The sequence below is a fragment of the Pseudomonadales bacterium genome, from assembly GCA_024234435.1.
Classification (GTDB): domain Bacteria; phylum Pseudomonadota; class Gammaproteobacteria; order Pseudomonadales; family Porticoccaceae; genus JACKOF01.
In genome coordinates this window covers 1,960,530-2,018,200 of the sequence record JACKOF010000001.1, presented here as the reverse complement: position 1 = coordinate 2,018,200, position 57,671 = coordinate 1,960,530, and the positions used below count along the sequence as shown (strand labels likewise).

The following is a 57,671-nucleotide window of genomic DNA, read 5'->3' as shown; positions in this document are numbered from 1 at the left end:
CAGCATGCCGCGTTACCGGCCATTACCTTGATTCTGGCGGGATTACTGCCGGTAATTGTGCTGGTCAACCGCTCGGCACGTCCTATTCGGGAGTCGGTCAAGCAGCAACCATTGTCTGTAAATGGTCATACAAAAACACAGGAACCGATGTAGATGGAGCAGTTACTGGAGATAACCGATCTTTGCTGTGGTTATGAAGATAAAGCTGTTGTCAGGGAGATTTCCATGTCCATGCAGTCGGGCCAGTTGGTGAGCCTGCTGGGGCCCAGTGGTTGCGGGAAAACGACAGTGCTCCGGGCTATTGCCGGGCTGGAGCCGGTTGTAAGTGGTGAAATCTACCTGAACGGCAAGTTGGTCTCGAAAACCGACATGACCGTGCCGCCCGAACAGCGTGGTGTTGGTATGGTTTTTCAGGATTTTGCATTGTTTCCGCACCTCACGGTAGCTAGCAATATCCGTTTTGGTTTGCGGCATTTGAGCCGCGCTGATCAGCATAGCAGAACAGTGGAGTTGTTGGCTCTGGTTGGCCTCGAAGAACATGCAGAACATTATCCGGATGAATTGTCAGGGGGGCAGCAACAGCGTGTTGCACTGGCCAGAGCGTTGGCTCCAAAGCCGCGTCTGTTGTTGATGGATGAGACTTTTTCCAGCCTGGATGTGAGCCTCCGCGAGCGGTTGGCTATTGATGTGCGCAACATTCTGAAGGATCAGGGTACCGCCGCACTGTTTGTCACCCATGATCAGAATGAAGCCTTCTTGATCGGAGAGCGCATAGCGGTGATGCGAAAAGGATGCATAGAGCAGATTGACACGCCTTTTAATCTTTATCACGAGCCTGTAAACCGCTTTGTCGCTAACTTTATTGGTCAGGGCCGCTTTCTGTTTGGCAGGCTTGTTGCGCCGGACACGGTTGATACTGCGATCGGCATACTCTCGGGTAATCGGGCCTATGGCTGGCCAAAAGGTAGCCCCGTTGCTGTTTTGTTGCGACCTGATGATCTTGTTTTGAACGAGCAGGAGTCCCGGGATTCAACCCGATGTGAAGTTATTGACCGGGCATTTCGTGGTGCTGAAACGCTCTATACGTTAAAGCTGGATGGGGGTGAAGAGTTGCTTTCGCAAATGCCGAGCCATCATGATTTTGTCATAGGGCAGCAAGTTTACCTGGAACCTCATCTTGATCATATGGTGTTGTTTGACCGATAAGCGCCCCGGAGCAAATCCCGGGACGCCGTGCTGATCGAAAAGGATCAGGCCACAATGTCCAGTAGTTCAATCTCGAAAATCAGTGCCTGATAAGGGCCTATTGCACCGCCTGCGCCCTGCTCACCGTAGGCCAGTTGGTAAGGGATAAAGAGTTTCCACTTGGAGCCCACCGACATGGATTGCAGTGCTTCGGTCCAGCCACTGATCACACCGCCGACCGGGAATTCTGCCGGTTCTCCGCGGCTATAAGAGCTGTCAAACTCCGTGCCATCAATCAGTGTGCCTCTGTAGTGTGTGCGAACCGCCGAGGAAATTGACGGAACGGCGCCGTTACCCTGTTCGATAATTTCATACTGAAGTCCGGATTCAGTAACGATCACTTCTTCGCGGAGGGCGTTTTCCGCCAGAAAGGCTTCCCCTTCGGCAGATTGTTCGGCCGCCTGAGCAGTCTGTTTTTGCTGAAGTTCTGCCTGAATAACTTCGAATGCAGCATTGATATCCTGGCCGGGGATACGCATTTCCCGCTGATTAAACGCATCTTCAATGCCCGCCAGGGCTGCATTTAGAGAAACACCATCAAAGGTTCCTTTCAATTGCTGGCCCATCTGCAGGCCAATACCATAGGAGGCTTTTGTTTCATTACTTGAAAAATCGATATCTGACATGAGGTCCCTCGGAGTTGAAGGTGCATGCCATGCATACGGCAGCACCGGATGAATTAACTAGGATAGGTGGGGGTAAATCTCAGGATTACAAGGTTATTCTATGCTTATAATGTCGGCAAAAATTTGTCTGACAAGAAAAAGATGATTGAAAAGAAAGATCTAATTGATATTGCTAATATGTCCATGCCGTTCGGAAAGTATGCCGGGAGGGTGCTGGTCGATTTGCCTGAAGAATACCTGTTATGGTTTGCCAACAGGGGATTCCCCTCAGGTCGGCTCGGTGATTTGTTGCAGATAACACTGGAAATTAAAGTGAATGGCCAAGAAGCTGTACTGGACCCACTGCGAAATTATCCCCGGATACACTGACGTTCATTGGATGATCATTGTTTGGTGAAAGTAAGTTATCTTTTGCGTTCCTGCGGCACGATGTGCCGGAATGATAAGCAGGTACTGGCTGATAAAAGATTCAATTGCTAGTATCAAGACCTCTCTAATCCAGAAACAGGTGAATGCTACTATGTTTGACAAACAGAAAAACAGCAGAGACGAAGTTTCTCCTTCCTCTTCATTTCAAAGCAGCCCTTCTTCGGCTCCGGTGCCCAGCAATCCGGGCAGTTCAAGTGCGGTAATCGGTAAGACCGTGGTGATCAAGGGCGAGGTAACCGGTGATGAAAACCTGATTATTGAAGGTAAAGTCGAGGGTTCTATCAACCTGCACGCGCATGAGCTGGCTGTTGGTAAAAGTGGTGAGGTGAATGCCGATATCACTGCCAAAGTGGTCCGTATTGAAGGACAGGTAGAGGGGGATATCATCGGCAACGATGTTGTGACCATTACCCGTAGTGGCAATGTGCGTGGCAATATTGTTTCGCCAAGGGTCACGCTTGAAGATGGTGCCAAGTTTAAAGGCAGTATTGATATGGATCCTGGGGAATCAGCTAATCGTGATGCCCGTGTGTCGGCAAAAGTCCCGCAAATTAGCGTTGAGAAACCTGCTGATGAAAAGGCCGCTAATCATCCGGCAAAAAACACTGGTGGTTGAGCATTAGCAGCTGGAAATAGCCACGCATGTGGAAAACCCGGACCAAATGAAATCCACGGTTAGCAGTAAACTGTTCCCGTTATTGGCAGACGCTTTCGATGGGCAGCGAGGGTTGCAAATTCTGGATCTGGGTGCTGCCCAGCCGGAAACAGTCAATTTCTTCGCCGAATACAGATGCCGTCTGTATCTGGCTGATATTAATTGTGAATATGCAGCCGCCAGAGAGCTGAACCCGTGTGTGCTGGATAATAAAGAGTCGGATCAGGAGCTGTCACTTCTGTTTCGGGAGCTGTTGAATTTTCCTGAGGGTACTCGTTTTGATATCTGTCTGTTCTGGGATTTTTTCAATTATCTGGACTTGCCTGCACTGCGTGCTTTTAGTTCAGCGTTGGTGCCGTATTTACATGGAAACACCAAAGGTCATGGTTTTTGCCTGTCGAACCGGAAAAACCCGCTCCCAAATCAGAACTATAGCGTGCTGGACAGGGGTAGTTTTGTCTGCAGGGAGAGGGCAGAAAAGCAGTTGCCGGTTTATCCTCATGGGCAAGGGGTTCTGGGGCAAAATGATTTCTGCCTGCAAGTGAGTAAAAGCCTGTTGCTTGCAGATGGCAGGATTGAGATGCTATTAACTGCGGGTGAAGCAAAAAGCACTGATCGCAAGCAGGCATCTGGATGATGCCTTTGCCGGTACTCTATTCCTTTCGGCGCTGCCCCTATGCAATCAGAGCGCGTATGGCGATTGCCTGTGCCGGGTTGCAGGTTGAGTTGAGAGAGGTTGTGTTGAAGGACAAACCTGCTGAAATGTTGTCAGTGTCCCCGAAAGGTACAGTGCCGGTGCTGGTATTGCCTGATGGATCGGTGATTGATGAGAGCTGCGATATCATGCTGTGGGCATTGCGTTACTCTGACCCGAATGGGTGGCTGAATCAGCCTGCCATAGCAACGGCAGAGCAGCTGATAAAAGAAAATGATTTTTCTTTTAAGCAAGATCTGGACCGTTACAAATACGCTGACCGTTACCCGGAATTAACAGCTGAAGAATACAGAGCCAGGGCAGAAGCATTTCCTGGAAGGCTGGAGAGGTGCCTGACGGCCAGCCGTTATTTGTGTGGAGACAGGATCAGTCTTGTCGACGTTGCCCTGTTCCCGTTTATTCGGCAGTTCGCCTTTGTCGATAAGCCGTGGTTTGACAACAGGCCGTACCCCAAGCTTCAACGGTGGCTGAATAGATTTCTTGAGAGTGATTTGTTTGCCGTTGTGATGAAAAAAAGGACACCGTGGAAGCGGGGTGGCGCCCCCACAGTGTTTCCCGAAAACTCGGGATGCTACTCCAAAGAGATAGGTTAGAAGTAAGACATTAACCAATCATGTTAGCGGCGATAATCAGGATCACCATAATGGCGATACCCATCAAAACCAGCTTGCCAACGTTGGCTAAAGTCGCATTATCTTCAGTGTTCATAAGAACTCTCCGTCACGCGTCGACTTGACCGATGACACTCGATAATCTTCGATGGCAGTTACTTTAGGGCGTTGCTCGAGGTTCTGCGTTGATATAAATCAACTTGTCAGAAATATCTGTGTGACGGATTTTAACTCAGAGCTTTCAGCGCCTGTTGCTGCCTCTCATTCAGACAGTAGCAGGAAGGTGTGAGCGTGTTAACATACGGGACAGTAAAAAAGTCGTAGCTTGACAGGTGTTAGACGGAAGGCGTTTACCAAGAAAAGTAAAAAGGAGAATGATTATGAGGGTTAAATTTTTTGGACCACATGTTGTGGTATTGTTGTGCAGTGTGTTGTTGAGCCATCTATCGTTCGCGGCCCCGAATGATTCTGCTGGCGATCCTTCCGGAGCCGAGATAGCCGTGGACCTCTTGGTTGCGCGTCCTGCTGGAGCGGTGGTAACTGTATTAGGTGCGGGTGTGTGGCTGGTAGGGTTGCCTTTTAACGCTGCGGGAGGGAATGTCAAAGGTTCCGCTGAGACGCTCATGCTGGAACCGTTGAAAACCACATTTTGGCGTTGTCTGGGCTGCAGTAATTCGGGTTATAAAAAAGACTGATAGGTAATGAGACTGGATTTTCTGACCGTCATCTGTTCGTAACGTCAGGATTCTGCCAGCTCAAGCATTTCTCTGGCATGCTCGACGGTGCGCCCTGTCACCTTGGCACCGCCCAGCATGCGGGCAATTTCGTTAACCCGCTCGGCGCGGGGCAGCATAGTCAGGCCGCTTTCCGCCCCTTCCGAATGGGTTCTTTTACTTACCAGCAGGTGTTGGTGAGCGCATGCCGCTACCTGTGGTTGGTGGGTAACACAGATCACTTGCCCCCGACTGCCCAGTTGTCGCAGCATTTTGCCCACCACGTCTGCGGTCGCTCCACCAATACCGACATCCACTTCATCGAATACGAGCGTGGGGATGGCTGAGTTTTGTGCGGCAATCACCTGTATGGCCAGACTTATTCGAGACAATTCACCGCCAGAAGCTATTTTTTGCAGCGGGCGCGGTGGGTCGCCCGGATTGGTGGCTATCAGAAACTCTACGGCTTCCAAACCCTCGCTGGCAAATTCACCTTCAGGTAACGGCGCCAGCTGGGGGGTAAATAAAGCACCTTGCATTGCCAGAGAGTCAAAATGTCCACTGACCGCGTCGGACAGCGAAAGAGCGGCTTTCGTCCGTTTTTTTGTCAACTGGCGGGCTTTGTCCAGATAGTCATCTTTGAGTTTAGCCAGCTGATTTTGTAAGGCTGCAATATCCTCTGTACCGCCATTTAGCCTGTCCAGTTCCTGCTGTAGTAAGCGGTGTTTCTCGCACAGCTCATTGGCGGGTACCCGGTGCTTCCTGGCCAGCTGAAAGATTGCGCTGAGTCTTTCCTCGACCTGCTGTAACTGCTCTGGGTTAACCTCGAAACTGTCAAGGTAATGCTGGATTTCTCTGGAGGCTTCCTCTATCTCGATTTCGGCACTGATGAGCAGTTTTTCAGCAGATGCCAGGGCATCTGCTTTTTGCGGTATTTCCTGCAGTAATTGCAGGGTGCGGTGCAGCCCTGTTTGCAGGTTAAAGTTCTCCGCCTGGGAGCATATATCGAGAACCTGGTGACTCTTTTGAATGATACTTTCCGCATTTGCCAGCAGATGCTGTTCCTGTTCAAGTTCAGCCAGTTCGTTATCGCTCAGTTCGAGTTGATCTAGCTCATTGACCTGAAAAACGAGCAATTCCTTGCGGGCGTCCAGCTCTTCTGACTGATTTTCAAGCCGGGTCAGATGGTTGGAAAGGGAGCGCCAGCTCTGGTAAAGCTGTTTTACTTCATTTGCCAGGATTGCTGTGTCGGCATAGTTATCCAGTATGGCGCGATGGGTATCCCTGCGTAGCAGTGATTGGTGTTCGTGCTGATTGTGAATATCAATCAGCATTTCTCCCAGCTCTCGCAATTGCGCCATGGTTGCAGGCTGGCCGTTGATGGAGCCGCGAGAGCGACCTTCTCTGGTGATGATGCGACGAAGCAGGCATTCGCTGCCAGTGTTTTCAAAGTCCTGATCGATAAGCCATTGGCTGGCCGGTGTTATTGAGCTGATATCAAAGAGTGCTGACACCTCAGCTCTTTCCGCGCCTCGTCGGATACGGTCGGTGTCTGCCCGATCACCCAGAGCCATGCTGAGAGCGCCAAGCACCAGTGATTTTCCTGCGCCGGTTTCGCCAGTGATTGCCGTCATACCCTGGCAAAAATCGATTTCCAGCTGTTCGACCAGTGTAAAGTTTTTAATGGTAATGGCAGTGAGCACGGCTTGTGGCGGCCTGAGTGATTTCAAGAGGCTTATGTTATACAGATTTTGTGTGCCTGAAAATGCTCCCTGTATTCGATTGATTGAAATACACGGCCCTTGAAAGGTGGCTGGGCGACCCAATATAGCGGTTGAAGACAACACAGGTGGAGGCTACAGGTGTCAGACGAAAATAAACAGAATTCGGAATTGCCGGAAGAGCAAGGTGCTGAAGAAATGCGTCAACAGTCGAAGGGTAGCGGAGACGATGCAGATATTGTTGAACTCACTGCTGAAGCGGAAGCTGATCTGGCGGTGCTGCAAGCAGAGCTGGATACTGCGCGTGAGCAGGTCCTGCGTACCCAGGCCGAGATGCAGAATCTGCATCGCCGGGTAGAGCGGGATATAGAGAATGCTCACAAATACGGGATGGAGAAACTTGTTAGTGAATTATTGCCCGTTGTGGACAACCTTGAACGGTCTATCGCTGCGATTGATGGCGATTCGGGAGATCATTCGGCCATAGCCGAGGGTGTGCAGCTGACGCTGAAGAGTTTTCAGGATGTGCTGGTGCGTTTCAAAGTGGCAGCGATTGACCCACAGGGTGAGCCCTTTGATCCGCAGTTACATCAGGCGATGAGCATTGTGCCAAACCCTGATGTAGAGCCCAATACGGTGATAGAAGTTTTCCAGAAAGGGTATACCTTGCACGGTCGCTTGGTGCGTCCTGCGATGGTAGTAGTCGCCAAGGGTTGAAATTAATAAATACGGGCCAATATAGCAACCATAGACACTTGATCTGGACATGCCAGTCAGGTTTTTACAGTTAACAGAAAGATTGAGAGACTAAATCATGGGCAAGATAATCGGGATTGACCTGGGTACTACCAACTCCTGTGTGGCGATACTTGAAGGCGGTAAGCCAAAAGTGATTGAAAATGCCGAAGGAGGCCGCACGACACCATCCATTGTTGCATTTACGGATGACAATGAAATTCTGGTAGGACAGTCTGCAAAGCGGCAGGCGGTTACCAATCCGGAGAACACGCTGTTTGCCGTCAAGCGATTGATTGGCCGCCGGTTTGATGATGATGTGGTGCAGAAAGACATCAAAATGGTGCCTTACAAAATCGTCAAGGCCGATAACGGTGATGCATGGGTTGAAGTGAAGGGCGAGCAGAAGGCCGCACCTCAGATTTCAGCTGAAGTGCTGAAAAAAATGAAAAAGACGGCTGAGGACTATCTCGGAGAGGCTGTAACGGAAGCTGTTGTCACCGTACCGGCTTACTTTAATGATTCGCAGCGCCAGGCCACCAAAGATGCCGGTAAAATTGCCGGACTGGATGTCAAACGTATTATCAACGAGCCAACGGCTGCGGCACTGGCTTATGGTATGGACAAAACACCGGGTGACCGCGTGATTGCGGTTTATGACCTGGGTGGTGGTACCTTTGATATCTCCATTATCGAAATTGCGGACGTTGATGGCGAACACCAGTTTGAAGTGTTGTCTACCAATGGTGATACCTTCCTGGGTGGTGAGGATTTTGATCTGCGTTTGATTGATTATCTTGCGAATGAATTCAAGAAAGAGAATGGTATTGATCTGCACAAAGATCCCATGGCCCTGCAACGCCTGAAAGAGGCAGCAGAAAAAGCCAAGATCGAGTTGTCTTCCAGTCAGCAGACGGAAGTCAATTTGCCTTACATTACCGCAGACGCTTCGGGCCCCAAGCACTTGGTGGTGAAGCTGACGCGTGCCAAGCTGGAGTCGCTGGTTGAAGAACTGGTTAATCGCTCCATTGAGCCGCTCAAGGTGGCTCTGAAAGATGCCGGTAAGTCAGCGTCCGATATTGACGACGTAATTTTGGTCGGTGGTCAGACCCGCATGCCTCTGGTACAGGCAAAAGTAACAGAATTCTTTGGCAAGGAGCCGCGCAAGGATGTGAACCCCGATGAGGCCGTTGCCATGGGTGCTTCCATTCAGGGTGCCGTGCTTGCTGGTGATGTTAAAGATGTGCTGCTGCTGGATGTGACGCCGCTGACATTGGGCATTGAAACCATGGGTGGTGTTGCAACACCATTAATCGAGAAGAACACCACGATTCCAACCAAGAAATCGCAGATCTTCTCAACAGCCGAAGATAATCAAACTGCAGTAACGATTCATGTGGTTCAGGGTGAACGTAAGCAGGCGACTGGCAACAAGTCATTGGGTCGTTTTGATCTTGCTGATATTCCTCCGGCGCCTCGCGGCATGCCTCAAATTGAGGTGACATTTGACATCGATGCCAATGGCATTCTGCATGTGGGTGCGAAAGACAAGGCCACGGGCAAAGAGCAGTCGATTGTGATCAAGGCTTCTTCCGGTTTGTCGGACGACGAAATTGAGAACATGGTTAAAGATGCTGAAGCCAATGCGGCGGAAGACAAGAAGTTTGAAGAGTTGGTTCAGGCTCGCAATGCAGCTGATGGGCTCGCTCACGCAGCCAGGAAAACCCTTGAAGAAGCTGGTGATAAAGCCTCTGATGAAGAGAAGTCTGCTATTGAAGCCGCTATCGCTGAGGTGGAAGCCGCGGTTAAGGGTGACGACAAGGAAGCCATGGATGCGGCTGCCCAGAAACTTTCGGAGGCTTCCGCAGGTTTGGCTCAGAAGATGTATGAAGAGCAGGCAGCACAAGCGCAGCCGGAGGCTGGCGCTGCAGAGAGTTCCAGTCCGGATGATGCTGTTGATGCCGAGTTCGAAGAAGTAAAGGAAGATGATAAAAAGTAATAAACGCTTTTTATTCAACTTACAGCTGCAATTATCGGCTTGAGGTATATCCTGCAAGCCGTGATTGCAGCGTTCAAGGGCTGGTCTTTTAATTAATTGAGTATAGTTAATTAGAAGTCTGGCCTTTGAGTTATTCAACAAGAGAAATCGTTGTCCATGTCCAAACGTGATTATTACGACATATTGGGTATTGCCAAAGGCGCTTCCGAGCAGGAACTGAAGAAGGCTTACCGCCGTATTGCCATGAAATACCACCCTGATCGGAATTCGGATGACCCCAAGTCCGATGAAAAATTCAAAGAGGCCACCGAAGCCTACGAAGTGCTTTCGGATAAAGAAAAGCGCGCAGCCTATGATCAGTACGGTCACGCTGGCGTTGACCCTCAAAGTGGGTTTGGGGGTGGCGGTGCTGGAGGTTTTGGTGATTTCGGCGATGTTTTTGGTGACGTTTTTGGCGACATCTTTGGCGGTCGCGGTGGCCGTGGTCGAGGTGGGCCAGTGCGCGGCTCGGACCTGCGTTACGATCTTGAGTTGAGTCTGGAAGACGCTGTTCGCGGAACAACGGTGAAAATAGATATTCCCACGCTGGTCAGCTGTAAAACCTGTGATGGTTCCGGTGCCAAAGAGGGAACCTCTGCCTCTACCTGTGGCACCTGTCAGGGTGCCGGTCAGGTGCGTATGTCTCAAGGTTTCTTTTCGGTGCAGCAAACCTGTCCAAAGTGTCATGGGCGAGGACGTGTTATTGATGATCCCTGTGGCAGTTGTTATGGTCAGGGGCGTGTGAAGGATAAGAAGACCCTGTCGGTAAAAGTGCCTGCCGGCGTTGATAATGGCGATCGAATTCGTCTTGGCGGTGAGGGTGAGGCCGGACCGGAGGGTGGTCCTTCAGGCGATCTTTATGTACAGGTGCGAGTGCGGGAACATTCCATTTTTGAGCGAGATGGGCGCAATTTATACTGCGAAGTACCCATCAGCATTGTTGATGCCGCGCTGGGGGGTGAGCTTGAAGTGCCGACCCTGGATGGGCGTGTGAAACTGAAAATTCCGGAAGAAACGCAAACAGGGCGATTGTTCCGGCTGCGTGGCAAAGGTGTGACTTCGGTTCGCGGTGGCGGTGCTGGTGATTTGCTGTGTCGTGTGATTGTAGAAACACCCGTTAACCTGAATTCAGAGCAAAAAGATCTGCTCCGTCAGTTACAATCCGGTCTGGGTGAAGTCAAGCACTCGCCGCGCAGTTCATCCTGGTTTGAAGGCGTGAAAAAGTTCTTTGATGGATTTACTGCGTAACCTGCAGTCTATGGCAATGGGTTGATTTCATCATCGACGAATAGCTGTTCTTCCGGGTGAGACTGCTCGGAACAGGCGACTCGAAGCATGTGTTGAGACAATACAAGGATTCAGAATGATAAAAGTGGCTATTACCGGTGCAGCTGGTCGTATGGGAAAGACCCTGATCGAAGCGGTTACCAATAATCCGGCTACACAGTTGGCGGCTGCCATTGAACGGCCGGAAAGCACCCTGATAGGTGCCGATGCCGGGGAGTTGGCAGGCGTGGGTAAAAACGGGGTTGTTGTTGTGGGTGATCTGAACCTGGTGGTCGATGATTTTGACGTGCTGATCGATTTCACTTCGCCCGCAGCTACGGTTGTTAATGCGGCTATCTGCGCGGCCAATGGCAAAAAAATGGTGGTAGGTACTACCGGGTTTACCGATGAGCAAAAAGCCCTGGTGCTGGCCGCTGCCAATACGACTGCGCTGTGTATGGCGTCGAACTTTAGTACCGGTGTGAACCTTTGTTTCAAATTGCTGGAGCTGGCTGCCCGGGTTCTGGGTGAAGATTCGGATATCGAAATTTATGAAGCCCACCACAGGCATAAAGTGGATGCGCCTTCGGGAACGGCATTGAGCATGGGTGAAGTGGTCGCAGATACGCTGGGTCGCAATTTGAAAGAAGTGGCCGTTTATGGCCGCGAAGGACAGACGGGCGCTCGGGACAGTAAAACCATTGGCTTTGCGACCGTGCGCGCTGGAGACATTGTTGGCGACCACACAGTAACTTTTGCTGCTGAAGGCGAGAGGGTGGAGATTACCCATAAGGCTTCCAGTCGCATGTCTTTTGCAAGAGGTGCCGTTCGCGCTGCTGGCTGGCTGGCAGATAGGAAAAAGGGTCTTTTCAGCATGCAGGATGTGTTGGGTCTCAATTAAGGCCTGCTGGTACGGCAGGGTTGCTCACACAAATTCTGATTTGTTTGATTTTGGTGGCAGGTGTGTGAGGGCGATGCAATGGTTTTTTATCGTCCTTTACTCATAATTGGGTGGACAGCAAAAGTGCTTTGCAATAGAATGCTTTTTTAGTTTCTGCTGGTTAGAAACACCGGTTTTCCGAGGCTAAAAAGCAAGGCAAAAGCGTTCGAAAGTATTCGATAAAAGCGAGGTGAAGCAGTTGTTTTCATCTCGCTTTTTTGCAACCTGAGCCTTTCTAAACTGGTTTTCCAGCTGTTCCGGACCAGCTTTCCGGATTTCATGCCCACTAATGAGGAGGTTGCATTGAGTACCGATACCCATCGGCCAGCTGTTCTTGCGCTTGAGGATGGCACAATTTTCAGGGGCATTGCTGTTGGTGCCAGCGGCGTTTCCAGTGGTGAAGTGGTATTCAATACAGCGTTGACCGGTTATCAGGAAATTTTGACTGATCCGTCTTACGCTCGTCAGATTGTGACCTTGACTTACCCTCATATAGGCAATGTCGGGGTGAACAGCGAAGATGAAGAGTCTGATCGTATATGGGCTGCAGGGCTGGTCATTCGGGATCTGCCAATGCTGGTCAGTAATTTTCGCAGCGAACAATCCCTGGATGAGTACCTCAAGTCCCGCGATATTCTTGGCATTGCCGAGATTGATACCCGCAAATTAACCCGGATTTTGCGTGAGAAAGGCGCCCAGAGTGGTTGCTTGATGGCGGGATCTTCGGTTGACGAACAGCTCGATGAAAGCAAAGCTGTTGAGGTGGCTAAATCATTTGGTGGACTAAAAGGAATGGATCTGGCCAAGGAGGTGACTGCGGAACAGCCATATCCCTGGGTTGAGGGCAGCTGGGAGCTTGGCAAGGGGTTTACCATGCCAGCTGAAAAGCCTTATAAAGTCGTGGCCTATGATTTTGGTGCCAAGCGCAACATTCTGAGAATGCTGGTAGATCGTGGCTGCGAGCTAATGGTCGTGCCTGCGCAGACACCAGCCAGTGACGTACTGGCCATGAACCCGGATGGTGTGTTTTTGTCGAACGGCCCCGGCGATCCAGAACCCTGCGATTATGCAATCGAAGCCATACAGCAGATCCTTGAGACGGGCATTCCGGTGTTCGGTATTTGCCTTGGCCACCAGTTGCTTGCACTGGCTTCCGGAGCCAAAACGGTGAAGATGAAGTTTGGTCACCACGGAGCCAATCACCCTGTTCAGAGCCTTGATACCGGTGTTGTCCTGATTACCAGCCAGAATCACGGTTTTGCTGTAGATGAAAAAACGCTGCCTGAAAATCTGCGGACTACCCACCGGTCATTGTTTGACGGTTCATTACAGGGTATTCATCGTACTGATAAACCTGCGTTCAGCTTTCAGGGGCATCCTGAAGCGAGCCCAGGGCCGCACGACGCAGCCCCGTTATTTGACCATTTTATTGAATTGATGGCTTCGGCCAACTGAAGGGATAAAGAACCCCACCTATGCCAAAACGTACTGATATTAAAAGTATCCTGATTCTTGGGGCAGGCCCGATTGTCATTGGCCAGGCCTGTGAGTTTGATTACTCTGGTGCCCAGGCCTGCAAAGCCTTGCGCGAAGAAGGTTACCGAGTGGTGCTGGTGAACTCCAATCCCGCCACCATTATGACGGATCCGACAATGGCCGATGCCACCTACATCGAGCCTGTGGAGTGGCGTACCGTTGCCAAAATTATTGAAAAAGAGCGTCCCGATGCACTGCTGCCTACCATGGGTGGGCAAACAGCACTGAACTGTGCGCTGGATCTGGCAAGAGAGGGTGTGCTGGACAAATTTGGCGTGGATATGATTGGTGCCGACAAAGAGGCAATCGATAAAGCCGAAGACCGTGAAAAGTTTGATAAGGCAATGAAGTCCATTGGCCTTGATACGCCGCGTGCCACTATCGTGCACAGCCTCGAAGAAGCCATGCAGGTGCCGGACAGGTTTGGTTTTCCCTGTATTATCCGTCCGTCATTCACTATGGGTGGCTCCGGTGGTGGTATTGCCTATAACCGAGAAGAATTTGAAGAAATCTGCAAGCGAGGTCTCGACCTTTCGCCAACCAACGAACTGCTGATTGATGAATCCCTGATCGGATGGAAAGAATATGAGATGGAGGTGGTGCGCGATAAAAATGATAACTGCATCATCATTTGCTCCATTGAGAACTTTGACCCGATGGGTGTTCATACCGGCGACTCGATTACTGTTGCGCCAGCGCAGACATTGACCGATAAGGAATACCAGATTATGCGCAACGCCTCACTGGCGGTGTTGCGTGAGATCGGTGTGGAAACCGGTGGTTCCAATGTGCAGTTCGGGGTCGACCCCGATACTGGTCGCATGGTGATTATTGAAATGAACCCAAGAGTCTCCCGTTCTTCAGCTCTTGCTTCAAAAGCGACCGGTTTTCCCATTGCCAAGGTTGCCGCGAAGCTGGCAGTGGGTTACACGCTGGATGAATTGCAAAACGAAATTACCGGTGGTGCTACGCCGGCTTCTTTTGAACCCAGTATTGACTATGTGGTGACCAAAATACCGCGGTTTGCCTTTGAAAAATTCAGTCAGGCTGATGCCAAGCTGACTACCCAGATGAAGTCAGTGGGTGAAGTGATGGCGATTGGTCGCACTTTCCAGGAATCCTTGCAAAAAGCGCTGCGTGGGCTGGAAGTTGGTTCGGCAGGGTTTGAGCCGATACTGGACCTGGCAGCCGAGGAAACTGCTTCAGAGCTGCGTCAGCAGCTCAGTTCACCTGGAGCGGAGCGCATTTGGTATATCGGTGATGCTCTCCGGGCCGGGATGACGATAGACGACATATTTGAGCTTACCGGTATTGATCGCTGGTATCTGGTTCAGATCGAAGATCTGATTCGTGAAGAGAGTCGCTTGCAAGAGACGACAATAGATAACATCACTGCCGACCGCTTGTTCCGCCTGAAGCGCAAGGGCTTTTCGGATAAGCGACTTGCCGCGTTGCTGGGTGTTGCAGAGCATGTCGTGCGCCAACAGCGTCAGCAACTGAATATTCGTCCGGTGTTCAAGCGCGTCGATACTTGTGCGGCGGAGTTTTCAACGGCCACCGCCTATATGTACTCCAGCTACGAGGAAGAGTGCGAAGCGCAACCTTCTGATCGAGACAAAATACTGGTGCTGGGGGGCGGGCCTAACCGTATCGGTCAGGGTATCGAATTTGACTACTGTTGCGTGCATGCAGCATTGGCGATGCGTGAAGATGGCTATGAAACCATTATGGTCAACTGTAACCCGGAAACTGTTTCTACTGATTATGACACTTCCGACAGGCTCTACTTTGAGCCAGTGACACTGGAAGATGTACTGGAAATTGTGAACGTAGAAAAACCCAAGGGCGTGATTGTGCAGTTTGGTGGTCAGACACCGCTCAAACTGGCGCGCGCCCTTGAGTCAGAAGGCGTGCCGATTATAGGTACCACGCCGGATGCTATCGATCGTGCGGAAGATCGTGAGCGTTTCCAGCAAATGATTAACAAACTGGGCCTGCTGCAGCCCCCCAATACGATTGTTCGCTCAACAGAAGAAGCGATCGAAGCGGCAGCGGGTATAGGTTATCCACTGGTCGTGCGACCCTCCTATGTACTGGGTGGACGGGCAATGGAAATTGTCTACAAGGAAAACGAGCTGTTGCGTTATATGAGCAGTGCAGTGCAGGCTTCAGAAGATTCACCGGTGTTGCTGGACTACTTTCTGTCCTCGGCCATTGAGGTGGATATCGATGCCGTCAGTGACGGTAAACAGGTGGTGATTGGCGCCATCATGCAGCACATTGAGCAGGCCGGGATCCATTCCGGAGACTCAGCATGCTCGCTGCCACCCTACAGCCTGCCGGAAGATGTGCAGCAGGAAATGCGCGATATCGTAAAAGCCATGGCTGTGGAGCTGAACGTGAAAGGTTTGATGAATGTGCAGCTGGCTTGGCAGGATGGCAAGATTTACGTGATTGAGGTGAATCCGCGCGCCTCGCGTACGGTGCCTTTTGTATCGAAATGCATTGGCACCTCGTTGGCAAAAATAGCTGCGCGCTGCATGGCGGATATTTCACTGCAAGACCAGGGATTTACCAAAGAAATTATTCCACCGTACTACAGCGTTAAGGAAGCCGTTTTCCCGTTTAACAAGTTTCCCGGGATTGACCCAATTTTAGGGCCTGAAATGAAATCCACTGGCGAAGTAATGGGTGTGGCTGACACCTTCGCCGAAGCCTATTTCAAAGCGCAGTTGGGCGCGAGTGACGAAATTCCTTCCGGCGGTACAGCCTTTATCAGTGTGCGGGAACCCGATAAAAAAGGCATCGCTGCTGTGGCAAGCACTCTGGCATCGTTGGGTTTTGATCTTGTGGCCACTCGCGGAACCGCGAAAGTTCTCAGCGAAGCGGGCCTGACCGTAGAAATCGTTAACAAGGTGAAGGAAGGTCGCCCACATATTGTTGATATGATCAAAAATGAAAAAATTGATCTGATCATTAATACGACAGAAGGCAGGCAGGCAATCGCCGATTCGGCGACGATTCGTTCCGGGGCGGAACAGTTTGGTGTGTATTACACCACGACACTGGCAGGTGGCGAAGCTGTCTGTATGGCTCTGAAAGAGGGTAGTGATACCAAAGTGCGCTCACTGCAGGAACTGCATGCAAATATTGCCTGATGGCTTCGCTGACAAGGTAATAAATACTGACAAGGTATAAACAATGAACAAAATCCCGATGACAGTAGAAGGCGAAGCAAAACTGCGCGCCGAACTCGAGCATCTGAAAAAGGTTGAACGACCGCGTATTGTGGCAGCTATTGCCGAGGCCCGTGAACATGGTGATCTGAAGGAAAACGCCGAGTATCACGCGGCCCGTGAACAGCAAAGTTTTGCCGAGGGGCGTATTCAGGAAATCGAAGGCAAGTTGAGTCATGCTCAGGTGATCGATATTGCCCAGATTCCGGCCAGCAATAAAGTCATTTTTGGCAGTACGGTCAACATTGTTAACCTGGAAACGGATGCCATGGTCACTTACCAGATTGTGGGTGACGATGAGGCCGATGTTAAGGTTGGCAAAATTTCCTACCAGTCACCTATTGCCCGAGCACTGATAGGCAAGGAAGTTGGCGATGAAGTGGTTGTAAAAACGCCTGCGGGTGATGTGGATTACGAAATCGACGGTGTCCGGCATATTTGAACGATACCTGACCCTATCAGCGATCGAAAACGGAAGGCGAGGCCTTCCGTTTTTTTTGATGCCTTTTCAGGCGCTATACTGGTAATAGAGGATTCAGGAGTTAAGTGTGTCTGGATTGCGAGAAACAAAGGCTGTGCTCTTTGACCTGGATGGTGTGTTTTATGAAGGCGCAACACTCATAGCAGGTGGTGCCCGCGTTCTGAATCAGCTGGCGGAAAAAGGTGTTCCACACTGCTTCATTACCAATACTACAACGAGATCCCGGCGAGAGCTGGCCAAAAAACTGCTGGCCTTGGGTTTGCCTGCCAATGAGAGCCAGATTATTACCGCTCCTGTTGCTACGGCCAGTTATCTGCGTAGCCAGGGATATCGGCGTTGCCGTCTGGTGGTCAATGAATCGGTAAGGGAGGATTTTACGGGTATCCCGCTCTCGTCGACAGAGCCCGATTGTCTGGTAATAGGTGATATCGGGCCGGTATGGGACTACGCTCTGTTGAATGATCTGTTTCAGCAAGTTATGGGTGGCGCAGACATTGTGGCTATGCATAAAAACCGTTTCTGGAAAACGGAGGCCGGGTTGCAACTGGATATTGGCGGGTTTGTTACTGCTCTTGAGTATGTTACTGGTGTTGCTGCCACGGTAGTGGGCAAACCGAGTACTGCTTTTTTCGAGCTGGCACTACAACTGCTGGGGCAGGCAAAAGAAGGGGCTGTTGTGGTGGGCGACGACATCGAAAACGATATTGGAGCCGCTCAACAGGCAGGTATTGCTGGTGTGCTGGTGAAAACAGGTAAATACCGGTCTGACATTGCGGCAAGGTCTGCTGTTAAACCGGCTGCAGTTATCGATTCAGTAGCCGGTCTGCCAGCGCTGTTTTGGTGACAGCCGCTAGCGCAACAGATTGGATAGTTTGGGATTGGGTTTTTTTGCGCGACGAAGTAACAGCAGCATGTGGCCTATGGTTTGTACATTCAGCGCATTGAGCTGCTCACAGATCGCATTGATAATTTGTGCCTTGGCACTGCGGTCGCCCACGGCGAGTTTCACCTTGATCAGCTCGTGGTCGTCCAGCGCTCGGTCAAGTTCGGCGATGACATTTTCGTTCAATCCGTTACCTGCAACAGTAACAATTGGTTTAAGGTTGTGACCGAGACGTCGAAGATGTTTTTTTTCATCGTTGGAAAGTGTCATACAATTGGAGCCTTGCAGTATTACATCGCATAAAATGAGGCCGCATTGTAGCGGAACAGTGATAATGGGTCGATCAAAAAGCAGTCATCGCTGGTTACAGGAGCACGAGAGGGATCACTATGTGCAAAAATCCCGGGCAGACGGCTACCGCTCCCGGGCCAGCTACAAGCTGGTGGAGCTGGACAAAAAAGATCGTCTGCTGTGGCCTGGTATGACGGTGGTTGACCTTGGCTCTGCACCCGGCGGCTGGTCTCAGGTGGTTGCGGATAAGGTTGGTGGTAGTGGTCGGGTGATTGCTTCGGATATACTGCCTATGGATGCCATCGCCGATGTAGAGTTCATTCAAGGTGACTTTACTGAAGATGCTGTGTTTGAGCAGATACTGGCCAGCATGGATGGAGAACAGGCGGACCTTGTAATTTCGGATATGGCCCCCAATATGAGTGGTATAAGGGCTGTAGATCAGCCTGCCGCCATGTACCTGGTGGAACTGGCGATGGATCTGGCAGAAAAAATCCTTACACCGGGCGGGAATTTTGTAACGAAAATTTTTCAGGGTGAGGGCTTTGACGAATTGTTGCGCGAGGCGCGCAACCGTTTTGACAGCGCAGTTATTCGCAAACCCGATGCATCTCGGGCGCGCTCCAGAGAAATTTATCTGGTCGCAAAAGGTCTTAGGGCCTGTTCACACTAATTTGAATGGGTTGTATGCCCACCTGGCTCCGGGAGTCGGTAATCTAAAGAGAGGATGTTCTTTTGAACGATATGGCGAAAAATTTGGTGCTTTGGCTGATCATTGCAGCAGTCTTGATGTCGGTGTTCCAGAATTTCAGCAAACCCACACCAAACAGCGACTTGACTTATTCCAGTTTTGTTGAGGAAGTACAGAATGGTCGGATTGAATCAGTGACCATCATGGACCTGGTTATCGAAGGTAAGCGTTCAGACGGCACCACCTTTAAAACCGTTCGGCCAAATGTGCCCGACGCCGGGCTGATGAATGACCTGCTCAACAATAATGTGCGGGTTGAAGGCAAAGAGCCCGAGCAGCCGGGCCTGTTATCCCAATTACTGGTTGCCTCGTTTCCTATTCTGCTGATTCTGGCGATTTTCATGTTCTTTATGAGGCAGATGCAGGGTGGTGCTGGTGGAGGTAAAGGCGGCCCCATGTCCTTTGGCAAGAGCAAGGCTCGTCTGTTGGGCGAAGACCAGATTAATACCACCTTTGCAGATGTGGCCGGTGTTGATGAAGCCAAGGAAGATGTGACCGAGCTTGTGGATTTTTTGCGTGACCCCGGCCGCTTTCAGCGCCTGGGCGGTCGCATTCCCAAGGGCGTGCTGATGGTGGGGCCACCAGGAACAGGTAAGACCCTGTTGGCGAAAGCCATCGCCGGTGAAGCAAAAGTGCCGTTTTTCTCTATCTCCGGCTCTGATTTTGTCGAAATGTTTGTCGGTGTGGGCGCGTCGCGTGTTCGTGATATGTTTGAACAGGCCAAAAAACAGGCGCCCTGTATTATCTTCATTGATGAGATTGATGCTGTCGGTCGGCATCGTGGCGGCGGCTACGGTGGTGGTCACGATGAGCGTGAGCAAACACTGAACCAGCTGCTGGTGGAAATGGACGGCTTTGAAGGCAATGAAGGCGTTATCGTGATTGCAGCTACCAACCGTCCGGATGTACTGGACAAGGCTCTCTTGAGGCCAGGGCGATTTGACCGTCAGGTTTTTGTCGGATTGCCCGACATTCGTGGTCGTGAGCAGATTCTCAAGGTGCATGTTCGCAAGGTGCCTCTGGATGACAAAATAGATCTGGGTATTCTGGCGCGAGGCACTCCGGGCTTTTCCGGTGCAGACCTTGCCAATCTGGTTAACGAGGCGGCGCTGTTTGCAGCGCGGGCGAATCGCCGTATCGTAACCATGGAAGAATTCGAAAAAGCTCGCGACAAGATCATGATGGGCGCGGAGCGCCGCTCAATGGTGATGTCGCAGGAAGAGAAAGCCAATACTGCCTACCATGAGGCCGGGCATGCCATTATCGGGCGACTGATGCCAGAGCACGACCCCGTTCACAAAGTCACCATTATCCCCCGTGGTCGGGCGTTGGGTGTTACCCAGTTTTTGCCGGAAGAAGATAAATACAGTATCAGCAAGCGTCAGCTGGAAGGGCAGTTATGCAGTTTGTTTGGTGGTCGGATAGCGGAAGAGCTGATACATGGCCCCGATGGTGTTACGACAGGAGCTTCCAACGATATTGAGCGGGCTACCCAGATGGCAAGGAACATGGTTGCCAAATGGGGTTTAACCGACAAAATGGGACCAGTATTGTACGGTGAAGAAGAGTCGCAAATGCCCGGTGCGGGCAACAGCCTGTATTCCGAAGATACTTCCCGCGAGATTGACCAGGAAGTTCGCCGTATCCTCGACGAGTGCTATAACCGGGCTAAAAAGATCCTTGAAGATAATCTTGATATTCTTCATGCCATGAAAGATGCGCTGATGGAATATGAAACTATTGATTCCGAGCAGGTAGATGATCTGATGGCGCGCAGGCCGGTTCGCCCCCCTCATGATTGGCACGATGGCGATGTTGGTAGCAGCTCCGGAGGTGCGTCAGGCAAAGCTTCTGGTGGTGATGCCGGTGAGCCTGTTGGTGGTCCCGCAAGCGAACACTGACTTGCTATCAGTTGATGTCTGGCAAACCAATTAACCCGGGTAACCTGTTGGGTGAAGAAACACGGCCATGCATTATGGCCGTTCTTAATGTTACACCCGATTCATTCTCTGATGGTGGCCATGTGCATCACAACGGTCGGCTTGATTTTGACCGTGTGCGGCGACGCGTTGCGCAAATGCTGGCTGAAGGCGCCGATATCATTGATGTTGGAGGAGAATCTACACGACCGGGTGCCGCACCGGTTTCCGAACAGGCAGAGTTGGACAGGGTCATCTCGGTGGTTGAGGCGATCATCTCAGAGTTTGACGCTTCGGTGTCGGTGGATACCAGTACGGCCATTGTTATTCAGGAAGCTGCACGTGCTGGTGCCGCGATGATTAATGATGTAAGAGCGTTATCCCGGCCGGGTGCTCTCGGGGCTGTGGCCGCTACCGATTTGCCGGTCTGTCTGATGCATATGGTGGGTGAACCTGGCACCATGCAAGCAAACCCGAACTATAACGATATTGTTGCCGAAGTCTTGCTGTTTCTGCAGGAACGTGTCGGTGCCTGTACACAGGCTGGTATTTCACGGGAAAGGATTGTTCTCGACCCGGGTTTTGGTTTTGGTAAGAGTCTGCAGCACAATATTGAACTGTTTAAAGGGTTGCCAGAACTGGCTGGACTGGGTTTTCCGGTTATGGTCGGGGTGTCGCGTAAAACCATGGTTGGCGCTATTCTGGACAGAGGGGTACCCGAACGAATGGTCGGCAGCGTGGCTCTGGCAATGCTGGCGGTGCAAAGTGGCGCAAAGATCATCAGGGTTCATGATGTCGCGGCCACCAGTGATGCTCTGAAAATTCTGGCGGCGGTCAGCTAAAGATTAAAATTTGGAAAAGGGAAGTACAGCAACATGAGTCGAAAATACTTTGGTACAGATGGCATTCGTGGCCGGGTTGGCGCAGCACCGATTACGGCAGATTTTGTTTTGCGATTGGGGTGGGCTGCAGGCAAAGTGTTTGGTCAGCGGGCTGTAGGCCGTAAGTTATTACTGGTTGGTAAGGACACCCGTGTTTCAGGTTATATGTTCGAATCTGCCCTGCAGGCCGGGCTGATTTCAGCCGGTGTTGATGTGGGCTTGTTAGGACCCATGCCGACACCTGCCATTGCCTACCTCACCCGCACCTTTCATGCGCAGGCGGGCATTGTCATCAGTGCCTCTCACAATCCTTATTACGATAATGGTATCAAGTTTTTTGGTGGAGATGGCCGCAAATTGCCAGATGATGTTGAGGAAGAGATTGAATATTACCTCGATATGACTCTGGATACTGCAGTATCGGATAAGCTTGGTCGTGCTCACCGTATCGACGATGCGGCGGGTCGATACATCGAGTTTTGCAAAGGTACGCTCCCGGCTGACTTTGACCTGAATGGCTTCAAAATTGTGGTCGATTGTGCCAACGGCGCCACCTATCACATTGCCCCTAATGTCTTTAAGGAAATGGGTGCACAGACAGTTAATTTGAGTGTTGATCCGGACGGCCTCAACATCAACGAAGAATGTGGCTCCACAAAGCCTGCGCTGCTGCAAACGGCAGTGGTTGAAAATAAAGCCGATATGGGTATTGCCTTCGATGGTGATGGTGACAGGGTCCTCTTTGTTGATCACACTGGCGACATTGTTGATGGTGATGAACTTTTGTTTGTCATCGCACAGCATCAGCATCAGTTCAATGGTGGTTGCAAGGGCGTTGCCGGTACTCTTATGAGTAACTTCGGCCTGGAAAAAGCACTAAAAGAGAGGGATATCCCGTTTGAGCGTACCAATGTTGGCGACCGCTATGTGATTGAAGCCATGCAGCGCAATCAATGGCAGCTCGGTGGAGAAAATTCGGGTCATATTGTATGTGGTGATGTGACAACAACAGGTGATGGCATCGTTGCTGCCTTGCAGGTTTTGCAGGCCATGAAAAGCCAGGGCAAATCGCTCCACGATTTGAAGAATGGCATGATCAAATACCCTCAGGTGATGATCAATGTGAAACTGAAAGCGCGTCTTGACCTGGATAACAACGATAAAATCCAGCAATCTATTCGCGAGGCGGAAATCGAGCTGGCCGATACCGGTCGGGTGCTGTTGCGGCCTTCCGGAACCGAGCCGGTGGTTCGCGTGATGGTTGAAGGTGAATGTCCTGAATTAGTCAACAAACTGGTTCAGCAGGTTGCCGATGTGGTGACTGACGAAGTCGGTTGATACGGCTCATAGCCAGTCAGCTGTTTGCTTGTAAGTTGATCGCAACTTCGCTAATATTGCCGCCCTTTCCGGGGTCCGGCGGTTTTGGGGCCAGCGGTTTTAAAGCGGTCAAGTCGTGATACAGTCAGGAAGATTATGCGTAAGCCCCTGGTAGCAGGTAATTGGAAAATGCACGGTAGTCGATCATCCGTTACCGAGCTACTGCAGGACCTGTCTGAAGGGAATGCTTCTGTAGAAGTGGCTGTGTTTCCACCCTACGTGTTTTTGCCTCAGGTTGCAGATTTACTGGCAAATAAGGCGATTGCCTATGGTGCCCAGAATGTTTCTGAGCACTCGTTCGGGGCTTATACCGGAGAGATAGCCGTAACAATGCTGGCTGAACTTGGTTGCCAGTATGTGATTGTCGGGCACTCGGAGCGACGCAGTATCTACCGTGAGAGTAACGAGCAGGTAGCGGCCAAGTTTGTGGCTGCGCAGGCTGGCAATGTTTGTCCGGTCCTTTGTGTTGGTGAAACACTCGAACAGCGGGAGCAAGGCAAGACCATGGCTGTTGTGGCAGGCCAATTGCAGGCTGTTATTGACGCAGCCGGGCTAGAGGCAGTATGCGATGCCGTTGTTGCCTATGAGCCGGTATGGGCGATTGGCACAGGAAAAACGGCGACTCCGCAACAGGCTCAGGATGTACACCGAACCATTCGCGAGCAGCTTGGGGCGGGTGGTGAGAAAACCAGGATTTTATACGGCGGCAGTGTTAAGGCCGCTAACGCGGCGGAATTATTTGCCCAGCTGGATATAGACGGTGCGCTGGTTGGCGGCGCGTCATTGGATGCCGTCGAATTTAGCCAAATCTGTAAACAGGCAGAAATAGACTAATGGAAAAAATTGTATTAATCGTACATGTGCTAACAGCGCTGGCAATCATCGCCACAATTCTGCTTCAGCAAGGCAAAGGTGCGGAAGCGGGCGCTTCATTTGGTTCCGGTGCCTCACAAACTGTTTTTGGCAGCGCCGGGGGCTGGAACTTCTTCAGTCGGGTAACCGCTATTATGGCAACGGTATTTTTCCTGACCAGTTTTGGTCTGGCCTATATTGCGAAGAATAACGCAAGTGTAGATCAGAGCCTGTTACCGGAGCTGGAGGCCATCCGCAGCGAAGCCGGAATTCTCGAAGATATTCCCCAGTCAGAGATAGACGTTGTGGAAGAGGTCAATGAGATACCCGCGCTTCAGAATGAAGCCGGTCAAGTGGACGTGCCTGATCAGATAGGTGAGATCCCTTCAGCCACTGATGGCGTGGATCAATGAGTAATTTAGCCCTGGTGGTGGAATTGGTAGACACGCTATCTTGAGGGGGTAGTGGCGCAAGCCGTGCCGGTTCAAGTCCGGCCCAGGGCACCATATAGTAAGGGCTTCAGTTAGCTGAAGCCCTTTTTTATTCTGAAGTAACAGGCTTCAACATTCTACCGGGCAGATCGTTTGAAAGTCTCCAGCATTGCCTGTCGTACCAGTGCTTTTGTCTGAGGGGTAAGATGGCGCAAGTCCTCTATTACCAGATTGTGGTTCACAATCAGGCGTTCCAGTGCTTTGGTATTGATTTCGAGTCGCACAAAGGTGCTTTTTTCCCGTTTGAATTCCGTTTTTGAAAGGGGGAACTGGGTGGCTGTTCTTGACATGGTGGTTTCTCCGGAGCAACAGCGTTCGTTGCATATCTCAGCTTCGTCTAGGTCAGGTTCTAGTGAACGACAGTACTTGTTTCGGAACATGGACTTTCTAACCCGGACAGCACTTCCTGTTTGAATGCAGAGAAATTTTTCAGGCATTCGTAAAGGCAGGATACAAAGTGGATAATTTGAGGCTTACTTTCCGAGGTTATTCCCAGCTCTCTTTCCAGGCGGTCAATGGAGGTGTGTAGCACTTGCTGGCATTCTTTTTCCCTGCCAAGCCTCAGTAATGTGTTGGCAGTCAATATGGCAGAAGATGTCAGTAATTGGCAGGCGTTCAGAGTGTCTACAGCCTTGGTGGAGAGTATGATCTCTGATGTTTCCAGTGCGCAGCCCAGGTGGGGCAGGGCTTCTTTCCATTGGAACTGTTCATAGAGAAGTTGTCCGGTGTCAAAGCCATTTTGCCAGCAGTGGATGGCCTGGCCTGGATTTTCGGAAAGAGCGTGGCGGTGGTTGGCGCAGAGAAATCGCGGTTTCATCATTAAAAACTCCCTTTGTCTTAAATGATAATGGTTATCATTATCGATAATAGATGAAAAGGCTTTTCCTGTGCAAGGGAATTTTTCGGTTATTTTTGTGAATATTGCCAGCGGAAAGGCATGTGGCTCAGGTTGGGGTCATTTGTTGCTCCATTAACCTGCATGTGGACATCCAGGCGTCGACGGCATTATTGGGGGATCGATGTTTGGGCAGAGCAAAATAGAACGTTCTTCGCATGTCCCTTTTGGGAATTTTAAGGGGTACAAGATCGCCGTTGTCAAAGTTCTTCTTCAGCACAATCTGCGACAGGCAACCGATACCGAGCCCGGATTCAACAGCATTTTTAATCGCTTCGTTGTGGCGTAGCTCGAGAAAGATATTGATATTGGGAATTAAATCCGCAAGCGCTTTCTCAAACTGGAAGCGCGCGCCCGAATCAGGCTCTCTGAGAATCCACTGAGCCTGATGGATATCTTTTCTGGATAGCGTCTTTTTCCCAGCCAGAGGGTGGTTGGCGGCACAGAAAACCACCAGTTCATCACCTCGCCAGGGAATGAGCTCCAACTCGCGGTGTTGCACTTCGCTTTCGATCATGCCGATGTCAACGTCATAGTTCAGCACTCTGGCAACAATTTCAGGGGTGTTGGCAGTGGCAAGCTCGACGTCCGCGTCCGGATATTCGGCGAGGTAGCCAGCCAGGTAGCGTGTTGCGAGATGGTTGCCAATAGTGAAGCTGGCGCCCACCTTGATATGGCCTGCTTCAGTATGACCCAGCAGCGCAGATTCAAATTGCTCGCAGTGAATCATCAGGTTTTCAGCATCCTTGCGGATGGTGTGTCCAATTGCGGTCAGTTCCAGCTTGTTGCGAGCGCGGCTGAACAGTTTCATGTTGTAGGTATGTTCAAGATTTTGCAGCGCTTCACTGGCTGCTGATTGGGACATATGCAGCTTTTTTGCGGCACGGGAAATATTTTGGTGCTGGGCTATGGCCAGAAAAATACGTAGCTGTCTCAAGGTGAATTTCATGGCAAAAAGTGCATTCCTGATGATTTGCTGTTGGTAGTTAGTGTATCGGTTTTTCCGATAGCTTAATACTTAATATCCTGATTTTTATATGCCTGAATAGCGGTTATAGTTGGCGCGGTTTTATACAAGTTAAATGGCAATGGTCGCAAAACAGCAGGTGGAGATGATGACTGAACAAAAAGCAACAAACGTACACTGGCACGAGGGGGAGATTTCGTCCGAAGACCGCGGCAAGCTGCTGGGGCAAAAAGGGGCCACGTTATGGTTTACCGGACTGTCGGGCAGTGGTAAGAGTACAGTCGCGGTAGCACTTGAGAGCGCCCTGTTCGCCAGGGGTAAGTTGAGCTATCGTCTTGATGGCGACAATATTCGACTCGGCATCAATAAAAACCTGGGCTTCTCTGAAGAAGATCGTGCGGAGAACATCCGTCGTATCGGTGAAATTTCCAAGCTTTTCGTCGATACGGGTGTGATTACCCTGTCCAGTTTTGTGAGCCCTTACCGCCGTGATCGCGATCTGGTGCGTGCGTTGCATGACGCCAGTGGAATGGACTTTATCGAAATTTTTGTAGATGTTCCGCTTGATGTTGCCGAGAGTCGCGACCCGAAAGGGCTGTACAAAAAAGCCCGCGCGGGCGAAATCAAGAATTTTACCGGGATTGACGATCCTTACGAAGCGCCTGAGAAGCCTGAGATCGTGCTCAACAGCCATGAGATGAGTCTTGAGGAAGAGGTTGAGGTTCTTCTGAAGGAGCTGGAATCCCGTGGAATTATCGCACCAGCGGCGTGACAGACAGCAACCCAATTAAGAGGAATAACGAATGATTAAGCCCCATGGTGCAGACGCACTTAAACCACTTTTTGTCTATGACACTGAACAACACGACACCCTGATGACAGAGGCCGAAAACCTTCCCGGCCTGGTTGTCAGCTCGGCCGCTGCGGCAAATGCCGTTATGCTTGGTGCCGGTTATTTTACTCCGCTGTCGGGCTATATGAATCTGGCGGATGCTTTGAGTGTATCCCGCGAGATGAAAACGACGGATGGTCTGTTTTGGCCGGTGCCCGTGATTAATATGGTCTCTGATGCTGCCGGAGTGAGCGCGGGAAGTCGTATTGCACTTAAAGACCCCAATGTCCAGGGCAACCCGGTGATTGCAGTGATGGATGTGGAAGCTGTTGAAACGGTTTCTGACGCTGAACTGGATGAAATGGCAAAGCTGATTTTTGGCACGCTCGATGGTGAGCACCCCGGTGTATCTGCATTCAAGGGGCAGGGCAACACATTGCTTTCGGGTCCGATTCAAGTGCTCAACTTTTCTTATTTCCAGACTGACTTCCCTGACACGTTCCGTACCGCTGTTGAAATCCGCAATGAGATTTCAGAGCACGGTTGGGAGAAAGTGGTGGCTTTTCAAACCAGAAATCCAATGCACCGCGCGCATGAAGAACTCTGCCGTATGGCAATGAGTGATCTCGACACAGATGGCATTCTGATTCATATGCTGCTGGGTAAACTGAAGGCTGGTGATATTCCTGCCGATGTGCGCGATAACGCCATTCGCACCATGGTGAGGAATTATTTTCCGAAAAACACAGTGATGGTCACGGGTTACGGGTTTGATATGCTCTATGCAGGCCCGCGTGAGGCAGTATTGCATGCGGTTTTCCGTCAGAACTGTGGTTGTTCGCACCTGATTGTCGGTCGTGATCATGCCGGCGTAGGCGATTATTATGGTGCTTTTGATGCCCAGACAATCTTTGACACCATTCCTGAAGGCGCGCTGGAGATTGAAATTTATCGTGCCGACCATACCGCGTGGTCCAAAAAGCTCAACAAAGTGGTGATGATGCGCGATGCGCCTGATCACGATAAAGAGGATTTTGTACTGCTGTCCGGCACCAAGGTTCGCCAGATGCTGGGTGAAGGTATAGCACCACCTCCGGAATTCTCTCGTCCGGAAGTGGCGCAGATCCTGATGGACTACTATCAGAGTCTGGATAACTGAGTAAAACAATAGGGGCAGGCCGCCAGCGGGCCTGTCCCATTGTCTGTTTAAAAATGCAATAAAAATAATGAATGACAAGATATAGGGGTGGGTTATGGCTGTTATCGATATTTTTAATGGTGATGCGGATGGTATCTGTGCGCTGGTTCAGTTGCGTAATGCCAATCCCCGGGAAAGCCGTCTGGTTACCGGTGTCAAACGCGATATCTCACTCGTTGAGAAAGAGAATTATGCTGCCGGAGACGACGTGACTGTTCTCGATATTTCGCTGGATAAAAACCGGGAAGGTGTTGATAAGGCATTGTCTGCCGGTGCCAATGTGATTTATTTTGATCATCATTTTGCTGGCGATATTCCCAGCAATGACAATCTTCAGGCTCATATCAATACTGCCAGTGACGTTTGTACCAGTTTATTGGTAAACGAATACCTCAATGGTGAATATAGAGCCTGGGCTGTGGTAGGGACTTTTGGCGATAACTTGAAAAAGAGCGCCATGGGTATTGCAAAGCCGTTAAATTTGTCTGAAGAAGAGTTAATCAAGCTGGAAAACCTGGGCATTTACATCAACTACAACGGTTACGGCGCCACTCTTGAAGATTTGCATTTTGAGCCAGCAGATCTTTACCAGAGGTTGGTTAAATTTTCCGATCCTCTCGCTTTCATGGCTGAGGACAGCGAAACCTTTAATAAACTTGAGCAAGGTTATCAGCAGGATATGGCATCAGCCGCAGCGATTGAACCTAATTACCAGACAGACAAGGTCGCGGTATTTACTTTGCCTAATGAAGCTTGGGCTCGCCGTGTCAGTGGTGTTTATTCCAATGACCTGGCCAATGACAACCCGGACAGGGCTCATGCGGTACTGACAGAAAAAGCTAATGGTAATTATCTGGTCAGTGTTCGGGCACCTCTGAATAACAAAACAGGGGCAGATGATATTTGCCGACAGTTTCCAACCGGGGGTGGTCGAAAAGCTGCCGCCGGGGTCAACGATCTGCCGGAAGGTATACTGGAGAGCTTTATTAACGCTATCGAAGCATATTATGCTTGACCGCTGTGTGGTGTGGTGAGTCAGGATTTCATGACCTTGAGTCCGCTCCGATCAAGTTTGCCGGGAAAGTAACAATATGAGTGAAGAAATAATCATTGCGGGCCTGCTTGTCATTCTACTGGCCAGCCTGCTGTTCACCAAATGGTCTCCTGCCGGAGTGTTTGGTGGCGTGATGCTGAGTTGTTACTTTCTTGGTCTTGTGGATACCAACGATATTCTTCAGAAAATTGCCAACCCCGGTGTAGTGACGCTATCCCTTTTGCTGATGATGTCTCAGGGGTTGGAAAAGCTTAACTGGGTAAAGGACCTGTCAGGCAAGCTGATTTCAAGAAACTATTATGTCAGTCTGTTGCGGATGTGTGGTTTTACCGCTCTGACGTCAGCGTTTGTCAATAATACCGCAGTGGTTGCCATGCTGACACACACGGTGCGCAACAATAAATACCACCCGGCATCCAAGTTATTACTGCCTCTGTCTTATGCTGCGATTCTGGGAGGGACGATGACCCTGATTGGCACATCCACCAATCTGGTTGTCAGCAGTTTTCTGGAAGATGCCACAGGGCAGGGGCTGGCCTTTTTCGATTTTCTGATTCTGGGCTGTGTTGTCAGCGTGCTGGGGCTGGTTGTGATGTTAGTTATGTCACGGGTTTTGCCTGCCCATAATGCAGACCCTATCGATATCAATCAGTACCTGATTGAAACAGAAGTTCTTGCAGGCTCTTCGTTGATTGGCAAATCGGTGATCGAAAATCGGCTGCGGGATCTCGATGCATTATTTCTGGTGGAAATAGTACGGGATACACACCTGATGTCTCCTGTCAGTCCTCACGAAATTATTGAAGCGGGCGATAAACTGATTTTCTCGGGTGACATCAGCAAGCTCGGTGCGCTTGATGCTTTTGATGGGTTAAGTTCCTTTGCGCTGGATGAAGGTCTGTTGCGGCAGAACTTGACGGAAGTTATCGTGATGCCGGGAGCTGCTGTTGAGGGAGAGAGCATCAAGAACAGTGGTTTTCGAGCCAAATTTGATGCTGCGGTGGTGGGGCTCCGTCGGGGCGGCAAACGGCTGTCTGGCAAGCTGGGCGATATTCACCTGCAGGCTGGTGATAACCTGATGCTGGCGACAGGTCCGGATTTTTCCAGCAGAAAAAACCTCAACAAGAATTTTACAGTTATTTCCGAAGATATCAGTGGCCGGATTTCACGCAAGGAAAATTATTTTATTTCGCTGTCACTGCTGGGGGCTATTACCCTCGCGACACTGGATTATATCTCATTGGTTAAGGGGGTGGCCTTTGTTCTGGCGGGCATGCTGTTTTTCGGCACAGTTGGAACTGCAGAATTGAGGAGACGCTTTCCCTTCGATTTGATCGTAGTGGTTGTGTCGGCTCTGGTTATTGCCCAGTCACTCAATAACTCGGGTTTGATTGCCCATATTACAGACTGGCTACACCTTTATCTGGCTGATCTGGGGCCCTATGCGGCGATCGCCGGTATATTTGTGGCGACCCTGTTGATGACAGAGGTTATGACAAACAATGCCGCAGCGGCATTAAGTTTTCCTATAGCATTCGGGCTTGCGCAGAGCTTTGGTCTTAACCCCATGCCCTTTGTGATGGCTGTTGCTTATGGTTCCAGCGCCAGCTTTCTTACTCCCTTTGGTTACACCACCAACCTGATGGTGCAAAACCTGGGGCAATATGAGTTTAAGGATTACACCCGTTTTGGTTGCGTCTTGACGGTTGCCTACTCAACTGCAGTTATCTGTTTGTTGCCGTTGCTTTTTCCATTCTAGGGCATGCCCGCACAATTATTTTTGCTTGTTCGATGTCGATGATTGTCTGTGGAGGCTTGTGGTCACTGGCATTTGATTTTATGGGGCGAGTGAGAATTCTCCGTTGAGGTAAAGATAAACAACCGAAGCCCATACCAGTATCACCCATATTTCGAAAATACTTCTCCATGGCTGAGGTGCAAATCTTAACTCCATGAAATACAGCAGAATCAGTCGTACTTTGAAAAAAGCGATTGAAAGGATGGCGATTCCTGGAGCGGGTGATACCGGGATGCCGCCGTCCGGTACCAACAGCCAGGAGACGGCAGTGCCCGCAAAGAGCAACAGCCATACGAAGGTAATAGCATTTGAAAATGTGGCTAACATATCACTTCAACAAATAGATAAGCGGAAATAACACAATCCATAGCAGGTCTACCATATGCCAGAAACTGGCGCCATTTTCCATGGTGCGCAGGCCATGCTCATCGCAATAGCCCCGTCGGGCTGTGCGCCACAGGACAAACAAAACAACAAGCCCAATGATTACATGGATGAAGTGAATACCGGTAAACATAAAGTAATACATGAAAAAATCGTTGGTGGTGAGGTTTATGCCCGCCACAATTTTCTCCCGGAACTCGATGATCTTGATGACTGCAAAGCCCAGTCCACAGCTCGCTGCTAGGGTTATGAATAGCGCTGTTTTTGCGGTTTCATTTTTGCGATAAAGATGTACTGCCATTGCAACAAACCAGGAACTGGTTAGTAACAACAGGGTATTGATAGCGCCATAATGCTGGTTGAGTTTTTCCTGTGAAAGCAGGAAAAGTTCGGGCTGCTGATTGCGGTAAAAAAGGAAGGTGCCGAAGAAGAGACCAAAAATCAGCATGTCGCCCAGAATCAATACCCAGATTCCTTCTTCACCGGGTAAGTGTCTGGTTTTTACCTGTTGCGTAAGTGATGTCATCAATGCTGTCCAGTGTCATTGGTTGGTGTTTCAGTTCCGCACAGAAAACAGAAAGGCCTTCCCTGCAAGCAGGGACGGCCTGTTAGTCGCGAGTTAGGAGATCTTTAGTTTGTCTTCTATTTCATCAAGTATGGCAGGGTCATCAATAGTCGCCGGCATCTTGTAGGATTCGCCATTGGCTATTTTTTGCAGCGTTGCCCGTAGAATCTTGCCTGATCGGGTTTTTGGCAGGCGCTTAACGACAATGGCACGTTTGAATGCTGCTACCGGGCCAATATTTTCCCTTACCAGTGCGACTACTTCCGCCTCAATTTCGGAATTCGCTTTACTGACGCCCTGATTGACGATGAGTAATGCAAGCGGACTCTGACCTTTAAGGTCGTCATTAACACCAAATACGGCACATTCTGCGATATCAGGGTGGTTGGTGACAACTTCTTCCATTTGTCCCGTAGACAACCGGTGGCCCGCTACATTAATGACATCGTCGGTGCGACTCATGATGTGGACATAACCATCGGCATCAATAAAGCCGGCATCACCGGTACTGTAGTAGCCAGGAAATTCTGTCATGTATTTGGCAATAAAGCCGCTGTCGTTATTCCACAGTGTTGGCAATGTGCCGGGGGGCAGCGGTAATTTGATTGCCAGCGCTCCCATACTGTCTGCTGGCAGGACATGGCCGCCTTCATCAAGAGCTTCTACGGTAAAGCCGGGTACGGGTTTTCCTGAGGAACCGTATTTAACCGGGAATAAACCAAGCCCGGCACAGTTGGCAACGGCAGGCCAGCCCAGTTCGGTTTGCCACCAGTGATCAATAACCGGTTTGTTAAGGTGTTTTTCTGCCCACTGAATGGTGTCAGGGTCTGCACGTTCGCCAGCCAGAAACAGCGTTTGCAGGCTGCTAAGATCAAAGTCACCCAGCAGCTCGCCTTGAGGGTCTTGCTGTTTGATAGCGCGAATGGCTGTAGGCGCAGTGAACATGGCCTTCACTTTATGGCGCTCGATCAACCGCCAGTAGGTTGCCGCATCAGGCGTGCCAACTGGCTTGCCTTCAAACATAATGGCTGTTGCACCGCGGATCAGTGGGCCATAAACAATATAGGAGTGTCCTACAACCCAACCGATATCAGAGGCGGCCCAGAAGACATCGCCAGGGTCAATACCGTAGATTGCCCCGAGACTCCAGTCCAGAGCCACCATGTGTCCGCCATTATCTCGAACAACCCCTTTGGGTTGGCCGGTAGTGCCTGATGTGTAGATAATGTAGAGTGGATCTGTTGCCGCAACGGGCGTGCAGTCCACTGGCGTACCTGAAGCTTCTATCTCATTCCAGTCCAGATCGCGACCCTCAACCATTGATGCCGTCAATTGATTGCGCTGATAAATGATAGCGTGTTCAGGCTTGTGCTTTGCCAGCTTCAGCGCTTCGTCCAGTAATGGTTTGTAGGCCACCAGCCTGCCTGGCTCAATACCGCAAGATGCCGAGATGATAAGTTTTGGTTTGCAATCATCAATTCTGGAGGCAAGTTCGTTGGCGGCAAATCCGCCGAATACCACGGAGTGTACAGCGCCGAGTCTTGCGCAAGCTTGCATGGCTACCGCCGCTTCGGGCACCATTGGCATATAGATGACTACGCGATCACCTTTTTCCAGCCCCAGCGCTTGTAGTGCTCCGGCAAAGCGCGACACGCGATCGAGCAATTGACGATAGCTGATATGCTCTACGGTTTCCGTAACCGGACTGTCGTAGATAATGGCAGTCTGGTCGCCTCGACCCGCAGCGACATGTCTGTCCAGGCAGTTGTACGAGGTGTTACAGGTGGCGCCGCTGAACCAGCGATAAATGGGTTTTTGGGTGTCATCCAGTATCTTGGTATAAGGTGTGTACCAGTCGATATTTTTTGCAGCTTCCTGCCACATGGTAAGGGCGTCATTGTTAGGCATAATTATTAACCGGGTTCTGTTGTTGGCGAATTGATGTCGGGTCAGTTGCTGGATTTTTTTAGTTCGAAACGCTGGACGACGTTGTTTTTCTCACCTTCCAAAGATTTAACCATCGCGCGCCAGCGGAATAGCAGGCGATCAAATTGTGCCTGATCATTAATAACCAGTGCGCGTGCGGCAAAACCTCTGACAATGCTGTGAGACAGTGCCAGAATCTCTTCGGCAAGCGCCAGCGGCCAGCCATCATTAATCAGCTCTTCCAGCCAGACTCGCTCTATCGCTGTGCGGTTATCAAGGGTAATAGCAACCAGTTGTTCCTTGAGATCCTCGTTCTTGCCACCGGAGATGAGGATATCCAGGGCTGTGCTGAAGTAACCGGAAAGGTAGAAATCTTTGAAGTCTTTGAATATCAGGTCCAGCAGGTCATCGCACTCGTCAATCATGGCGTAATTAGCTTCAAACTGCTGGTGGTATTGCCGATAAGCGTAATCAAGCGCTGCAACAGCGAGGCTGTTTTTGGTCGGGTAGTGATGCAGCTGCGCCCCCTGAGAGACGCCTGCTGCTTTTGCAACTGCCGAGGTTCGAAAATTGGCGTAACCGCCATCGCGAATAATGTTGTACGCGGCCTCGGAGAGACGCTGCTGCATTTTGGCACTACGTACCGCCTGCGGTATGCGTTGTTTCTGATTTGCGTCGTTCACTTACACCTCTGCTATGCCGTTGTGGTCAGTTAAAAACTTCCGACCCTTCCTCTATGCGTTTTCTTTGCTGAAAAAGCTGTGAACCAGTTGGCCAAACTCATAGGGGCGTTCAAACATGGTCCAGTGCCCGCATTTGCTATACACGTGCAGGTCTGCGTTTTCCAGCAGTTTCTGTGCCCGGAAAGAGCAGTCCACTGGCACAATGGCATCTTCAGTACCGTGTACCATCATAACCGGGTGTTTGACTTTGGCTATCTCTTCTTCAGGCAGGCGCAATGCGTCAAGTTGCTCTTGGTAGGGTTCAGGAAACAATTGAGAATAAGCTTCCTGGTAGCCGGGACGTATGCTGGCCTGGTAGCGGGATTCAACGATTTCATCACTAATTTGTTCGCCTTCAAAGGCGAATGTGTTCATCAGTTCGCGCATGTTTTCGAAGGATGGTGTGTAGCCCCAGACCTTGGCCAGGCCCTCAGTTACTTTGAACTCAATGCCGGCAGCGCCCATCATGACAAAGCGTGTTACGCGATCCGGGTGTTTGGCGGCAACAGCCAGTGCCAGTGCGCCGCCGAAAGAATTGCCGACAAAACCGGCTTTTTCGATGCCCAGAGCATCCATAAAGCGAATGGTCCAATCGATCCAATTCTCCAGATTGTAAACAAAACCTTCCGGGTGTGAGGTGTAGCCAAAACCGACCACATCAGGCGCGATAACTCTGAAATCTTTTGCCAGCACAGGGATCAGCAAACGCCAGTTAGCGTAGCCGGTAACACCTGGTCCGGAGCCGTGAAGCAGAATGATGGCTTCACCCTGGCCTTCGTCCTGATAATTGACTTCGCAATTACCAATATCAATTCTTTTGCCTATTTCGGGGTTTTGAGTAGCGTTCATGTATGCCTCTTTTATTAATTATTCCGCATCTTCTTTTTTGCGTCGAACGGGTTTGGGGTTGAGTAATAACTGGTTGTTGTCTACTTTCGTTTCAAATGTCATCAGGGCTACACGGCAGGGCAGGGTGAGCGCAAGACCTGTTCTCACATCAAAGGTGCCGTTATGCCAGGCGCATTCAAGAATATGCCCTTCAATCTCGCCTTCTTCGGCGAAAGATGCGCCGCCGTGAGTACAGCGATCGGCCGTGGCGTAAAAATCTCCGCCTACATTGAATATAGCGATGGGAAGTCCGCTGGGAAGTTCCGCACCATGAATAGTGCCTTCAGCGAAGTCGCTGGCTTCTCCGAGGGTTATCCATTCCGTGGTATCGGCGGATTTATCTGTACTAATGATCATAGTTATCTCTTTGTTGTGTTGCAGTCTGTTGTTGATTACAGCATGGTGCTGCCACCATTCACGCTAATGACCTGCCCTGTGACGAAAGCTGCCTGGTCGCTGGCCAGATAGCAAACCATGGAAGCGACCTCTTCACATTCTCCCGCACGGCCCATCGGGATTATGGAGACAAACTTGTCAATAAGGTCTGGCTGGGTTGCAAGAATTCTATCGTATATTTCCGTTCTTACGGCACATGGTGCGACGGTGTTAACGGTGATACCGTCAGTAGCAAATTCTCGTGCCAGCCCCGTGGTTAACCCGTGCACGCCGCCTTTGGCTGCGTTGTATGCAGAGTGATCCCAGAGTCCGTTTCTGACCGAATCGGCGCCAATATGGATAATCCGCCCGTACTGCTGCTCTTTCATGACGGGTAATGCTGCTTTATTGCACCAGAGTGTTGTCCACAAGTTTCGGTCCAGTGTTTGCCTGAGGGTTTCTGCCGTATGTTCCAGAAAGGGCAGGATAACACCGCCTCCGGCATTGTTGACCAAAATGTCCAGTTTGCCAAATGCTCTGGTAGCCGTTTCAACAAGCTGTTTTGCGTTCTCTTCGTCGGCCAGATTACCGTGAAATGTTCTGACGCGCTCATGGTCATTCAGCCTTGAGGCAGCTTTTTCTATAACAGCTTCTTCAAGGTCGGCAATCACAATACTGGCGCCAGCCTGGTAAAGTGCTTCTGCTATCGCAAAACCAATGCCGGACGATGCACCTGTTACGATAGCAACGCGATTTTTGAGGTTGTAGCCGCCGAGAGTAGTGTTGTTTGACGTCATTAAAAATTACACACTTTGATTCTTGTTAGGCCTGTCGTGGAGAGCAGGTAACCGCTGACTTTTTAAATCAGCTTTTTGTTGTGACCTTGGCGTTCTTTAGCCGATTTCCACTCTATGCCAATAACTATTTTTTCAATAGCCGGTTATTGCAATAATTATCCGGCTCCCATTTACAATATTATGATTCTGCCGGGAACCAGTCGGGCCATCCAGCCTTAAGATTTTGTTGTTTTGCCAGCTTGCGTTCTTCGGCGCTGGCATGTTGTAAGTCCCACTCTTTTAATGCAGGCCCGATGACAATCTTGTTCCATACAGGAGGAATCAATGCCGACATAAAACAAACAAAAACGCTTGGCAGTTTAACGGATGATGTGTCAGGTTTGAGGCGATAATAAGGCGTGTATGCATTTAAATGGTGGTCGGCATGGTTCGTAATGTCGAATGTAATCATCCGGCTTAAAGGATGCAAATGATTCCACACATGCCGGTGAGCGATCGGGGAGCCGGGAACGCGCACCTGGCCATAATGTTGGAAGTAATTAAAAGTTTCAACCCAGAGGCGGGCAACGGCAATACCAATCAGGCCGAAAACGGCTGCGGTTAAACCGCCAAGGCTATACATTAGCCCCAGGAAAACGAACAGTACCAGAATAGCAAACCACAGCTGATGACGAATGGACCAGCGGCCATAACCACGTTTCTCAAGTGCATCGCTTTCCATTCTCCAGGCAGCTTTGGTGCTGCGGTATACCGCCACAGGAGCGAAACCGTAAAGTGTCTGCCCCCTTTGGGCAGTATCAGAGTCTTCGGGGGTGGCAACGTCCAGATGATGGCCGATCATATGGGCAATATTACGTGTGCAGTCGAGGTAGCCCACTTGGCCGATCCTGCCGATGAGTGAGGATAAACGATCGCGTTGATGATAAAGCTCGTGGGTGGAAGGAACGCCAATCACGGTAGCTAGCCAGGAGGCAGAAATGGTGCCGCCCAGAATTTCCAGGGTTGACATGTCACCCAGACCAATTTGCCAGGCAAGAATGAAATAGAGACCGATGGTCATGATGGCGCTAATCCACACAGGAACCATGGCCAGTGCTTTGCTGGCGATTTTTCGCTCGCGGTTGTCACGAGGCAATACGCCATCAATTACAGCGAATGCTGGCAGGGTTGCAATGCCGACCCAAACGTAAGGGCCTCCAACGATAATCCCGATGGCCGCTAATATCTGAACTATGGGAGCAAAGTAATAACGTATATAGTCCACGATGATGTCCTCAGCTGTTTATAAAAGCCGCATTGCCGTCTTGTTGTTTTTTTGCGGTTAAAACGAATCTTATTGCTTAACGATTTCCCCACCTTTTGCAAAGCGTGGGCTTGGCTTGCCACCCCAAAGATCCATAACCTGATAAGAATTTTCCAGCTTTCTCGGTTCGCGAGCGCCTTCCTGCGGGAACTCTTCCATGCCAAAGCTGAATTCCATTGTCATGCCGCAAGGGTCTGTAAAGTACAGAAACATACTGCCTGAGGGTTTGTGCCTGCCCGGACCAAACACAATTTCAACACCGGCATCGGTTAAGCGGTTTCTTGCGCGACCGATATCGTCAACTTCAGTCACCATGAAGTTGACATGGTGCAGGCCCGCAGTCTCGTCGCGCACAATGGCCAGGCTGTGGTGTAAAGGGTTGGGGTAACAGCGCAGCCATACCGCTTTATCCTCAACGTAGTCCGAAGCAACAAAGCCGAAATGGGATGTGAAGGCTTCCCATGTTGCTTCGAATTGAGGGCTGGGCAGGCGAATGACGACGTGTCCGAGCCGTTGTATTTTGGTTACTGTAGGCTGAAAGGAAAAAGCCGGTACCGTTATTGAATCAAAGAAGTCGAAGGTGACGTTTGAGCTGGGTTCGGTAACACTGAAATTTTCACCAATATCAAATAATGCGCTTTGCTCTGTGGACATATTGCTGATGGGGTAGTTCAGGGCGCCGAAATGTTCCAGGGCTTTCTCTCTGTCGACAGCAGATTGCATTTTAATGCCGATTCGCAGCAGGCCAATTTGCTCTTGCTGGATGAGTACCAGATTTGTGGTGTAGTCGCTGCAACGGAATACGGCGTATTCGCCAGGCTCGTGGCGCGAGAGCTCCAGCCCCATCAAATCCCGATAAAAGCGGATGGATTCTTCGAGTTTTGAAGTTCCTAATACTGCATAGGCAATGTGTTCATAGAGAAAAGGAGGCTGCATTGTTCTGGTTACTCCACGCAAGTTGACGTATGAGATTGCTAAATAAATACCGTGTAGCCGGACTTTAAATTAATAAATTTTTTAGGTCAAGAAATTTTTACTGCCTACAGTTCGGGGTCGCCCAGAGTCAGGTGTCGCCACATGCGTTCAAACACTCTGCCCGTGGTGACATAGCGGTCAATAAGTTCCTGTTCATCAAGAGCCATGTCAGTAAAGCCTTCGTTCATACTGCGTACGGCCAGTTCTATGCGGGCAGAATCCTCCAGATACCAGCAAAATGAGACGGCCTGCTCTATTGAATCGCCAGATACAACCGCGCCATTGCCTCGCATCACAATGGCGTGGTGGGCGCCCATTTGTTCAACTAATAGTTTGGCAGATTCGTCGTTTCTCAATAATCTGGGATCGCGCCACAAAGGTACGCTGGCGCCAAAATAGGCACCCAGTCCATGCCTGGCGCGCGGCGTAATGCCTTGCGTGGAGAGGGTCATAACGTTGGGAGGCATGATTCGGCACACCGCATTCACGCCCGGATTCAGTCGATAGATGTGTTGGTGAATGCGAACCTCGCCAAGCACGCCTTCCGGTAGAGGTCCTTCAATAGGTACTGTTGAACCATTCTCTTCCGGAGTGATGGTTCTCATAGGTTCGGGGGCGCATGTCAGAAAGTGTTTGCTATCAAGCCGAATGCTGCAGTGGCCATAGGCATGGACCAGGCCTGCATTCCCTAATGCGCGTGCGGCAACACGCAGCTTTCTCTGAAGATTGTCCGGGGCTTGTGGTAGTTGCTGGCTCATTTGGCGCTGTTCCTTGTGGTGTTTAGTTGTAGGTTTGTGAAAAATTATCTTTACATCATATAGGGAGTTTGTTAGATTTTCAAAAACAAACCATATGAACGGTTTATTGATTTTTTTCTTGAGTGCCTTTACTCGAGTAAAGTAGAGCGACCTTGTCAGGTTTTGCGGGTCGTAGTGACGCGTCGCCGACGCAGTGTGGCGAATTATTAGAAGAGAGGTTTTTGGTATGGTTGATCTAATCCAGTCGATTGACGATGACAGGGAAGCAAATCGTTTTCGGGTGCCGCGACAGGCTTTTGTCGATCAGGCGGTATTTGAAGCGGAACGAAAAGCAATTTTCAGCAAGTGCTGGCTGTATCTGGGGCATGAATCAGAGCTGCAGGAAAACGGGCAATTTGTTACTCGTACAGTTGCGGATAAAGATATTATATTCGTTAAGGATCGTAACGGCGTTGTCAGGGCCCATTTGAATGTTTGCCCACACCGCGGAGCGACTGTTTGTCGTGAAAAGAGCGGTAAAACCAAAAGCTTTCAGTGTATGTATCACGGCTGGGTATTTAAAGACAGTGGAGAGCTACAGCACTTGGCGGGTGCGCCGTCTTATGCGAAAGACTTCAACGATTGTGGTCAGGTGGATTTGACGCCAGTTCCTCAGCTGGATAGTTATGCGGGCTTTTACTTTATCTGCTTTGATAAAAACGCAGAGTCCCTGTCTGATTATCTGGCCGGCGCAAAAGATTATCTTGACTTGATCTCCCAGCAATCGCCCGAAGGTATGGTGCTTATTGGTGGGACTCAGGAGTACTCAATAGAGGCTAATTGGAAGTTGCTGGTTGAGAATAGCTTCGATGGTTACCATGCAGAAGCGACTCACGCCACCTATCTTGATTACTTGATGAATACCAATGGCGGGCTTACTGATGCCAAGCTGGCGGGTAAAGGTTACGATCTGGGTAATGGTCACGCTGTTATCGAATATTCGGCTCCCTGGGGTCGTCCTGTGGCGCAGTGGATTCCCATGTGGGGCGAGGATGGCAAAGCAGAAATCGATGCAGTCTATGCTGAACTGGTCGAGCGTCTGGGGGAGGATCGTGCCAAGCAAACAGCAACCATGAATCGCAATATGGTGATTTTCCCCAATCTGGTGATTAACGACATTATGGCAATCACTATACGTACATTTTACCCGGTTAAGCCTGATTCAATGATGATTAATGCTTGGGCTTTGGCGGCAGAGGGTGAGAACGAATGGCGCCGTAAATATCGCCTGTTTAACTTTTTGGAGTTTTTGGGTCCCGGTGGTTTTGCTACACCTGATGATGTGGAAGGCCTGGAGAAGTGTCAGGCGGGCTATAAGGCCATGGATATGGTTCCCTGGAATGATATTTCCAAAGGTATGGGTAAAAAGCAGGCGTCGTTTGATGATGAGTTGCAAATGCGTGCTTTTTGGCGTGAATGGGATCGCCGTCTAGATGTTATCCGCAAGGAGGAAAAATAATGCACAGTGATCTGATTTCTCCAGAAACATATCTTGATATACAAGGTTTGCTGTTTGAAGAGGCCGCATTGATTGATGGCTGGAAGCTGAACGATTGGCTGGGTTTGTACACAGAAGATGCTGGATACTTTGTGCCCTCTACCGATACAGCACTTGCTGAAGACGCTAATCCGGAAAATTCATTGTTTTATATTGCGGATGATCGTCGCAGAATGGAAGAGCGTGTTTTGCGTTTGGAAAAGAAAACCTGCCATTCAGAGTGGCCGCGCTCAAAAGTGCGTCATCTGGTTTCCAATATTCGCGTGCTGGATAACACCAATGACGTCATAACAGTTGAGGCCTCATTCGTTTGTTATCGTTCTAAAGATCACGTTACCCATACATTTATGGGGCGTTATGATTACACGTTGTTGAAGTGTGGTGATGAGTTGAAAATAAAGACCAAGTATTGCCGCCTGGATATGACCAGCTTGCGCCCGCACGGACGTATCAGCATCATTTTGTAATGTGATAGCGGATAATCTTTGCAACGATTGGCTATTAACCTGGCAGTTGTATCTGTAGGGTTTAGCGGGGCGGCACTTGCGAGATATTGCCGTTAATAGAACCCTTGCGTAGCAAGGGTTCTATCGTATTCGATTCAGTGTTTAAACAACTGAGCAATGGGGTGATGGTGGTGCTCTGTTTGCAAGGTAATTAATAGGTGGGATAAATGGATAAAGCTTCTGTGCGCAAGGCCAGTGATGAGTTGTTCGCTGCTTTGGAAAATTGCTCAACAGTAACGCCTCTGAGAGAAAGATACCCCGACATTACCATTGATAGTGCTTATCAGGTCTCGCTGGATCTTTTGAAAAAGCGGCTGGCTCGTGGTGAAAAATTAATTGGTAAGAAAATCGGTGTGACCAGTAAGGCAGTGCAGGATATGTTGAATGTTCGCCAACCTGACTTTGGTTTCCTTACTGATCGTATGGTGTTTTCGGATACGGTTCCTTTAAGCGGAAACATGATTCAGCCTAAAGCGGAAGGCGAAATTGCTTTTATTATGAAGGATACGTTAAAGGGCCCGGGTGTTACTGAGCAGGATGTGCTCGATGCCACAGAGTTTGTTGTGCCCTGTTTCGAAATTGTGGATTCGCGTATCGCTGATTGGAAAATCACCATTGAAGATACCGTGGCAGATAACGCGTCCTGCGGTTTTTTTGTGATCAATGAAAAAGCCGCTGTGGACCCTCGTACAATTGACTTGCCCAGTGTTGAGATGACAGTTAATAAAAATGGTGAATTCCTGAGCAAAGGGTTAGGTTCGGCTGCGTTGGGCAATCCCTTAACTTGTGTCGCCTGGTTGGCCAATGTGATGGGTGAATACGGTGTTAGTCTGGAGGCTGGAGACATTGTTCTTTCTGGTTCGCTGGTTCCTTTAGAGCCGGTAAAAGCTGGGGATACCATGTCATTATCGATTACCTCTATTGGCGACTTGTCTATCGAGTTTGTGTAACTTTCACAGAAAACTATTCGGCAGGAATTAATAAATGGCAACGAAAAAAATTAAAGCCGCGATTATCGGGCCAGGTAATATCGGTACGGATTTGTTGATTAAGGCACTCAGGTCCGACGTTATCGAGCCAGTCTGGATGGTGGGTGTTGAGCCCGAGTCACCCGGCTTGGAACGCGCTCGCTCGTTTGGTCTTAAAACCACTCACGAAGGCATAGATGGTATGTTGCCCACTATGGTTGAAGATGGTGTGCAAATTTGTTTCGACGCGACCTCGGCCTATGTTCACGCAGAGAATTCGCGAAAAGCAATTGAAAAAGGCGCAGTGATGATTGATCTGACACCTGCGGCTATTGGCCCCTACTGTGTGCCTTCAGTTAATCTCGAGTCGGCGCTGTCGGCGGGTGCTGATAACGTCAATATGGTGACCTGTGGCGGTCAGGCAACAATTCCTTTGGTTGCTGCTGTCTCTATGGTGCAGGACGTTGCCTACGGCGAGATTGTCGCCACAGTAGCCTCTAAATCTATTGGCCCCGGAACCCGTAAAAATATTGATGAGTTTACCCGTACTACCGCTAGCGCAATCGAGCAAGTTGGTGGTGCCAAGAAGGGTAAGGCTATTATTCTGGTTAACCCAGCAGAGCCGCCATTGATCATGCGCGACACGGTTCATTGTCTGACGGAAGCCGAGCCCGACCAGGAAAAAATTACGGCGTCAGTGCATGCCATGGTTGAGGCTGTGCAAAAATATGTGCCGGGTTATCGTTTGGTTAACGGACCTGTTTTTGACGGTAATCGAGTGTCCATTTTTATGGAGGTCGAAGGGTTGGGAGACTTCCTGCCAATCTATGCGGGTAACCTCGATATTATGACCGCCGCCGCTTTGCGAACTGCTGAAATAGTGGCCGAAAAGCGGTTTCTGAACAATAACGCTGACTGACGGGGTGTACTGTGGATCTTAGAAATAAAAAAGTAGTGCTGCATGACATGAGTTTGCGCGATGGCATGCACACCATGCGTCATCAAATCAGTGTTGAGCAAATGAAAACGGTAGCGGCCGGTCTGGATAATGCTGGTGTGCCAATGATTGAAGTGACTCATGGCGATGGCTTGGGTGGCGCTTCAGTTAACTACGGTTTTCCCGCCGCAACCGATGAGGAATATTTGCGTGCTGTAAAATCGGTAGTTAAAAACGCAAAAATTTCGGCGCTGCTACTGCCGGGAATTGGCACCGTTGATGAGCTTAAAATGGCGATTGATTGTGGCATTGACACCATTCGTGTAGCGACACATTGTACTGAAGCGGATGTCTCCGAGCAGCATATTGCTTATGGCCGTAAAAGTGGGCTGGATACGGTGGGCTTTTTAATGATGGCGCACATGATTAGCCCTGAAGAGTTGTTGGAGCAGGCGCTGTTGATGGAATCTTACGGCGCTAACTGCATCTATTGTACGGATTCGGCCGGTTATATGCTGCCTGATGATGTATCTGTACGAATCAATTTATTGCGTGAAAAGCTGAGTGGCGAAACCGAAGTTGGTTTTCATGGGCACCATAACCTGAGTATGGGTGTGACTAACTCGCTGGCAGCTATTGAAGCGGGCGCTGCGCGAATTGATGGATCGGTAGCAGGGTTCGGTGCTGGCGCTGGTAACACACCGCTGGAAGTGCTGGTAGCCGTGCTTGAGCGTATGGGAGCTGATACAGGGATTGATCTTTTCAGTATTATGGATGTGGCGGAAGATCAAGTGTACCCAATGACTGAGTCACCCATTCGTATTGACCGCGATGCGTTGACGCTGGGTTATGCTGGTGTTTACAGCTCATTTCTGTTGTTTGCCAAGCGAGCTGAACAAAAGTACGGTGTTTCGGCGCGCGATATTCTTGTGGAATTGGGGCGTCGCAGAACGGTGGGTGGTCAGGAAGATATGATCGAAGATTTGGCTTTGTCGATGTCGAAAGCCAAGTAGATATTTGGTCGCCGGAGTTTTTGGTTAATTCCGTTGCTAAAAAGCGTGACAGGCAGTTTTGTTACTCTGCAGTTTTTTTGTAGAGCTGACGAAACTGCCTGTTTGCATTGTGCTTGGCAACCAACCTAAGATTGCAAAAAAATATAACAATAAAGACATTTAAATGGGGTGAAAGCATGACGACGAAGAGTGATCCCGAAGATCTCAAAACCGATGATACTGTCTATCATCACAGCGGTGCCGAAAATTTGCCCAAGCACTCGCAGCACGACGAAGAGGTGGTGCCTGAGAGTGAGGTCAATCGTTATTGGCGAGACAATAAGTTGGTGTTGTTTGTGCTGATGGGGGTGTGGGTTTTTGTCACCTTTGGCTGTGGCATTATTTTGGGTGACTGGCTTGATCAGTATTCACTTTTTGGTTTTCCTCTCGGGTTTTGGTTCACGCAGCAGGGCGCAATGTTAATCTACGTGTTGCTGATCTTCATCTATCACTTTTGGATGAAACGTATCGAAGCAAAACACGGCGTTGATGATAAACCCGATGTTCCGGCTGGAGGGCAATAATCATGGATGCTCAAACGCTTTCTTATTTATTTGTTGGTCTCTCGTTCGCACTCTATATCGGGATCGCGGTCTGGGCTCGGGTAGGCTCAACCAAAGAATTTTACGTTGCCGGTGGCGGTGTGCACCCGCTGTTAAACGGTATGGCAACCGCAGCTGATTGGATGAGTGCAGCGTCATTTTTGTCGGTAGCGGGCCTGGTGGCTTTTGCCGGGCGAGATGCTTCCGTCTACATGTTGGGCTGGACCGGTGGTTATGTGTTGCTGGCTCTGTTGTTGGCGCCTTACCTGCGTAAGTTTGGTCGTTTTACTGTGCCGGATTTTATTGGAGAGCGCTATTACTCCAACGTTGCCCGAGTCGTTGCTGTTATCTGTCTGATCTTTATCTCGTTCACTTATATTGCTGGTCAGATGCGCGGCGTTGGTATTGTGTTTTCGCGCTTTCTTGAGGTTGAGGTGAATACCGGTGTGGTCGTCGGAATGGCGATTGTTTTTTGTTACGCCGTGCTCGGTGGAATGAAGGGTATTACCTATACTCAGGTGGCTCAATACTGTGTGCTGGTTTTTGCGTTTATGGTGCCGGCAATTTTTATGTCCATTATGTGGACGGATAACCCTATTCCTCAGCTTGGTTTTGGCAGCCAGCTTAATGATGGTTCCGGGCTAACCGTGCTGGAAAAATTAAATCAGGTAACCCAGGACTTGGGGTTTAGTGCCTACACCCAGGCTAACCGGGCAATGGTTGATTCATTGGCGATTGTTGCTGCGTTAATGGTGGGTACAGCCGGGTTGCCTCATGTGATTGTGCGATTCTTTACCGTGCCTAAAGTCACCGATGCACGTTTGTCTGCGGGCTATGCGCTAATTTTTATCTGTGTGATTTACACCACTATTCCGGCAGTGGCGGCGTTCTCCCGATTAAACTTGTCAGACAGTGTCAACGAGACTCCCTATCAGGATGCACCAAGCTGGATTGCCAATTGGGAAAATACCGGATTGATAGCCTGGCAAGATAAAAATGACGATGGTGTGATTCAGTATCGTGCTGGTGCCGCTTTTGATCCTGTGAAACCCGATTTTACCGGTGAGAGAGGGCGGCATGGTGAGAGGTTGTTGAGCAATAAGCCGTCGGCCAGCGAAAACGAAATTTATGTAGACCGGGATATTATGGTGATGGCGAACCCCGAAATCGCCGAGTTGCCGAACTGGGTTGTGGCTTTGGTTGCTGCTGGTGCGGTTGCTGCAGCGCTTTCTACAGCGGCGGGTTTGCTGTTGGTTATTTCCAGCTCTATCTCTCACGATTTGCTGAAGAAAACGTTTATGCCAAATATTTCCGATAAGATGGAATTGCTGTTTGCTCGGCTGGCGGCGGCAACTGCGATTGTGATTGCGGGTTGGTTTGGTATCCATCCGCCAGCGTTTGTGGCTCAAGTGGTTGCATTTGCGTTTGGGCTGGCGGCGTCATCGCTGTTTCCGGCGATCTTTATGGGCATCTTCTTCAAATGGCTTAACCGGGAAGGGGCTATTGCAGGGATGCTCAGCGGGTTATTTTTCACCTTCGGTTATATTGTTTATTTTCAGTTTTATGCGCCGGAGCTGAATTCCGCCGAGCACTGGTTGTTTGGTATTTCTCCAGCCGGTATCGGCTCTTTAGGGGCAATTATCAATATTGTGGTGGCGGTAGTGGTTGCTCGCTTTACGGCAAAAACACCGGACCATGTCCAAGACCTTGTGGATGATATTCGTATTCCCACCGGGGCTGGGGTTGCGCACCATCACTGATGGTGCGCTGGCTCGGGAGTGTTCAGCGCGTTATTCGTTGAAAACCGGTTGGCGCTTTTCCAGGTTCGCTCTGACGCTCTCAACTTGATTGGAGGTTCCAAGCAGGCTTCTCTGGAGTTGCGCTTCAAGCCTTAGCAATTCTGGCTTTGGCTCTCCCCAGGCCGCTTGATAAAGCTTTTTGGTCGCGCGAATCGCTTCGGGTGATTTTGCAGCGATATTTTTCGCCAGCGCCATGGCGCTGGCATAACAGTCATCGGTTAACTGAGTAACCAGCCCCGTTGCTTTCGCTTCCTGTGCATCTAATATTCTGGCGGAAAGCAGTATTTCTGCCGCCACATCTTTTGGCATCAGAGGTGGCAGGGTGAGTGAGACTGCCATGTCCGGGATCAGCCCCCAATGTGTTTCCATTAAAGACATCTTGGTTGTTGCATCAGCAATTCTGATGTCGGCGCCGAGCGCTACCTGGCAGCCGCCACCCAGGGCTGCGCCGTTTACGGCGGCAATAACCGGTATGGGAATTTGCTGCCAGGCGGTAACGCAACGCTGGAAAAGATTGGCGGCCAGTTCATCAAGCTCGTTGAATACGTGCTCTTCAAACCAGTCTACGGTGCCGGGTTTTTGCGGGAACAGCGACCTATCAAGCCCCGCGCAAAAATGTTTTCCGGCCCCTGTAAGCACAATCACCCGCACAGTATTGTTTTCGGCGAGTTGGTTTGCTGCTTCGGTTAAATCTTTGAAAGTGTCGAATATCAGTGAGTTTGATTGCTCTGGGCGACTCAGAGTGACCTGAGCGATATGGTTTTCAATGGTGACTGTGACGGTTTTCATGTTATTCGGCCTCTTTGATAACGGCATGTTCTTTTAATTCGTCGATTCTGGATTCGGTGTAGCCCAGTTCTTGCAAAATATGGCGAGTGTCCTCACCGATGGCGCCCCCGGTGTATTTGTAATCGGGTGAATAGTTTGAGTATTTTATAGGGTGGGCTACCTGAGGTTGTTGGCTACCGTCAGGCTTGGGTACGGTGATAACCATGTTGCGCGCGGTGAGTTGCGGGTGATCTTTTGATTCGGCGAGATTGAGCACCGGTTCGACACAGGCATCGGTTGCTGCGAAAACAGCCTGCCAATGCTCAAAGGTCTGGCTGGCGAAAGCATCACGTAAAGTTTGTTTTATTTGCTTTTGTGCTTTTCTTCTCTCCGGCGTATCGGCTTGCATCATTGTAGGATACAGCTCCATTAGCGCTGAAGTTCCAGTCGCCTCTGTGAGAGCTTTAAAAAACTGGGGTTCGATACTGCCCACCGAAAAAAAGCGGCCATCGCTGGTTTCGTAATAATCGTAGAACGTGCCGCCATTAAGAAGAGTGGTTTCGGCTTTTTGTGGCTCACCACAGGCGAGCAAGCCGGGAGCAGCTAACGCATTTAATGCAAAGGCCGCATCGGTCATGCTGACATCAATGTGTTGACCATTACCTGTTTGTTCTCGGTGTGAAACAGCAGCCAGAATGCCGGCGACGGCGTGCATAGAGCCGCCAGCGATATCCGCTATTTGGATGCCTTGGGGTACGGGAGGTTCTCCGACGCGACGGCTGTAATCGGCCACACCTGCCAGCGACAGGTAATTGTTGTCGTGACCTGCTCGATCTTTATAAGGGCCGGTTTGTCCATAGCCGGTGATGGAGCAGTAAATAATACCCGGGTTGATCTCACGAAGTGTGTCGTAGTCAATTCCAAGCCGTTTCATAACGCCAGGCCGAAACTGCTCAACCACAATGTCATAGTCTTGCTCGCGGATTAACTGCTTGATGATATCCACACCGTCTTGCTGCTTTAAATCCACCGCCAGCAATTTCTTGGAGCGGTTCAGGTACATATGGTTTGCAGACTGATCGCCATCCATGGGGGCTGCAAATCTCAAGAAGTCTATTTGGCGAGTGGACTCAACGCGCAACACCTCGGCGCCCATATCTGCAAGCATCATAGTGGCGTAGGGCCCCGGTAACAGGGTTGAGAAGTCGAGAACTTTTAAGTGGCTTAGTAAAGACATGAAGAGACCTTTTTAATAATTTCGAGAATTTTGATTGATATGATCAAGTATGTCAAATCGTTGTTTCTGTTTGTTTTATTTTTATAAAACATTGATTAATATATATTTTATTTTATTTTTTGTCTTTGTTTTGTTGTTCCTGTTAACGGGTTGAGTATGATTTATGTAAAAATGCTTGACCGAATCAAGCATTTTTTATACCTTGCTTTCCTTGCAAAGCGTTGTTGGTATGGCTAATCGTAATATTGGCTGTAACCGTTAAAAGGGGTATCGGGTGTCTTCTACAGTCAAAGGTCTAACTCACGAGCAAAGAACGGAGTTGTCTGATCAGCGTATGTTTGACGCCGCAATGGACTTGATTCTTGAGCACGGGACGGTCAGGACGACGTTAAAAGAAGTGGGCGAGAAGGCCGGTTATAGTCGTGGGTTGGCGAATAACCGCTTTGGCTCGAAAGAGAACCTGTTCGAGCGGCTAGTGAAGCGCTGTTATCGGGTGTGGCTGGATGAATTGTCAAAGTTTGTGGGCAACAAGTCGGGGTTGGAAGCGTTTATGACAAGTATTGATGCTTTCGAAGATTTTTTGCTGGAGGCGCCGCGAGAGTTGCAGGTGCTGCATATACTTTGGTATGAATCCATTAGTCATCAGTCTGTTATGAAAGCAAAGCTTAAGGAGCAGCAGGAGAAAATGCTTTCCGATGTGACGGGCTATCTCGGGCGGGCGCAATTTAATGGTGACATCAGTCGTGACTGCGATGTGGCGGAATTTTCGATTCGTTATTTAACGTTTATTTTTGGTATTACCTACATGTGGTTGGTCAATCCTGAAGGCATTCCTGTTAAAACGATTTTTGCCGGTTACCGCGACAGTGTTAAAAAAGAGCTGCAAATAGAAAGCTAGGGCAGAAAAGCCCAGTCTTACAATTTAAGGGGTAATAAAATGACAACTTCTGCATTGGGCCGGAGATGGTCTGATACGTTATTTAGTGACGTGTTTTTGCCGCAAGAAGCACTGGATATCCGACGAGAAGCGCGCGCCTTCGCTGATGATGTGCTGCGGCCCGTTGCTCAGGAAGTTAATACCACGCCGGAGAGTCGTGACGGCTTTCGGCACGATCTGGTGAAGGCCATCGCTGATGCCGGGCTTTATCAGGTGCCGTTCCCCAAAGAGCTGGGCGGGCGCGGATTGGAGCTCCCAACACTGGCAACACTTCTGGTGATGGAAGAGCTGGGTTATTACACACCGGGTGCAGCTTCAGCACTGTTTGACGGCCAGGCTATTCTCTGCGGCCAAACTTTATTGAATGCATCTGATGACATCCGCCAAATCTATATCCCCAAATTGATTAACGGCGAAATAGTTTGCTGTTTTGCCACTAGTGAGCCGGACACCAGTACCGATCTGTCGGCACAGTCCATGCTAACGGAAGCATTACCCGTAGAGGGTGGTTATTTGGTCAACGGTCGCAAGCGCTGGATTACCAATTCGGTTGCTGGAGATATCGTTTGCCTGTTATGCAAAACAGGTGATTCCCTGACCATGTTTCTGGTCGATATGCATCACGAGGGTGTTACCGTTGCCGATCCTGACCTGAAGATGGGTAACCATGCCCAGTTGACGGCCGATATTTTCTTTAAAGATGTGTTTGTGCCAGAGGATCACGTGATCGGTGCCGAGGGCAAAGGGCTGCGTGCGGCGTTGGCTTCTCTCACTATGGGGCGCGCAGGCATCGCTGCATTGGGAGTTGGTATGGCGCAGCGGGCATTTGATTATTCGGCCAGTTACATCAGTGAGCGCAGTGTGTTTGGTGACAAGATCGCCTCCTTTCAGCATTGGCAATTCAAGTATGCAGATCATGCCACAGCCATTGAAAATGCCCGTAATCTCTATCAAAAGGCGGCCATTAATTACGACAAGGGTAACAAGCCGTTACCGCTGATGGCGATGGCCAAGGTTGCTGGCAGTGAGGTGGCGGTTGAAGTTGCCCGCGATGCTATTCAGGCATGTGGTGGTTATGGGTTTGCTCGGCGAATGTCCGCTGACGGTATCGACTGGCCGCTGGAGTCCATCTATCGCGATGCCAAGATTGGTGAAATATACGAAGGTGCCAACGAAGTTCAGCGCTGGGCAATAGCGAGGGAAATTTTTGGCCGCAATATTACAGGCTAAAAGTTACTGGTTAAAAGGTACTGGTTAAAAAGGTACCGGGTAAAAGGTATGACAGCGCAGTAAAGAACGGCTTGAATAAAAGAGACATTACCGGGCAGCTACCGGTTTAACTGGAATAACAGGATTTTGACGATGACAAATACCGCTTATATCTATGATGCTGTGAGAACACCGCGCAGCAAAGGCAAAAAAGATGGTGCCTTGCATGAAGTAAGGCCTGTGCATCTGGGGGCAGGTTTACTGCGTGAGTTGCAGCAACGCCACCAACTGGATACTTCAAAAGTTGATGATGTGGTAATGGGTTGCACCGGGCCGGTGGGTGAGCAGGGCGGTGATATTACCAAAACGGTTGTCCATGCCGCTGGTTGGGACGAATGTGTTCCCGGCGTGCAGTTGGACAGGTTTTGCGCCTCGGGTCTGGAGGCCGTCAATATCGCCGCCATGAAAGTTGCCTCTGGTTGGGAAGAGTTGGTGGTTGCCGGTGGTGTTGAAAGTATGTCCCGGATACCACTGGGGGCCTCAGGTGGCGCCTGGATTAATGACCCTGAGTTCAGTTTGAGTCTTAGATCTGTGCCTCAGGGAATTGGTGCTGACCTGATCGCTACTATGGACGGCTATTGCCGTGAAACCGTGGACCAGTTCGCCTTGCAATCCCAGCAGCGAGCAGCAGCTGCTCAACAGGCGGGGTATTTCGATCAGTCCGTTGTGCCAGTAAAAGATTTGAATGGCTGCGTTATTCAGGATAAAGATGACTTTATTAAACCCGGTACCACCATGGAAGCATTGGGCTCTTTGAAGCCAGCGTTTGCCGCACTGGGGGCGATGGGCTGTGATGAAGTGGCCCTGAGTAAATACCCTCAGGTAGAGCGCATAAACCACGTGCATACCGCTGGAAATTCCTCGGGTATTGTGGATGGCGCTTCAGCGGTATTGATTGGCAGCGAGCAGATTGGTAAGGATTTACAGTTGACCCCGCGTGGCCGTGTTGTTGCGACTGCGGTCCTGGCTAGCGACCCGACCATTATGTTGGCCGCACCGGGGCCTGCAGCAAAAAAATGTCTGGCGAAAGCCGGGCTGACCGTAGCCGATATCGACCTGTTTGAAATCAACGAGGCGTTTGCCTCCGTTGCCTTGCGCTTTATGCGGGATCTGGATATTTCCCCTGAGATTACCAACGTTAATGGTGGCGCGATTGCTATGGGGCATCCCTTGGGCGCAACGGGCGCCATGCTGGTCGGTACCGTATTGGATGAGCTGGAGCGTCGCAACCTTAAGCGAGCGTTGATCGCTCTTTGTGTAGCCGGCGGACAGGGTATCGCCACTATTATCGAGCGCGTGTAAGCCGCTCGTAAACAGAATAAAGCAAGGTAAAAGCAATGAGTGAATTTGACTACGTAAAAGATGAATCGGGTATTGTCACCATCACCATGGATATGGCCGGTCCGGTGAATACTATGAATGCCACTTGCCGCCAGTTAATGAACGATTGTGTTACACGGCTTGAGCAAGAAACCGATTTAAGTGGTGTGATACTGGCGTCTGCAAAATCAACTTTCTTCGCCGGTGGTGATTTAAAAGAATTGTATTCCGTTCCGAAAGGTGAAGAAGCGGCGCTGCTGGAGATTATTGAGTTACTAAAAGGCCCGTTACGGCGTTTGGAGAAATTACCGGTACCGGTAGTGGCCGCGATCAACGGCGCAGCATTGGGTGGTGGTTTTGAAATATGTCTGGCTTGTAATCACCGGATTATTGTCAATAAGTCATCCGCCATTGTGGGTTTGCCTGAGGTGACGTTGGGCCTGCTGCCTGGCGCAGGCGGGGTTGTGCGTATGATCAACCTGCTCGGTCTGGAGCAAGGCTTGCCTTATTTGCTGGAAGGCAAAAAGCTTAAACCGGCTCAGGCGCTGGACGTCGGTCTGGTTGACGAAATGGTTGAGAGTGTTGATGAGCTTGTGAGCCGCGCCAAAGCCTGGATAAAAGCCAACCCTGATGCGTCGCTACAACCCTGGGATACCAAAGGATACAAAATACCCGGTGGCAATATTCACAACCCTCGCATTGTGCAAACTCTGCAGGCGGCGCCGGTCATGCTGTACACAAAAACTCGCGGCCTGTTGCCTGCGCCTGAGCGTATTCTTTCGGTCGCTACCGATGCTGTTACTGTCGATTTTGATACGGCATTAAAATCTGAAACACGCGGTTTGGCGTATCTGGTGACGACACCACAAGCCAAAAACATTATTAACTCGATGTTCTTCCAGCTGAACCGTATTAATGCCGGTGTCAGCCGACCAAAAGGTCCCGAGAAACAGGTGGTCAAGCGCGTTGGTATTATCGGTGCCGGGGCGATGGGACAAGCCATTGCCTATGTTTCTGCCAAGGCTGGTGTTGAAGTGATACTAAAAAGCTCATCGCTGGCCTCCGCAGAGAAAGGCAAAGCCTATAGCGAGAAGTTGGTGAGTAAGTTAGTTGAAAAAGGCCGTATGGGTGAAGACAAAAAGCAAGCCGTATTGGCGTTAATCAAACCCACTGACAGCTACAGTGAATTAAGTGGTTGCGATTTGATTATCGAGGCAGTACCGGAAAATATGACGCTGAAGTCCACGGTCTTGAAGGACATTGAACCGTTCCTGGGCGAGGGCGTTGTGGTCGGCTCAAATACGTCGACTCTTCCAATCAGCCAACTTGCTGAATCAAGCGGCAGCGCGGCAAATGTGATTGGTATTCACTTCTTTTCACCCGCTGACAAAATGCCACTGGTAGAAATTATCTGCGGCGAAAAAACATCGGATGAAACCCTGGCAAAAGCCTTTGATTATGCTCGGCAGGTGGGTAAAACACCGATTGTCGTCAATGATTCATTGGGCTTTTACACCTCGCGTGTATTTCTTTCTTTTCTTGATGAAGGCGTACGTATGCTGGAGGAAGGTATTTCCCCAGTGGTTATTGACCGCATGGGGCAGCAGATTGGTATGCCCGTCGGGCCTTTGGCTGCCCAGGATGAAGTTAGCCAGTCGCTAATTCGCACAGTAAGAGAAACCCATTCTGAAATGGGGGTTTATGGCAGCAAATATGATATCGATGCCGCTGCCCGAGTTGCCGAGACCATGATTAACAGTTATCAGCGTGCGGGCCGTCATCAAGGTGGTGGTTTTTACGAGTATCCTGAGAGCGACGATAAAAAGCCTGGTGATAAACACATTTGGCCAAAGTTGTTTGAGCTTTATCAAAAGGCCGATGTAACTATTCCTGAACAGGACATGAAAGATCGCATTCTGTTTCGCCAGGTTATCGAAAGTATTAAAAGTTTACAGGAAGGTGTCTTGCGAAGTGTTGCTGATGGCAATATCGGCTCCATTTTTGGCATCGGTGCGCCAGTCTGGACCGGCGGTTTTATCCAGTTTGTGAACACTTATGGTTTGCAGCAATTCGTTGATCGCTGTGAACAGCTATCAGCGGCTTATGGCGACCGGTTTAACGTGCCGGAGCTGGTTAAACAAAAGCTCGCAGCCGGTGAGTTGTTTGAGTAATTGAGTCAGGACTGGATGTAAACCACGATCGAATAGAGGTTAAGTAATGTTAAAGCGCGATTTTACCGAAGAGCAACAAATGCTTCGCGAAGCCTACCGGAAATTCCTGGCCCAGGAAATTGTCCCGAACATGGAACGCTGGCGAGAGCAGGGCATCGTTGATCGTGAGGCCTTCAGAAAGGCCGGCGAAAACGGTTTTTTGATGATTTGGCCGGATGAAGAATTTGGTGGTATGGGTGACGATGATTTTCGTTATGAACAGGTCATTATTGAAGAAAATGCCTATGCGCGAACCAACGACTGGTTTTGTACGCTGCATAGTCGCCTGGTTGGCCCCTACCTGAAACGGTTTGGTAACAAGGAGCAGCAGCAACGCTACCTGCCTAAGTGTGTCAGCGGCGAAATTATTCTTGGTGTCGCCATGACCGAGCCCGATGCTGGTAGCGATTTGGCCGGTATGCGTGCGGTTGCTGTTGAGCATGATGATCACTGGGTGTTGAACGGTACCAAAACCTATATTTCCAACGGCATCAACGGCGATTTGTTTGTGGTTGCCGCTAAAACCGATCCGCAAAACAACCCTCATGCTATTACACTGTTTTTGGTTGAAAGTGGCATGGAGGGTTTCGAGAGAGGCCGCAATCTGGCCAAGATGGGTATGAAGGCCCAGGATACAGCCGAGTTGTTTTTTCGTGATGTAAAGGTGCCCAAAACGAATGTTCTGGGCGAACCAAATAAGGGCTTTTATTACCTGATGGAAGGGCTTGCGGAAGAACGTTTGATTGGCGCTTGCGCTTACCTCAGTGCGGCCCAGCTGTCATTTGATTTGAGCCTGGAGTTTGTTCGCGAGCGCAAGGCATTTGGCAAGCGCATTGCGGATTTTCAAAATACCCAGTTCAAGTTGGCAGAGCTTCGAACCGAGCTCGATGTTACTCAGGCTTACGTCGATCAGTGTGTTGCGGTACATAATCGAGGTGAGCTAACGGCGGTTGAGTCTGCAAAGGCAAAGATGGTGACCAGTGAATTGCAAGTTAAGGCTGCGCAGCTGGGTGTGCAGCTTCATGGTGGTGCCGGTTATATGGATGAATATCCTATTTCCCGGCAATTAACCGATGCCATGATCTCTCCCATTTATGCCGGTACTTCGGAAGTGATGAAGATCATTATCAGCCGCGACTTTTTGTCGGCTGACTACCAGCCATTCAATCAGCGTAATTTTTAATTAACGCAATTTGTAATTAACGAATCAATTCAACTTTTAATCAACGTAATTTTTTACAACGTAACTTATGAATAAGGAGCTCTAATGGATATTTCAGGTAAGGTCGCTATTGTGACAGGTGGTGCCTCAGGCTTAGGTCAGGCGACGGTTGAACTCTATGCAGAAAAAGGTGCATCGGTGGCCATTTTTGATCTGAATGAAGAAGCAGGTAAAGCCATCGCCGAACGGCTTGGCGACAACGTTGTTTATTACAATGTTGACGTTGCTGATGAAGCATCGGTTCAAAAAGCAATTGATGCTGTGGTGGAAAAATTTGGTGCCTTGCACATTGTTAATAATTACGCGGGTATTGGACCTGCTTGTAAAACCCTAAGTGGCAAGGGGCCTCACCCGATTGATCTGTACGTGAAAATTGTCATGATCAACCAGGTGGGCACCTTCAATGTTGCGCGTCTGGCGGCCGAAAAGATGGCTAAAAATACACCGGTCAATGACGACGGTGTGACGGGTGTCATTATCAACACGGCTTCCGTTGCGGCTTATGAAGGGCAAATTGGCCAGGTGGCCTACAGTGCCACAAAAGGTGCAGTTGTCGGCATGACATTGCCAATGGCGCGTGAGCTGGCCAGTTACGGCATTCGTGTGAACACCATTGTGCCGGGTCTTATCCATACGCCATTGTTCGACACTATCGAAGAGTCTTATTACAAGTCACTCGAAGCTTCAACGGTATTCCCCAAGCGTTTGGGTAAAACCAGCGAAATCGCGGCGTTGTCATTGCACATTGTTGAAAACGATTACATCAATGGTGAGTGTATTCGCATGGACGCCGGTGTGCGCATGCAGCCTAAATAAAAACTACAGGCAAACGATAACTGACTGTTTAACGAGACCAAAAAAGGAAAGCTTCGATGACTGATCAAGCCAGTGCTGTTCTTTACAACGTTGTCGATGGGGTGGCGGTAATTACCCTTAATCGACCTGCGCAAAAAAATGCTTTTACGTTACAAATGCGCAACGAATTGCTGCAATCTCTAAACAACGCGAAAAGTGATGATGCGGTTAAAGCGATTGTACTGACAGGAAGTGCCGGTGCTTTTTCGGCAGGTCAGGACCTGGTAGAGGGCATAGAAGGAGGGGTTCCCACCCAGCTGTTGTTGGAAGAGGAATACCGGCCGATAATTTTTGCCATTGATCAGTCAGAGAAGTTGGTCATCGCCGCGGTTGATGGACCAGCCGCTGGCGTCAGTGCTGCGGTGGCACTGGCTTGCGATCTGGTGGTGATGAGCCCCAAGGCTTATTACTATCAGGCTTTTATTGCCATTGGGGTGATTCCTGATGGTGGTGCGACATGGCAGCTAGTACAGCAACTCGGCTACAAACGGGCTCTGGAGTTGGTTATCAGTGGTCAAAAATTGCCCGCCGCCAGAGCGGTAGAGCTGGGGCTGGCCAACAGAGTATCCGAAGCAGAATTGGCGCTGGACGACGCGCTTGAATGGGCGAAAGATATTGCACAAAAAGCGCCGTTAGCGGTCCGTGATAGCAAACGTGCGCTGAAAGAAGCACAAAACACCGAT

At 50.0% G+C, this 57,671-nt stretch carries 57 protein-coding genes and 1 tRNA gene (2 of these 58 cut by a window edge); 40 read left to right on the top strand and 18 right to left on the bottom strand.

All coding sequences use genetic code 11. From position 1 onward, the window contains the following. Both H7A02_09275 and H7A02_09270 read left to right on the top strand, forming a co-directional pair. Positions 1-153 carry the end of an iron ABC transporter permease gene (locus tag H7A02_09275; GenBank protein ID MCP5172443.1) on the top strand. The gene continues 1,500 nt to the left of window position 1, outside the view, so only the last 153 of its 1,653 coding nucleotides appear in the window; its start codon lies off the left edge, out of view; it ends in the stop codon at positions 151-153. Continuing rightward, a complete protein-coding gene (locus H7A02_09270) occupies positions 154-1,206 on the top strand; it encodes an ABC transporter ATP-binding protein (protein ID MCP5172442.1) in 1,053 nt (350 codons plus the stop codon). It abuts the gene before it with no gap. A 44-nt stretch (positions 1,207-1,250) separates the two neighbouring features. Here the strand turns inward: H7A02_09270 and H7A02_09265 are convergent, their stop codons facing one another. Next, positions 1,251-1,871 (bottom strand): FKBP-type peptidyl-prolyl cis-trans isomerase, encoded by a 621-nt coding sequence (locus H7A02_09265; GenBank protein MCP5172441.1) that lies wholly within the window; start codon positions 1,869-1,871, stop codon positions 1,251-1,253. Positions 1,872-2,012: 141 nt separating this feature from the next. On the opposite strand from H7A02_09265, the gene H7A02_09260 reads away from it, so the two are divergent. The 5 genes from H7A02_09260 (at position 2,013) to H7A02_09240 (ending at position 4,976) form a co-directional block, all read left to right on the top strand. Continuing rightward, complete coding sequence (locus H7A02_09260; GenBank protein MCP5172440.1) at positions 2,013-2,240, top strand: DUF3820 family protein; 228 nt, start codon at positions 2,013-2,015, stop codon at positions 2,238-2,240. Positions 2,241-2,391: 151 nt separating this feature from the next. Continuing rightward, on the top strand, positions 2,392-2,916 hold the full coding sequence (locus H7A02_09255) for a polymer-forming cytoskeletal protein (GenBank protein MCP5172439.1): 525 nt from the start codon (positions 2,392-2,394) through the stop codon (positions 2,914-2,916). A gap of 46 nt (positions 2,917-2,962) precedes the next feature. Then, entirely contained in the window at positions 2,963-3,592 is a 630-nt protein-coding gene (locus tag H7A02_09250; protein ID MCP5172438.1) for a hypothetical protein, read from the top strand. Further along, complete coding sequence (locus H7A02_09245; GenBank protein MCP5172437.1) at positions 3,592-4,263, top strand: glutathione S-transferase; 672 nt, start codon at positions 3,592-3,594, stop codon at positions 4,261-4,263. The genes H7A02_09250 and H7A02_09245 overlap by 1 nt, the downstream gene beginning before the upstream one ends. Before the next feature lie 398 nt (positions 4,264-4,661). Continuing rightward, positions 4,662-4,976, top strand: coding sequence for a hypothetical protein (locus H7A02_09240; protein MCP5172436.1), 315 nt, complete (start codon positions 4,662-4,664; stop codon positions 4,974-4,976). A 44-nt stretch (positions 4,977-5,020) separates the two neighbouring features. Here H7A02_09240 and recN read toward each other — a convergent pair whose 3' ends face one another. After that, entirely contained in the window at positions 5,021-6,697 is a 1,677-nt protein-coding gene (gene recN / locus H7A02_09235) for a DNA repair protein RecN (GenBank protein MCP5172435.1), read from the bottom strand. A gap of 216 nt (positions 6,698-6,913) precedes the next feature. Between recN and grpE the strand changes: the two genes are divergently transcribed. From grpE to H7A02_09195, 8 genes are all read left to right on the top strand, one after another. Beyond that, entirely contained in the window at positions 6,914-7,432 is a 519-nt protein-coding gene (gene grpE, locus H7A02_09230) for a nucleotide exchange factor GrpE (protein MCP5172434.1), read from the top strand. A 97-nt stretch (positions 7,433-7,529) separates the two neighbouring features. Beyond that, a complete protein-coding gene (gene dnaK / locus H7A02_09225) occupies positions 7,530-9,449 on the top strand; it encodes a molecular chaperone DnaK (GenBank protein MCP5172433.1) in 1,920 nt (639 codons plus the stop codon). A 156-nt stretch (positions 9,450-9,605) separates the two neighbouring features. After that, positions 9,606-10,736 carry a molecular chaperone DnaJ gene (gene dnaJ, locus H7A02_09220; protein ID MCP5172432.1) on the top strand — a complete coding sequence of 377 codons (1,131 nt, stop codon included), beginning with the start codon at positions 9,606-9,608 and terminating at the stop codon, positions 10,734-10,736. A 115-nt stretch (positions 10,737-10,851) separates the two neighbouring features. Then, a complete protein-coding gene (gene dapB, locus H7A02_09215) occupies positions 10,852-11,655 on the top strand; it encodes a 4-hydroxy-tetrahydrodipicolinate reductase (protein ID MCP5172431.1) in 804 nt (267 codons plus the stop codon). 318 nt (positions 11,656-11,973) lie between these two features. Next, entirely contained in the window at positions 11,974-13,149 is a 1,176-nt protein-coding gene (gene carA, locus H7A02_09210; protein MCP5172430.1) for a glutamine-hydrolyzing carbamoyl-phosphate synthase small subunit, read from the top strand. Between the two features lie 20 nt (positions 13,150-13,169). Then, on the top strand, positions 13,170-16,388 hold the full coding sequence (gene carB / locus H7A02_09205; GenBank protein ID MCP5172429.1) for a carbamoyl-phosphate synthase large subunit: 3,219 nt from the start codon (positions 13,170-13,172) through the stop codon (positions 16,386-16,388). Between the two features lie 43 nt (positions 16,389-16,431). After that, positions 16,432-16,908 carry a transcription elongation factor GreA gene (gene greA / locus H7A02_09200; protein MCP5172428.1) on the top strand — a complete coding sequence of 159 codons (477 nt, stop codon included), beginning with the start codon at positions 16,432-16,434 and terminating at the stop codon, positions 16,906-16,908. Between the two features lie 115 nt (positions 16,909-17,023). After that, positions 17,024-17,791, top strand: coding sequence for a TIGR01458 family HAD-type hydrolase (locus H7A02_09195; GenBank protein MCP5172427.1), 768 nt, complete (start codon positions 17,024-17,026; stop codon positions 17,789-17,791). Positions 17,792-17,797: 6 nt separating this feature from the next. Here H7A02_09195 and yhbY read toward each other — a convergent pair whose 3' ends face one another. Beyond that, positions 17,798-18,100, bottom strand: a complete 303-nt coding sequence (gene yhbY / locus H7A02_09190; GenBank protein ID MCP5172426.1) for a ribosome assembly RNA-binding protein YhbY — start codon at positions 18,098-18,100, stop codon at positions 17,798-17,800. 64 nt (positions 18,101-18,164) lie between these two features. Here yhbY and rlmE point away from each other — a divergent pair, with 64 nt between their 5' ends. The 7 genes from rlmE (at position 18,165) to H7A02_09155 (ending at position 24,407) form a co-directional block, all read left to right on the top strand. Continuing rightward, positions 18,165-18,794: a 23S rRNA (uridine(2552)-2'-O)-methyltransferase RlmE gene (rlmE, locus tag H7A02_09185; protein MCP5172425.1), complete on the top strand. Its 630-nt coding sequence runs from the start codon at positions 18,165-18,167 to the stop codon at positions 18,792-18,794. Positions 18,795-18,865: 71 nt separating this feature from the next. Then, on the top strand, positions 18,866-20,773 hold the full coding sequence (ftsH, locus tag H7A02_09180; GenBank protein ID MCP5172424.1) for an ATP-dependent zinc metalloprotease FtsH: 1,908 nt from the start codon (positions 18,866-18,868) through the stop codon (positions 20,771-20,773). Between the two features lie 74 nt (positions 20,774-20,847). Continuing rightward, positions 20,848-21,633, top strand: coding sequence for a dihydropteroate synthase (folP, locus tag H7A02_09175; GenBank protein ID MCP5172423.1), 786 nt, complete (start codon positions 20,848-20,850; stop codon positions 21,631-21,633). A 33-nt stretch (positions 21,634-21,666) separates the two neighbouring features. Continuing rightward, entirely contained in the window at positions 21,667-23,010 is a 1,344-nt protein-coding gene (gene glmM, locus H7A02_09170; GenBank protein ID MCP5172422.1) for a phosphoglucosamine mutase, read from the top strand. 135 nt (positions 23,011-23,145) lie between these two features. Further along, positions 23,146-23,883 (top strand): triose-phosphate isomerase, encoded by a 738-nt coding sequence (locus tag H7A02_09165; protein MCP5172421.1) that lies wholly within the window; start codon positions 23,146-23,148, stop codon positions 23,881-23,883. After that, a complete protein-coding gene (gene secG / locus H7A02_09160; protein ID MCP5172420.1) occupies positions 23,883-24,314 on the top strand; it encodes a preprotein translocase subunit SecG in 432 nt (143 codons plus the stop codon). Before H7A02_09165 ends, secG begins: the two co-directional genes overlap by 1 nt. An 8-nt stretch (positions 24,315-24,322) precedes the next feature. Beyond that, positions 24,323-24,407 (top strand) — tRNA-Leu (locus H7A02_09155). Between the two features lie 62 nt (positions 24,408-24,469). Here the strand turns inward: H7A02_09155 and H7A02_09150 are convergent. The 3 genes from H7A02_09150 to H7A02_09140 all read right to left on the bottom strand — a co-directional run bounded on the left by H7A02_09150 (position 24,470) and on the right by H7A02_09140 (position 26,236). Then, entirely contained in the window at positions 24,470-24,682 is a 213-nt protein-coding gene (locus H7A02_09150; GenBank protein MCP5172419.1) for a hypothetical protein, read from the bottom strand. Positions 24,683-24,741: 59 nt separating this feature from the next. Further along, positions 24,742-25,212 carry a hypothetical protein gene (locus H7A02_09145; GenBank protein ID MCP5172418.1) on the bottom strand — a complete coding sequence of 157 codons (471 nt, stop codon included), beginning with the start codon at positions 25,210-25,212 and terminating at the stop codon, positions 24,742-24,744. Between the two features lie 124 nt (positions 25,213-25,336). Next, complete coding sequence (locus tag H7A02_09140; GenBank protein MCP5172417.1) at positions 25,337-26,236, bottom strand: LysR family transcriptional regulator; 900 nt, start codon at positions 26,234-26,236, stop codon at positions 25,337-25,339. Between the two features lie 166 nt (positions 26,237-26,402). Between H7A02_09140 and cysC the strand changes: the two genes are divergently transcribed. The 4 genes from cysC (at position 26,403) to H7A02_09120 (ending at position 31,097) form a co-directional block, all read left to right on the top strand. After that, positions 26,403-27,026, top strand: a complete 624-nt coding sequence (cysC, locus tag H7A02_09135; GenBank protein MCP5172416.1) for an adenylyl-sulfate kinase — start codon at positions 26,403-26,405, stop codon at positions 27,024-27,026. Between the two features lie 31 nt (positions 27,027-27,057). After that, on the top strand, positions 27,058-28,245 hold the full coding sequence (sat, locus tag H7A02_09130; GenBank protein MCP5172415.1) for a sulfate adenylyltransferase: 1,188 nt from the start codon (positions 27,058-27,060) through the stop codon (positions 28,243-28,245). A 94-nt stretch (positions 28,246-28,339) separates the two neighbouring features. Then, positions 28,340-29,299, top strand: coding sequence for a DHH family phosphoesterase (locus H7A02_09125; protein ID MCP5172414.1), 960 nt, complete (start codon positions 28,340-28,342; stop codon positions 29,297-29,299). Between the two features lie 76 nt (positions 29,300-29,375). Beyond that, positions 29,376-31,097, top strand: coding sequence for an SLC13 family permease (locus H7A02_09120; GenBank protein MCP5172413.1), 1,722 nt, complete (start codon positions 29,376-29,378; stop codon positions 31,095-31,097). A 78-nt stretch (positions 31,098-31,175) separates the two neighbouring features. Here H7A02_09120 and H7A02_09115 read toward each other — a convergent pair whose 3' ends face one another. The 10 genes from H7A02_09115 to H7A02_09070 form a co-directional block, all read right to left on the bottom strand. Beyond that, positions 31,176-31,463: a cytochrome C oxidase subunit IV family protein gene (locus tag H7A02_09115; GenBank protein ID MCP5172412.1), complete on the bottom strand. Its 288-nt coding sequence runs from the start codon at positions 31,461-31,463 to the stop codon at positions 31,176-31,178. A gap of 1 nt (position 31,464) precedes the next feature. Continuing rightward, complete coding sequence (locus H7A02_09110) at positions 31,465-32,046, bottom strand: cytochrome c oxidase subunit 3 (protein MCP5172411.1); 582 nt, start codon at positions 32,044-32,046, stop codon at positions 31,465-31,467. A gap of 93 nt (positions 32,047-32,139) precedes the next feature. Further along, a complete protein-coding gene (locus H7A02_09105) occupies positions 32,140-33,993 on the bottom strand; it encodes a propionyl-CoA synthetase (GenBank protein ID MCP5172410.1) in 1,854 nt (617 codons plus the stop codon). Positions 33,994-34,034: 41 nt separating this feature from the next. Further along, positions 34,035-34,694, bottom strand: coding sequence for a TetR/AcrR family transcriptional regulator (locus H7A02_09100; protein ID MCP5172409.1), 660 nt, complete (start codon positions 34,692-34,694; stop codon positions 34,035-34,037). A gap of 51 nt (positions 34,695-34,745) precedes the next feature. After that, a complete protein-coding gene (locus H7A02_09095) occupies positions 34,746-35,582 on the bottom strand; it encodes an alpha/beta fold hydrolase (GenBank protein ID MCP5172408.1) in 837 nt (278 codons plus the stop codon). Positions 35,583-35,600: 18 nt separating this feature from the next. Beyond that, positions 35,601-35,978, bottom strand: coding sequence for a non-heme iron oxygenase ferredoxin subunit (locus tag H7A02_09090; protein ID MCP5172407.1), 378 nt, complete (start codon positions 35,976-35,978; stop codon positions 35,601-35,603). Between the two features lie 35 nt (positions 35,979-36,013). Further along, positions 36,014-36,793 carry a glucose 1-dehydrogenase gene (locus H7A02_09085; protein ID MCP5172406.1) on the bottom strand — a complete coding sequence of 260 codons (780 nt, stop codon included), beginning with the start codon at positions 36,791-36,793 and terminating at the stop codon, positions 36,014-36,016. A 178-nt stretch (positions 36,794-36,971) separates the two neighbouring features. Further along, on the bottom strand, positions 36,972-38,060 hold the full coding sequence (locus H7A02_09080; protein ID MCP5172405.1) for an alkane 1-monooxygenase: 1,089 nt from the start codon (positions 38,058-38,060) through the stop codon (positions 36,972-36,974). A gap of 66 nt (positions 38,061-38,126) precedes the next feature. After that, positions 38,127-39,032, bottom strand: a complete 906-nt coding sequence (locus tag H7A02_09075) for a VOC family protein (protein ID MCP5172404.1) — start codon at positions 39,030-39,032, stop codon at positions 38,127-38,129. Between the two features lie 104 nt (positions 39,033-39,136). Beyond that, positions 39,137-39,829, bottom strand: coding sequence for a class II aldolase/adducin family protein (locus H7A02_09070; protein MCP5172403.1), 693 nt, complete (start codon positions 39,827-39,829; stop codon positions 39,137-39,139). A gap of 226 nt (positions 39,830-40,055) precedes the next feature. Here H7A02_09070 and H7A02_09065 point away from each other — a divergent pair, with 226 nt between their 5' ends. The 7 genes from H7A02_09065 (at position 40,056) to H7A02_09035 (ending at position 47,131) form a co-directional block, all read left to right on the top strand. Continuing rightward, on the top strand, positions 40,056-41,327 hold the full coding sequence (locus H7A02_09065) for a Rieske 2Fe-2S domain-containing protein (protein MCP5172402.1): 1,272 nt from the start codon (positions 40,056-40,058) through the stop codon (positions 41,325-41,327). Next, on the top strand, positions 41,327-41,833 hold the full coding sequence (locus H7A02_09060; protein MCP5172401.1) for an aromatic-ring-hydroxylating dioxygenase subunit beta: 507 nt from the start codon (positions 41,327-41,329) through the stop codon (positions 41,831-41,833). The genes H7A02_09065 and H7A02_09060 overlap by 1 nt, the downstream gene beginning before the upstream one ends. 206 nt (positions 41,834-42,039) lie before the next feature. Beyond that, positions 42,040-42,822: a fumarylacetoacetate hydrolase family protein gene (locus tag H7A02_09055; protein MCP5172400.1), complete on the top strand. Its 783-nt coding sequence runs from the start codon at positions 42,040-42,042 to the stop codon at positions 42,820-42,822. Between the two features lie 34 nt (positions 42,823-42,856). Beyond that, positions 42,857-43,759, top strand: coding sequence for an acetaldehyde dehydrogenase (acetylating) (locus H7A02_09050; protein ID MCP5172399.1), 903 nt, complete (start codon positions 42,857-42,859; stop codon positions 43,757-43,759). A gap of 11 nt (positions 43,760-43,770) precedes the next feature. Beyond that, positions 43,771-44,790: a 4-hydroxy-2-oxovalerate aldolase gene (dmpG, locus tag H7A02_09045; GenBank protein ID MCP5172398.1), complete on the top strand. Its 1,020-nt coding sequence runs from the start codon at positions 43,771-43,773 to the stop codon at positions 44,788-44,790. A 176-nt stretch (positions 44,791-44,966) separates the two neighbouring features. Further along, complete coding sequence (locus H7A02_09040) at positions 44,967-45,353, top strand: DUF4212 domain-containing protein (protein ID MCP5172397.1); 387 nt, start codon at positions 44,967-44,969, stop codon at positions 45,351-45,353. Between the two features lie 2 nt (positions 45,354-45,355). Further along, a complete protein-coding gene (locus H7A02_09035) occupies positions 45,356-47,131 on the top strand; it encodes a cation acetate symporter (protein ID MCP5172396.1) in 1,776 nt (591 codons plus the stop codon). Between the two features lie 30 nt (positions 47,132-47,161). Here H7A02_09035 and H7A02_09030 read toward each other — a convergent pair whose 3' ends face one another. Together H7A02_09030 and H7A02_09025 are read right to left on the bottom strand one after the other, a co-directional pair. After that, positions 47,162-47,959, bottom strand: coding sequence for a crotonase/enoyl-CoA hydratase family protein (locus tag H7A02_09030; GenBank protein MCP5172395.1), 798 nt, complete (start codon positions 47,957-47,959; stop codon positions 47,162-47,164). Between the two features lies 1 nt (position 47,960). Further along, positions 47,961-49,175 (bottom strand): CoA transferase, encoded by a 1,215-nt coding sequence (locus H7A02_09025; protein ID MCP5172394.1) that lies wholly within the window; start codon positions 49,173-49,175, stop codon positions 47,961-47,963. A gap of 274 nt (positions 49,176-49,449) precedes the next feature. On the opposite strand from H7A02_09025, the gene H7A02_09020 reads away from it, so the two are divergent. The 7 genes from H7A02_09020 to H7A02_08990 all read left to right on the top strand — a co-directional run. After that, positions 49,450-50,073 carry a TetR/AcrR family transcriptional regulator gene (locus H7A02_09020; GenBank protein MCP5172393.1) on the top strand — a complete coding sequence of 208 codons (624 nt, stop codon included), beginning with the start codon at positions 49,450-49,452 and terminating at the stop codon, positions 50,071-50,073. A gap of 39 nt (positions 50,074-50,112) precedes the next feature. Continuing rightward, complete coding sequence (locus tag H7A02_09015; protein MCP5172392.1) at positions 50,113-51,342, top strand: acyl-CoA dehydrogenase family protein; 1,230 nt, start codon at positions 50,113-50,115, stop codon at positions 51,340-51,342. Between the two features lie 132 nt (positions 51,343-51,474). Beyond that, the gene (locus H7A02_09010) at positions 51,475-52,683 is read left to right on the top strand and encodes an acetyl-CoA C-acetyltransferase (GenBank protein ID MCP5172391.1); all 1,209 of its coding nucleotides are present in this window, start codon (positions 51,475-51,477) and stop codon (positions 52,681-52,683) included. 35 nt (positions 52,684-52,718) lie between these two features. Further along, positions 52,719-54,872, top strand: coding sequence for an enoyl-CoA hydratase/isomerase family protein (locus H7A02_09005; protein ID MCP5172390.1), 2,154 nt, complete (start codon positions 52,719-52,721; stop codon positions 54,870-54,872). Positions 54,873-54,918: 46 nt separating this feature from the next. After that, a complete protein-coding gene (locus H7A02_09000) occupies positions 54,919-56,094 on the top strand; it encodes an acyl-CoA dehydrogenase family protein (GenBank protein MCP5172389.1) in 1,176 nt (391 codons plus the stop codon). Positions 56,095-56,178: 84 nt separating this feature from the next. Next, a complete protein-coding gene (locus H7A02_08995) occupies positions 56,179-56,949 on the top strand; it encodes an SDR family NAD(P)-dependent oxidoreductase (GenBank protein ID MCP5172388.1) in 771 nt (256 codons plus the stop codon). A 56-nt stretch (positions 56,950-57,005) separates the two neighbouring features. Further along, positions 57,006-57,671 carry the 5' portion of an enoyl-CoA hydratase/isomerase family protein gene (locus H7A02_08990; GenBank protein ID MCP5172387.1) on the top strand. 120 nt of this gene lie beyond the right edge of the window, so 666 of the gene's 786 nt are visible here — the first part of the coding sequence; its start codon is at positions 57,006-57,008; the stop codon falls past the right edge of the window.

Bases quoted from the DNA above. Each gene is read 5' to 3' on its own strand.
- H7A02_09270 (MCP5172442.1), top strand. From the start codon at position 154: ATGGAGCAGTTACTGGAGATAACCGATCTTTGCTGTGGTTATGAAGAT.
- H7A02_09265 (MCP5172441.1), bottom strand. From the start codon at position 1,871: ATGTCAGATATCGATTTTTCAAGTAATGAAACAAAAGCCTCCTATGGT.
- H7A02_09260 (MCP5172440.1), top strand. From the start codon at position 2,013: ATGATTGAAAAGAAAGATCTAATTGATATTGCTAATATGTCCATGCCG.
- H7A02_09255 (MCP5172439.1), top strand. From the start codon at position 2,392: ATGTTTGACAAACAGAAAAACAGCAGAGACGAAGTTTCTCCTTCCTCT.
- H7A02_09250 (MCP5172438.1), top strand. From the start codon at position 2,963: ATGAAATCCACGGTTAGCAGTAAACTGTTCCCGTTATTGGCAGACGCT.
- H7A02_09245 (MCP5172437.1), top strand. From the start codon at position 3,592: ATGCCTTTGCCGGTACTCTATTCCTTTCGGCGCTGCCCCTATGCAATC.
- H7A02_09240 (MCP5172436.1), top strand. From the start codon at position 4,662: ATGAGGGTTAAATTTTTTGGACCACATGTTGTGGTATTGTTGTGCAGT.
- grpE (MCP5172434.1), top strand. From the start codon at position 6,914: ATGCGTCAACAGTCGAAGGGTAGCGGAGACGATGCAGATATTGTTGAA.
- dnaK (MCP5172433.1), top strand. From the start codon at position 7,530: ATGGGCAAGATAATCGGGATTGACCTGGGTACTACCAACTCCTGTGTG.
- dnaJ (MCP5172432.1), top strand. From the start codon at position 9,606: ATGTCCAAACGTGATTATTACGACATATTGGGTATTGCCAAAGGCGCT.
- dapB (MCP5172431.1), top strand. From the start codon at position 10,852: ATGATAAAAGTGGCTATTACCGGTGCAGCTGGTCGTATGGGAAAGACC.
- carA (MCP5172430.1), top strand. From the start codon at position 11,974: ATGCCCACTAATGAGGAGGTTGCATTGAGTACCGATACCCATCGGCCA.
- carB (MCP5172429.1), top strand. From the start codon at position 13,170: ATGCCAAAACGTACTGATATTAAAAGTATCCTGATTCTTGGGGCAGGC.
- greA (MCP5172428.1), top strand. From the start codon at position 16,432: ATGAACAAAATCCCGATGACAGTAGAAGGCGAAGCAAAACTGCGCGCC.
- yhbY (MCP5172426.1), bottom strand. From the start codon at position 18,100: ATGACACTTTCCAACGATGAAAAAAAACATCTTCGACGTCTCGGTCAC.
- rlmE (MCP5172425.1), top strand. From the start codon at position 18,165: ATGGGTCGATCAAAAAGCAGTCATCGCTGGTTACAGGAGCACGAGAGG.
- ftsH (MCP5172424.1), top strand. From the start codon at position 18,866: ATGGCGAAAAATTTGGTGCTTTGGCTGATCATTGCAGCAGTCTTGATG.
- folP (MCP5172423.1), top strand. From the start codon at position 20,848: ATGGCCGTTCTTAATGTTACACCCGATTCATTCTCTGATGGTGGCCAT.
- glmM (MCP5172422.1), top strand. From the start codon at position 21,667: ATGAGTCGAAAATACTTTGGTACAGATGGCATTCGTGGCCGGGTTGGC.
- H7A02_09165 (MCP5172421.1), top strand. From the start codon at position 23,146: ATGCGTAAGCCCCTGGTAGCAGGTAATTGGAAAATGCACGGTAGTCGA.
- secG (MCP5172420.1), top strand. From the start codon at position 23,883: ATGGAAAAAATTGTATTAATCGTACATGTGCTAACAGCGCTGGCAATC.
- H7A02_09150 (MCP5172419.1), bottom strand. From the start codon at position 24,682: ATGTCAAGAACAGCCACCCAGTTCCCCCTTTCAAAAACGGAATTCAAA.
- H7A02_09145 (MCP5172418.1), bottom strand. From the start codon at position 25,212: ATGATGAAACCGCGATTTCTCTGCGCCAACCACCGCCACGCTCTTTCC.
- H7A02_09140 (MCP5172417.1), bottom strand. From the start codon at position 26,236: ATGAAATTCACCTTGAGACAGCTACGTATTTTTCTGGCCATAGCCCAG.
- cysC (MCP5172416.1), top strand. From the start codon at position 26,403: ATGACTGAACAAAAAGCAACAAACGTACACTGGCACGAGGGGGAGATT.
- sat (MCP5172415.1), top strand. From the start codon at position 27,058: ATGATTAAGCCCCATGGTGCAGACGCACTTAAACCACTTTTTGTCTAT.
- H7A02_09125 (MCP5172414.1), top strand. From the start codon at position 28,340: ATGGCTGTTATCGATATTTTTAATGGTGATGCGGATGGTATCTGTGCG.
- H7A02_09120 (MCP5172413.1), top strand. From the start codon at position 29,376: ATGAGTGAAGAAATAATCATTGCGGGCCTGCTTGTCATTCTACTGGCC.
- H7A02_09115 (MCP5172412.1), bottom strand. From the start codon at position 31,463: ATGTTAGCCACATTTTCAAATGCTATTACCTTCGTATGGCTGTTGCTC.
- H7A02_09110 (MCP5172411.1), bottom strand. From the start codon at position 32,046: ATGACATCACTTACGCAACAGGTAAAAACCAGACACTTACCCGGTGAA.
- H7A02_09105 (MCP5172410.1), bottom strand. From the start codon at position 33,993: ATGCCTAACAATGACGCCCTTACCATGTGGCAGGAAGCTGCAAAAAAT.
- H7A02_09095 (MCP5172408.1), bottom strand. From the start codon at position 35,582: ATGAACGCTACTCAAAACCCCGAAATAGGCAAAAGAATTGATATTGGT.
- H7A02_09090 (MCP5172407.1), bottom strand. From the start codon at position 35,978: ATGATCATTAGTACAGATAAATCCGCCGATACCACGGAATGGATAACC.
- H7A02_09085 (MCP5172406.1), bottom strand. From the start codon at position 36,793: ATGACGTCAAACAACACTACTCTCGGCGGCTACAACCTCAAAAATCGC.
- H7A02_09075 (MCP5172404.1), bottom strand. From the start codon at position 39,032: ATGCAGCCTCCTTTTCTCTATGAACACATTGCCTATGCAGTATTAGGA.
- H7A02_09070 (MCP5172403.1), bottom strand. From the start codon at position 39,829: ATGAGCCAGCAACTACCACAAGCCCCGGACAATCTTCAGAGAAAGCTG.
- H7A02_09065 (MCP5172402.1), top strand. From the start codon at position 40,056: ATGGTTGATCTAATCCAGTCGATTGACGATGACAGGGAAGCAAATCGT.
- H7A02_09060 (MCP5172401.1), top strand. From the start codon at position 41,327: ATGCACAGTGATCTGATTTCTCCAGAAACATATCTTGATATACAAGGT.
- H7A02_09055 (MCP5172400.1), top strand. From the start codon at position 42,040: ATGGATAAAGCTTCTGTGCGCAAGGCCAGTGATGAGTTGTTCGCTGCT.
- H7A02_09050 (MCP5172399.1), top strand. From the start codon at position 42,857: ATGGCAACGAAAAAAATTAAAGCCGCGATTATCGGGCCAGGTAATATC.
- H7A02_09040 (MCP5172397.1), top strand. From the start codon at position 44,967: ATGACGACGAAGAGTGATCCCGAAGATCTCAAAACCGATGATACTGTC.
- H7A02_09035 (MCP5172396.1), top strand. From the start codon at position 45,356: ATGGATGCTCAAACGCTTTCTTATTTATTTGTTGGTCTCTCGTTCGCA.
- H7A02_09030 (MCP5172395.1), bottom strand. From the start codon at position 47,959: ATGAAAACCGTCACAGTCACCATTGAAAACCATATCGCTCAGGTCACT.
- H7A02_09025 (MCP5172394.1), bottom strand. From the start codon at position 49,175: ATGTCTTTACTAAGCCACTTAAAAGTTCTCGACTTCTCAACCCTGTTA.
- H7A02_09015 (MCP5172392.1), top strand. From the start codon at position 50,113: ATGACAACTTCTGCATTGGGCCGGAGATGGTCTGATACGTTATTTAGT.
- H7A02_09010 (MCP5172391.1), top strand. From the start codon at position 51,475: ATGACAAATACCGCTTATATCTATGATGCTGTGAGAACACCGCGCAGC.
- H7A02_09005 (MCP5172390.1), top strand. From the start codon at position 52,719: ATGAGTGAATTTGACTACGTAAAAGATGAATCGGGTATTGTCACCATC.
- H7A02_09000 (MCP5172389.1), top strand. From the start codon at position 54,919: ATGTTAAAGCGCGATTTTACCGAAGAGCAACAAATGCTTCGCGAAGCC.
- H7A02_08995 (MCP5172388.1), top strand. From the start codon at position 56,179: ATGGATATTTCAGGTAAGGTCGCTATTGTGACAGGTGGTGCCTCAGGC.